Origin of the sequence: Mesorhizobium sp. M0088, assembly GCF_040322895.1 — a bacterium.
In the GTDB taxonomy this organism is placed as follows: Bacteria; Pseudomonadota; Alphaproteobacteria; order Rhizobiales; family Rhizobiaceae; genus Mesorhizobium.
Genome location: NZ_JAMYUI010000025.1, coordinates 1 through 55,843, shown reverse-complemented (window position 1 = coordinate 55,843; position 55,843 = coordinate 1). Strand labels below are relative to the sequence as shown.

55 protein-coding genes, 1 tRNA gene and 2 pseudogenes (1 of these 58 cut by a window edge) are annotated in these 55,843 nt (G+C 62.3%); 25 read left to right on the top strand and 33 right to left on the bottom strand.

All coding sequences use genetic code 11. The features are described 5' to 3' along the window. The 4 genes from NKJ67_RS26600 to NKJ67_RS26585 all read left to right on the top strand — a co-directional run. Positions 1-1,745: the 3' portion of an nSTAND3 domain-containing NTPase gene (locus NKJ67_RS26600; protein ID WP_352584073.1), read on the top strand. Its footprint begins 361 nt before the window's first position; 1,745 of the gene's 2,106 nt are visible here — the last part of the coding sequence; its start codon lies off the left edge, out of view; the stop codon is at positions 1,743-1,745. Positions 1,746-1,792: 47 nt separating this feature from the next. Next, on the top strand, positions 1,793-1,957 hold the full coding sequence (locus NKJ67_RS26595) for a hypothetical protein (protein WP_352584071.1): 165 nt from the start codon (positions 1,793-1,795) through the stop codon (positions 1,955-1,957). A 46-nt stretch (positions 1,958-2,003) separates the two neighbouring features. Continuing rightward, the gene (locus tag NKJ67_RS26590) at positions 2,004-5,993 is read left to right on the top strand and encodes an nSTAND3 domain-containing NTPase (RefSeq protein WP_352584069.1); all 3,990 of its coding nucleotides are present in this window, start codon (positions 2,004-2,006) and stop codon (positions 5,991-5,993) included. A gap of 208 nt (positions 5,994-6,201) precedes the next feature. Then, the gene (locus tag NKJ67_RS26585) at positions 6,202-7,137 is read left to right on the top strand and encodes a hypothetical protein (RefSeq protein WP_352584067.1); all 936 of its coding nucleotides are present in this window, start codon (positions 6,202-6,204) and stop codon (positions 7,135-7,137) included. A gap of 218 nt (positions 7,138-7,355) precedes the next feature. Here the strand turns inward: NKJ67_RS26585 and NKJ67_RS26580 are convergent, their stop codons facing one another. Then, positions 7,356-7,583, bottom strand: a complete 228-nt coding sequence (locus NKJ67_RS26580; RefSeq protein ID WP_352584158.1) for a helix-turn-helix domain-containing protein — start codon at positions 7,581-7,583, stop codon at positions 7,356-7,358. A gap of 110 nt (positions 7,584-7,693) precedes the next feature. Between NKJ67_RS26580 and NKJ67_RS26575 the strand changes: the two genes are divergently transcribed. The 3 genes from NKJ67_RS26575 (at position 7,694) to NKJ67_RS26565 (ending at position 10,406) form a co-directional block, all read left to right on the top strand. Then, on the top strand, positions 7,694-8,257 hold the full coding sequence (locus tag NKJ67_RS26575; RefSeq protein WP_352584065.1) for a hypothetical protein: 564 nt from the start codon (positions 7,694-7,696) through the stop codon (positions 8,255-8,257). A gap of 257 nt (positions 8,258-8,514) precedes the next feature. Next, the gene (locus NKJ67_RS26570) at positions 8,515-8,727 is read left to right on the top strand and encodes a hypothetical protein (RefSeq protein WP_352584063.1); all 213 of its coding nucleotides are present in this window, start codon (positions 8,515-8,517) and stop codon (positions 8,725-8,727) included. Then, positions 8,724-10,406: a recombinase family protein gene (locus NKJ67_RS26565; protein WP_352584156.1), complete on the top strand. Its 1,683-nt coding sequence runs from the start codon at positions 8,724-8,726 to the stop codon at positions 10,404-10,406. The genes NKJ67_RS26570 and NKJ67_RS26565 overlap by 4 nt, the downstream gene beginning before the upstream one ends. Here NKJ67_RS26565 and NKJ67_RS26560 read toward each other — a convergent pair. Continuing rightward, positions 10,363-10,439, bottom strand: a tRNA-Met gene (locus NKJ67_RS26560). The genes NKJ67_RS26565 and NKJ67_RS26560 overlap by 44 nt on opposite strands. A 240-nt stretch (positions 10,440-10,679) precedes the next feature. Between NKJ67_RS26560 and NKJ67_RS26555 the strand changes: the two genes are divergently transcribed. After that, on the top strand, positions 10,680-11,645 hold the full coding sequence (locus NKJ67_RS26555) for a Gfo/Idh/MocA family protein (RefSeq protein ID WP_127268012.1): 966 nt from the start codon (positions 10,680-10,682) through the stop codon (positions 11,643-11,645). A 44-nt stretch (positions 11,646-11,689) separates the two neighbouring features. Here NKJ67_RS26555 and mnmA read toward each other — a convergent pair whose 3' ends face one another. Beyond that, positions 11,690-12,880 (bottom strand): tRNA 2-thiouridine(34) synthase MnmA, encoded by a 1,191-nt coding sequence (mnmA, locus tag NKJ67_RS26550; RefSeq protein ID WP_127381819.1) that lies wholly within the window; start codon positions 12,878-12,880, stop codon positions 11,690-11,692. 288 nt (positions 12,881-13,168) lie between these two features. Here mnmA and sciP point away from each other — a divergent pair, with 288 nt between their 5' ends. Continuing rightward, entirely contained in the window at positions 13,169-13,444 is a 276-nt protein-coding gene (gene sciP, locus NKJ67_RS26545) for a CtrA inhibitor SciP (protein ID WP_013529904.1), read from the top strand. A gap of 62 nt (positions 13,445-13,506) precedes the next feature. Here the strand turns inward: sciP and NKJ67_RS26540 are convergent, their stop codons facing one another. After that, positions 13,507-14,433 carry an NADP-dependent oxidoreductase gene (locus tag NKJ67_RS26540; RefSeq protein ID WP_352584060.1) on the bottom strand — a complete coding sequence of 309 codons (927 nt, stop codon included), beginning with the start codon at positions 14,431-14,433 and terminating at the stop codon, positions 13,507-13,509. 91 nt (positions 14,434-14,524) lie between these two features. Between NKJ67_RS26540 and NKJ67_RS26535 the strand changes: the two genes are divergently transcribed. Further along, positions 14,525-14,923 carry a winged helix-turn-helix transcriptional regulator gene (locus NKJ67_RS26535; protein ID WP_023809911.1) on the top strand — a complete coding sequence of 133 codons (399 nt, stop codon included), beginning with the start codon at positions 14,525-14,527 and terminating at the stop codon, positions 14,921-14,923. 86 nt (positions 14,924-15,009) lie between these two features. Here NKJ67_RS26535 and NKJ67_RS26530 read toward each other — a convergent pair whose 3' ends face one another. Continuing rightward, positions 15,010-15,387 (bottom strand): flagellar export protein FliJ, encoded by a 378-nt coding sequence (locus NKJ67_RS26530; RefSeq protein WP_013529907.1) that lies wholly within the window; start codon positions 15,385-15,387, stop codon positions 15,010-15,012. A 452-nt stretch (positions 15,388-15,839) separates the two neighbouring features. Between NKJ67_RS26530 and ctrA the strand changes: the two genes are divergently transcribed. Further along, the gene (gene ctrA / locus NKJ67_RS26525; protein WP_006203583.1) at positions 15,840-16,535 is read left to right on the top strand and encodes a response regulator transcription factor CtrA; all 696 of its coding nucleotides are present in this window, start codon (positions 15,840-15,842) and stop codon (positions 16,533-16,535) included. A 102-nt stretch (positions 16,536-16,637) separates the two neighbouring features. Here the strand turns inward: ctrA and NKJ67_RS26520 are convergent, their stop codons facing one another. After that, positions 16,638-17,042: a response regulator gene (locus tag NKJ67_RS26520; RefSeq protein WP_127268016.1), complete on the bottom strand. Its 405-nt coding sequence runs from the start codon at positions 17,040-17,042 to the stop codon at positions 16,638-16,640. A gap of 239 nt (positions 17,043-17,281) precedes the next feature. Beyond that, a complete protein-coding gene (gene chpT / locus NKJ67_RS26515; RefSeq protein ID WP_024504504.1) occupies positions 17,282-17,911 on the bottom strand; it encodes a histidine phosphotransferase ChpT in 630 nt (209 codons plus the stop codon). Positions 17,912-18,302: 391 nt separating this feature from the next. Here chpT and NKJ67_RS26510 point away from each other — a divergent pair, with 391 nt between their 5' ends. After that, a complete protein-coding gene (locus NKJ67_RS26510; RefSeq protein WP_245463604.1) occupies positions 18,303-18,839 on the top strand; it encodes a DUF1134 domain-containing protein in 537 nt (178 codons plus the stop codon). Positions 18,840-19,029: 190 nt separating this feature from the next. Continuing rightward, positions 19,030-20,166, top strand: coding sequence for a coiled-coil domain-containing protein (locus NKJ67_RS26505; RefSeq protein WP_352584058.1), 1,137 nt, complete (start codon positions 19,030-19,032; stop codon positions 20,164-20,166). A 91-nt stretch (positions 20,167-20,257) separates the two neighbouring features. Here NKJ67_RS26505 and NKJ67_RS26500 read toward each other — a convergent pair whose 3' ends face one another. The 7 genes and pseudogenes from NKJ67_RS26500 to NKJ67_RS26470 form a co-directional block, all read right to left on the bottom strand. After that, positions 20,258-21,073 carry a TrmH family RNA methyltransferase gene (locus NKJ67_RS26500; RefSeq protein WP_352584056.1) on the bottom strand — a complete coding sequence of 272 codons (816 nt, stop codon included), beginning with the start codon at positions 21,071-21,073 and terminating at the stop codon, positions 20,258-20,260. Between the two features lie 164 nt (positions 21,074-21,237). Further along, positions 21,238-21,582 carry an ArsR/SmtB family transcription factor gene (locus NKJ67_RS26495; protein ID WP_352584054.1) on the bottom strand — a complete coding sequence of 115 codons (345 nt, stop codon included), beginning with the start codon at positions 21,580-21,582 and terminating at the stop codon, positions 21,238-21,240. 152 nt (positions 21,583-21,734) lie between these two features. Continuing rightward, on the bottom strand, positions 21,735-22,514 hold the full coding sequence (locus NKJ67_RS26490; RefSeq protein ID WP_352584052.1) for a HugZ family pyridoxamine 5'-phosphate oxidase: 780 nt from the start codon (positions 22,512-22,514) through the stop codon (positions 21,735-21,737). 31 nt (positions 22,515-22,545) lie between these two features. Next, a complete protein-coding gene (locus NKJ67_RS26485; protein WP_352584153.1) occupies positions 22,546-23,067 on the bottom strand; it encodes a CoA transferase in 522 nt (173 codons plus the stop codon). Positions 23,068-23,147: 80 nt separating this feature from the next. Continuing rightward, positions 23,148-23,627 (bottom strand): annotated as a pseudogene (locus NKJ67_RS26480) (CoA transferase); the annotation flags it as partial. 105 nt (positions 23,628-23,732) lie between these two features. Then, the gene (locus NKJ67_RS26475) at positions 23,733-24,494 is read right to left on the bottom strand and encodes a 3-hydroxyacyl-CoA dehydrogenase (protein WP_352584050.1); all 762 of its coding nucleotides are present in this window, start codon (positions 24,492-24,494) and stop codon (positions 23,733-23,735) included. Positions 24,495-24,555: 61 nt separating this feature from the next. Beyond that, entirely contained in the window at positions 24,556-25,092 is a 537-nt protein-coding gene (locus tag NKJ67_RS26470) for a GNAT family N-acetyltransferase (protein WP_127317843.1), read from the bottom strand. A 271-nt stretch (positions 25,093-25,363) separates the two neighbouring features. On the opposite strand from NKJ67_RS26470, the gene NKJ67_RS26465 reads away from it, so the two are divergent. Continuing rightward, complete coding sequence (locus NKJ67_RS26465) at positions 25,364-26,356, top strand: glutathione S-transferase family protein (RefSeq protein ID WP_352584048.1); 993 nt, start codon at positions 25,364-25,366, stop codon at positions 26,354-26,356. 1 nt (position 26,357) lies between these two features. Here the strand turns inward: NKJ67_RS26465 and NKJ67_RS26460 are convergent, their stop codons facing one another. Further along, positions 26,358-26,852: an NUDIX domain-containing protein gene (locus NKJ67_RS26460; RefSeq protein WP_352584046.1), complete on the bottom strand. Its 495-nt coding sequence runs from the start codon at positions 26,850-26,852 to the stop codon at positions 26,358-26,360. 53 nt (positions 26,853-26,905) lie between these two features. On the opposite strand from NKJ67_RS26460, the gene NKJ67_RS26455 reads away from it, so the two are divergent. Further along, positions 26,906-27,829 carry a metallophosphoesterase family protein gene (locus NKJ67_RS26455; protein WP_292458860.1) on the top strand — a complete coding sequence of 308 codons (924 nt, stop codon included), beginning with the start codon at positions 26,906-26,908 and terminating at the stop codon, positions 27,827-27,829. On the opposite strand, the gene NKJ67_RS26450 is transcribed toward NKJ67_RS26455, so the two are convergent. From NKJ67_RS26450 to leuA, 4 genes are all read right to left on the bottom strand, one after another. Next, on the bottom strand, positions 27,813-28,430 hold the full coding sequence (locus NKJ67_RS26450; protein ID WP_127267380.1) for a hypothetical protein: 618 nt from the start codon (positions 28,428-28,430) through the stop codon (positions 27,813-27,815). The two genes, NKJ67_RS26455 and NKJ67_RS26450, sit on opposite strands and share 17 nt — an antisense overlap. 114 nt (positions 28,431-28,544) lie before the next feature. Beyond that, complete coding sequence (locus NKJ67_RS26445) at positions 28,545-29,348, bottom strand: alpha/beta fold hydrolase (protein WP_127267384.1); 804 nt, start codon at positions 29,346-29,348, stop codon at positions 28,545-28,547. A 197-nt stretch (positions 29,349-29,545) separates the two neighbouring features. Then, complete coding sequence (locus NKJ67_RS26440; RefSeq protein ID WP_352584043.1) at positions 29,546-31,321, bottom strand: tetratricopeptide repeat protein; 1,776 nt, start codon at positions 31,319-31,321, stop codon at positions 29,546-29,548. Positions 31,322-31,517: 196 nt separating this feature from the next. Beyond that, positions 31,518-33,245 carry a 2-isopropylmalate synthase gene (gene leuA / locus NKJ67_RS26435; RefSeq protein ID WP_352584041.1) on the bottom strand — a complete coding sequence of 576 codons (1,728 nt, stop codon included), beginning with the start codon at positions 33,243-33,245 and terminating at the stop codon, positions 31,518-31,520. Positions 33,246-33,669: 424 nt separating this feature from the next. On the opposite strand from leuA, the gene NKJ67_RS26430 reads away from it, so the two are divergent. Continuing rightward, positions 33,670-34,836 carry an ATP-grasp domain-containing protein gene (locus tag NKJ67_RS26430; protein WP_256747461.1) on the top strand — a complete coding sequence of 389 codons (1,167 nt, stop codon included), beginning with the start codon at positions 33,670-33,672 and terminating at the stop codon, positions 34,834-34,836. Between the two features lie 4 nt (positions 34,837-34,840). After that, positions 34,841-35,617 (top strand): esterase family protein, encoded by a 777-nt coding sequence (locus NKJ67_RS26425; RefSeq protein WP_352584039.1) that lies wholly within the window; start codon positions 34,841-34,843, stop codon positions 35,615-35,617. Positions 35,618-35,640: 23 nt separating this feature from the next. On the opposite strand, the gene NKJ67_RS26420 is transcribed toward NKJ67_RS26425, so the two are convergent. Beyond that, positions 35,641-37,176, bottom strand: a complete 1,536-nt coding sequence (locus tag NKJ67_RS26420) for an MFS transporter (protein WP_352584037.1) — start codon at positions 37,174-37,176, stop codon at positions 35,641-35,643. Between the two features lie 147 nt (positions 37,177-37,323). Between NKJ67_RS26420 and NKJ67_RS26415 the strand changes: the two genes are divergently transcribed. Together NKJ67_RS26415 and NKJ67_RS26410 are read left to right on the top strand one after the other, a co-directional pair. Continuing rightward, on the top strand, positions 37,324-38,217 hold the full coding sequence (locus tag NKJ67_RS26415) for a LysR family transcriptional regulator (RefSeq protein WP_127269787.1): 894 nt from the start codon (positions 37,324-37,326) through the stop codon (positions 38,215-38,217). A 129-nt stretch (positions 38,218-38,346) separates the two neighbouring features. Next, the gene (locus tag NKJ67_RS26410; protein ID WP_128308073.1) at positions 38,347-39,426 is read left to right on the top strand and encodes a siderophore-interacting protein; all 1,080 of its coding nucleotides are present in this window, start codon (positions 38,347-38,349) and stop codon (positions 39,424-39,426) included. 7 nt (positions 39,427-39,433) lie between these two features. Here NKJ67_RS26410 and NKJ67_RS26405 read toward each other — a convergent pair whose 3' ends face one another. From NKJ67_RS26405 to NKJ67_RS26380, 6 genes are all read right to left on the bottom strand, one after another. Next, positions 39,434-40,537, bottom strand: coding sequence for an AbrB family transcriptional regulator (locus NKJ67_RS26405; protein ID WP_352584034.1), 1,104 nt, complete (start codon positions 40,535-40,537; stop codon positions 39,434-39,436). 95 nt (positions 40,538-40,632) lie between these two features. Then, entirely contained in the window at positions 40,633-41,019 is a 387-nt protein-coding gene (locus tag NKJ67_RS26400; RefSeq protein WP_127270551.1) for a type II toxin-antitoxin system VapC family toxin, read from the bottom strand. Next, entirely contained in the window at positions 41,016-41,261 is a 246-nt protein-coding gene (locus NKJ67_RS26395) for a type II toxin-antitoxin system Phd/YefM family antitoxin (protein ID WP_056595839.1), read from the bottom strand. Before NKJ67_RS26395 ends, NKJ67_RS26400 begins: the two co-directional genes overlap by 4 nt. Before the next feature lie 159 nt (positions 41,262-41,420). Further along, the gene (locus NKJ67_RS26390) at positions 41,421-41,729 is read right to left on the bottom strand and encodes a putative quinol monooxygenase (RefSeq protein ID WP_127320720.1); all 309 of its coding nucleotides are present in this window, start codon (positions 41,727-41,729) and stop codon (positions 41,421-41,423) included. 63 nt (positions 41,730-41,792) lie between these two features. Beyond that, positions 41,793-42,572, bottom strand: coding sequence for an SDR family NAD(P)-dependent oxidoreductase (locus tag NKJ67_RS26385; RefSeq protein ID WP_127270549.1), 780 nt, complete (start codon positions 42,570-42,572; stop codon positions 41,793-41,795). 150 nt (positions 42,573-42,722) lie between these two features. Further along, positions 42,723-43,160, bottom strand: a complete 438-nt coding sequence (locus tag NKJ67_RS26380; protein ID WP_127270547.1) for a DsrE family protein — start codon at positions 43,158-43,160, stop codon at positions 42,723-42,725. A gap of 102 nt (positions 43,161-43,262) precedes the next feature. Here NKJ67_RS26380 and NKJ67_RS26375 point away from each other — a divergent pair, with 102 nt between their 5' ends. Further along, the gene (locus NKJ67_RS26375) at positions 43,263-44,366 is read left to right on the top strand and encodes a hypothetical protein (protein WP_128308072.1); all 1,104 of its coding nucleotides are present in this window, start codon (positions 43,263-43,265) and stop codon (positions 44,364-44,366) included. Positions 44,367-44,385: 19 nt separating this feature from the next. Continuing rightward, positions 44,386-44,592: an antitoxin gene (locus NKJ67_RS26370; protein WP_032808618.1), complete on the top strand. Its 207-nt coding sequence runs from the start codon at positions 44,386-44,388 to the stop codon at positions 44,590-44,592. Positions 44,593-44,794: 202 nt separating this feature from the next. Here the strand turns inward: NKJ67_RS26370 and NKJ67_RS26365 are convergent, their stop codons facing one another. Both NKJ67_RS26365 and NKJ67_RS26360 read right to left on the bottom strand, forming a co-directional pair. Next, the gene (locus tag NKJ67_RS26365; RefSeq protein ID WP_352584030.1) at positions 44,795-45,742 is read right to left on the bottom strand and encodes a cation diffusion facilitator family transporter; all 948 of its coding nucleotides are present in this window, start codon (positions 45,740-45,742) and stop codon (positions 44,795-44,797) included. Between the two features lie 5 nt (positions 45,743-45,747). Further along, the gene (locus NKJ67_RS26360) at positions 45,748-47,937 is read right to left on the bottom strand and encodes an anthranilate synthase (protein WP_256747463.1); all 2,190 of its coding nucleotides are present in this window, start codon (positions 47,935-47,937) and stop codon (positions 45,748-45,750) included. A gap of 38 nt (positions 47,938-47,975) precedes the next feature. Between NKJ67_RS26360 and NKJ67_RS26355 the strand changes: the two genes are divergently transcribed. After that, on the top strand, positions 47,976-48,152 hold the full coding sequence (locus NKJ67_RS26355; RefSeq protein WP_164767439.1) for a hypothetical protein: 177 nt from the start codon (positions 47,976-47,978) through the stop codon (positions 48,150-48,152). Between the two features lie 34 nt (positions 48,153-48,186). Continuing rightward, positions 48,187-49,016 (top strand): annotated as a pseudogene (locus NKJ67_RS26350) (isocitrate lyase/PEP mutase family protein). 1 nt (position 49,017) lies between these two features. Here NKJ67_RS26350 and NKJ67_RS26345 read toward each other — a convergent pair. The 4 genes from NKJ67_RS26345 to NKJ67_RS26330 form a co-directional block, all read right to left on the bottom strand. Continuing rightward, entirely contained in the window at positions 49,018-50,073 is a 1,056-nt protein-coding gene (locus NKJ67_RS26345) for a M14 family metallopeptidase (protein ID WP_127272312.1), read from the bottom strand. Positions 50,074-50,159: 86 nt separating this feature from the next. After that, positions 50,160-51,332, bottom strand: coding sequence for an MFS transporter (locus NKJ67_RS26340; protein ID WP_127272313.1), 1,173 nt, complete (start codon positions 51,330-51,332; stop codon positions 50,160-50,162). 125 nt (positions 51,333-51,457) lie between these two features. Next, positions 51,458-52,834 carry an FAD-containing oxidoreductase gene (locus NKJ67_RS26335; RefSeq protein WP_127321329.1) on the bottom strand — a complete coding sequence of 459 codons (1,377 nt, stop codon included), beginning with the start codon at positions 52,832-52,834 and terminating at the stop codon, positions 51,458-51,460. Further along, positions 52,831-53,292 carry a membrane protein gene (locus NKJ67_RS26330; protein ID WP_023809876.1) on the bottom strand — a complete coding sequence of 154 codons (462 nt, stop codon included), beginning with the start codon at positions 53,290-53,292 and terminating at the stop codon, positions 52,831-52,833. The genes NKJ67_RS26335 and NKJ67_RS26330 overlap by 4 nt, the downstream gene beginning before the upstream one ends. A 143-nt stretch (positions 53,293-53,435) precedes the next feature. Between NKJ67_RS26330 and NKJ67_RS26325 the strand changes: the two genes are divergently transcribed. Beyond that, positions 53,436-53,993, top strand: a complete 558-nt coding sequence (locus tag NKJ67_RS26325; protein WP_352584026.1) for a sugar O-acetyltransferase — start codon at positions 53,436-53,438, stop codon at positions 53,991-53,993. A gap of 5 nt (positions 53,994-53,998) precedes the next feature. On the opposite strand, the gene NKJ67_RS26320 is transcribed toward NKJ67_RS26325, so the two are convergent. Continuing rightward, positions 53,999-54,994: a GlxA family transcriptional regulator gene (locus NKJ67_RS26320; protein WP_352584024.1), complete on the bottom strand. Its 996-nt coding sequence runs from the start codon at positions 54,992-54,994 to the stop codon at positions 53,999-54,001. A 127-nt stretch (positions 54,995-55,121) separates the two neighbouring features. Here NKJ67_RS26320 and NKJ67_RS26315 point away from each other — a divergent pair, with 127 nt between their 5' ends. After that, entirely contained in the window at positions 55,122-55,766 is a 645-nt protein-coding gene (locus tag NKJ67_RS26315; RefSeq protein WP_352584022.1) for a cysteine hydrolase family protein, read from the top strand. The last annotated feature ends 77 nt before the right edge of the window (positions 55,767-55,843 follow it).

Here is a 55,843-nt window from a genome sequence, read left to right as displayed (position 1 = left end):
ATATGAGCGTAGATGCGCCTGTCGCGGCGGCGATGCGCGCTAGGCTTCGGGCGCTCGGCGTGCGTAAGCCGCACATTCTTGGTCGCCAGTATATCGTCCGGGTCATCAGAACCAGCGCACGGCTGCGGGCCCTCGTCCCGCAGGTCTACGGTCTAGGCGATCTCACCTCGATCGTGGACGAGCGGCTAAGTGAGCAAAGCCGGGCGCTGCTTGACAGTTGGATTCCAAAGCTCCGCACCTATGTGCCCACAAAAGCCCATCGCGACGCCGTTAACGCCATTTCCAAACACGGCGTAGTGCTGCTGTTGGGCAATCCCTCAAGCGGCAAATCAGCGATCGGCGCGATCGTCTCGACGATCGCTTCAGAAAACCCGGACAACACGGTTCTCGCTTTGACCAGTCCCCGGGATTTCGAGGCTGGCTGGAATCCGAACGATCCGGGCCGTTTCTTCTGGATCGATGACGCCTTCGGCTCGAATGTGCTACGCGACGACTACGTGCAGGACTGGGCGTCGGCTTTCTCGAAGCTGCGGGCCGCGATCAAGCACGGCAACCGCTTCCTCCTGACCTCCCGCAAGCATATCTATGAAGCAGCGCGGCGTCGGCTCGGACAGCGCAACCTCGCCCAATTTGCCGATGCCAGCGCCGTCGTTGATGTCGGCGAGCTGACCTTCGAGGAGAAGGCGCAGATCCTCTATAACCATGTGAATTTCGGCGAGCAGAGCCAGAGCTGGCGATCAAGTGTCAAGCCACATCTAACTGCGGTCGCCGCCGTTGACGACTTTCTTCCTGGGATTGCCGAACGTCTTGGCGATCCGAACTTCACCAAGGGGCTCGCGCCTCGCGAAAGCTCCCTGGTCCGCTTCATGGAAGAGCCGACAGAGCATTTGATCGATACGGTCAACGCCCTGGATGATCAGCTTCAAGCCGCGCTCATCCTGGTTTACGTCCATCAAGCCGGCTTCGATCCCAGCGACTACGATGTGTTGGCCGCCCAGGCGGTCGCGGAGCTGACAGGGTACAGCCTCGCTAAGATTCAGGATTGTTTCGCCGAGTTAAAGGGCTCGTTCCTGAAACTTTCCGGGTCAAAATGGACCTTCGCCCATCCGACGATATCCGATGCGCTGACTGAGATCCTACGTCAGAAGCCGCACATGATGGCGGCGCTCATACGGGGCGCGACGATCGATACCATTCTCAACAGTTTCACGTGCGAGGGCTCGCCTCTCATTCGAGACGCGCTTGTCATCCCCACCACGCTCGACGACGCGCTGGTTGCCCGGCTCGGTCACACCCCCGATGAACGGCATCGAAATTGGATGCTGTTCCACTTCCTGTCCTATCGGGCGAGCGGACCCGTGTTCGCCAAAGCGGTCCAGCAATTTCCAGACTTGCTTCGACGGTCCTGCTGGCAAACCGATCTCGCCGGCAACGACCCCAAGATCGCGGCCCTCGCCCGAGCGCATCACCTCGGCGTCTTACCGGACGAATTGCGCTGGGAGGCAGCCGACACCCTCGAATCTGCCGTGCTCACGAACCTGGATGCTTCCGTCTTCGATGAACCGGAGATGCTGGCGCTCATACCACCCTTGAAACTGGTCGGCATAGGGTTGGCACTGCGAACAACTGTGTTGCCTTCGCTCGAAGAGCGGATCGACGGATCGTTGCCGACGCTGATCTGGACGAGGAGCCTGACAGCCACTTCAAGAAACTTCTTGGTGTACTCGATCGCATTGAGGAGATAGGTGTCGACGCGGACGCAACGGCCCTGATCGACGACGCGCGCGATCAGGTGAAGCAGTCAGTCAAGGGACTGGAGGAGCGCAAGCGCGAGCGGGAGGAAGGCTCAAAAGACGAAGCAGATTGGACGCACATCGTGACGCAAAAGAAAGAGGAAGCTCCGGCTCCCGTTCTGGTCGCAACGAAGCGCTCGGTGTTCGACGATGTCGACAAATAGTGAAGGTGACGGCGAGCGGATGAGCTCGGACCAGTCGGACCCATTGTTGACCGATATCGCGGACGCGAGGCGTCCCCTCCGAGGCGCCGCCGCCGCTCAAGCGGGTTTCGACTATCAGCTCGATGTCTCAATCCTCGCGGCCCTGCAACTTCTCCTCATCTCCAAGGCGGCCACACGCCTCGTGCTCGAACCAGCGAACGAGGAGGATTTAGAAGCGGACCTGGAACCCTACGTGCCAGGACGCTTGCAACCCAGCGCGATCGTCGCAGGCGGGTACAAGCTTGTCGTCCAAGTCAAAATGGACAACGGCGAGCCCTGGTCGATCGAGGATTTCGAAGCCCTGCTCAAGCATGGCTCTGACAAAACGGGGGGCCGCCGAAAAGCACTGCATCATCTCGACGAGCCGAATACTCGCTATCTGCTCGTCACCAATGCCGACGTAAAAGGCATCGCGCGCGGGCTGCTGGTAGAAGGCTTTGAAGAGGTCTCGGACAAGGCAAGCTTTCCGCCGAGCCTGCATACCACGTTGAAAACGTCGCCCGAAGGCCGTGTCGCGATCTGGGGGAAGCTCACCGAGAAACAGCTTGCATCCGATATCCGAACGCTCATGTCGGACCTGTTGCACGTTCCCAAGGTCGAGCAGAAAAATCTCGTTGAAAAGCTGCGTCTCGAAGCCAGGCGGCGGACGCGAGGCAGCACGCCCGGCCTATGGACAAGCGATGACCTTCTCGCAACGGTGCGGGCGCACGGCGGGTTCCTGGCCAGCTCCGCCAGCCTCGAGCATTTCGTTCCTCCTGCGAACTTTGACGAGATGCTGAAGGTCCTGAACGACAAGAGCGCAGTCATCATTCGGGGCCCCTCGGGCACGGGCAAGACGCAGGCGGCGCTGAAGTTGTGCGATATCGCGCGGCGGCGTAATGGTGCGCTGGAGGTCGTCACCGTTGGCGCGGACGATGCGCCGACGAGCGTACGCAAGGTCCTCAATAATGGACCGACACTCTTCTATGTCGATGATCCATGGGGCCAATTCAGCCTTCGCGGGGGCAGCGAAGCTTGGACCGAGCAGTTGCCACGCCTTCTTGCGAAGGCTACGCCGGATCATCAGTTCATCATCACGTCTCGCAGCGACATGATGCAGAGCGCCAAGGTCGGCGATAGCCTTAACACGTGGTCGGTCGAGCTGGATGCGGGCCATTACCGGGACGGTCAACTCCGCGACATTCATGACAACCGCATGGACCAGCTCCCGGCCGCCCTTCAGACCAAGGCCTATGCGTTTCGCAATGAGGCGCTCGACAGGCTTGGCACTCCGCTTGAGATCGAGCTGTACTTCGCGCACATGCAAACCGGCCCTGATGTCGGCGAAGAAGACCATGTTTTCTTCCGCCGGCTGCTCGAACTGGCGCAGCGCGATGCGGTGGAAGGTGTTGTCCTCAGAGCGCTATCGTCAATCGACACTTGCGGCACGTCAGCCATCGTTTGGGCACTCCTGGCGGCACGCGGTCAGTTTGACCGCAGCCGTCTCCACCCTCTTCAGCGCGCGCTACGCGGGCTTGATCGCGCACTCGGCGACGGCCTAGACCGTCTCATAGACCGCATGGTCGCGGCCCGCCATTTGCGTCAGCCGGCCCGCACCATCGCCTTTGCTCATCCCAGCGTCCGACAAGGTTTCGAAGCCTACGCCAAGGACAACTGGGGCCAGAGCGGGTCCGCGATCGAGACTCTGATCGCCGCGCTCGTTCAGTTGCCGCCGGCGCATCGCGATTGGGGCTTGGAAACCGCCGCCCGAGTTTTTGAAGTGACGCGCTCGTTCGCTCGCCGCGATGACGTCGATCAAACCTTCCAGATTGACTCCGGCAGCCAGGAAGCGATCGATGTCTGGCTGGACGAAAGCCTCATGGATCCAGCTTCACAGTTCGCGCCCTTGCTGGAGCTGGCTTCGGAAGTAGGTAGCGACGCGTCCATACCGAGCCGCGTGGCTCGATGGTTGTTGAAGGGCACGCAGCGGGGAGCTTCTTTCTTCGTCCGTAACTGGCAACCGCCGGTCTTCGACGATGCCTGGTACGACACCGTGTCAGCAAGCCCGCTTGCGGCCCAAGTCGCTGAGCGATTTATCCGTGAGCAGCTTGGCTTCGACCGAGGGAATTACGGACCGGGATTCGCCAAGCGACTCGATCGCTTCGCACCCAATCTGACCTCCGCCTATCACGAGGCCGCGCGCCAAATGGTCGGCAACGGTTTCGAGCTCAATGCCGACGCCGTCGCGGCCGGCGCGGTGCGCGACCTAAATGGATTTGAGAGCGTCGTGCTGGCCGCGCTGGATGACCTCGCGAGCATCCACCGCCAGCACCTTCAGGGCGGCCGGGAGGAGTGGCGCGCGATCGAGGACGGTGAACGGGATCATGCCGTCGAAGAGGCCGCGCAGTCGAGCCATGAAGGCGACGGCTACACTTCCGGTGTTTTCATCGACGCCTATGTCCGCCAGCTTCGCGGAGAGGGCCGCTGGCTGGTCCTTGCCAACCATCCGCGGGTCACAGAGTTGGTCCGCGCCTGGTCGCAGGCGCTCATGACGTCCGCCGGGCCGGAGAACGAAAATGAGCTTCGAGCTATCCTCGCGGCCGGCAAGGAGACCGATGACGAGCCAAATGTCTGGGCAGCAGTACGGGAGCACTGGCACGCGGCCCTGGAGCCTGTACTTGCGGCGCGGATCGCCTCTGTCCCCTCTGAAGTGGACCTGCGTGACGAACTTGCGCTCACTGCTTTGAAAGTCGCGCCAAATGCACTGATCGCCGCGTTCCAGGTGAATGGCGAGCAGCCTGATCGACAAATCACCCTGCTCACAGCCATGCAGCGTGTTCGCCGGCGGCTTGGAAAACACAGCCATGCCAAGCTGAGGCGCATCACTGATGCACTTCCCAACGAATTCGAGGATATTCTAAGTGCCCTTCCTACCACGAAGCGAAAAGCTCGCTCGGTCAATGGTCCGGCGCTAGCGCTCCTGACGGGCTGTGCATCGCAACTCGATGCAGAAGCCCTTGATCTCGTGGTGCCGGTCATCATCGAAAGCAGAGGCGACGCCTCGCCGGCTATTGCTCAATGGCTGACAATTGCCGACCGCAGGGAGCATGCGGTCAGTGCGACCGAGGCGGCGATTGCAATTGACGATGCCACCCTTGTTCAAACGGCGCTGCGGCACCAGCGCGCCGATGCGCGCCGTGCGGCCCTGCTTCATCTGGCGCCAACACTCCCCGACCCTTTGCCGCCGGCGATCCTCGCAATGGCATCCGATCCCGGTAGCCGCGTTCGCCGCGCTCTGGTCGCTCTCCTCGCAGAACGGCCGCACCCGGATCACCTCAAAGTGCTATTGGCCTTGATCCATGACACTTGGTCAAGCGCTGGGCCGTACCACAACGAGCCCGAAAGCTTTGATATCGCGCAAGAAGCCGTCGTCGCCCTCGCCACCAACGGTCCATTATCGGATGCAGTCGGCGATGCGCTTCTCGATCTTGCCAACACGACGGTAGACCGAACGCTCAGCCAAAACGCCCTGATCGTCGCAGCGCATTCCTGCAGCGCCGGAATTCAGCAAAAGATCTCGAATCTCGTGAACATCCCGGAAGCGCGCTGGATTCGGCTCGACGCCCTTGATGCCTTGGCCGATGCAGTTTCTGTGGACCCCAGCATTGTCGCGCGCCTGACACCCGCGTTTCTACTCAGGTCGCCGCCAATCCTCGCGGCACCGGCGGCTCATCTCATCGGCGCCCATGCTCCGCCGGAAACTGCCCTTAAACTCTTCGAGCGGGTCGCCAGCTCGAACAAGCGACGCGCTCTGCTGCTGGTCGGGGCTAACGCCATGGCCAGGCGTGACCGGACGACTGCCGAGCGAATTATTGATCTGTTGGAGCCCGATCATCCTGGGCGTCAATTGTTGACAGCGGTCGAACCTCTCCCCGCCTCCATCCTGGACGATCTTGGCAAGGTTCAACTACGAGAGGCTGTTCGAAAGCGGCTAGGTGATCGCATTGCGGACTCTTGACTCTGAGCATCTAGGTCTGCTGCATCGAGTTCGAACGTCGCTTCCTACCACGACTTGGCGTTCGCGAGTGGAATGTCGATGCTGCCAAAATCAAGCGGCGCGAACGTCCGCTCCTGGCATGCGGGCCGACCGTCTCTGCCGACCGAAATGGGGCGCTTGGCCGACAGCCAACTAGCATCAGCCTTTCGCTCGCGCTATTTCTGAAGCCGTGGCAAAAATTCTATATCTCGATCAGAATGCATGGGTATCGCTGGCGCGCGGCGCCTGGGACAAGGCTAGTTATCCTCAGGATCACGCAAGGCTGGCGAAAGTCGTCGAGGCGCTTCTGCAACGGTGCTTCATCGTCCCGCTCAGTTTTGCCAATATCTACGAGACCTCGAAGATCAATGACCCTGTTCGTCGTGCCAACATGGCGCGAATCCAAGTCACAATCAGCCGCGGCCAGGTCTTTCGGAGCCGCCGCCGAATATTGGGTGAGACGCTCGCCGCATATCTGGCCGACAAGTTTAAGATCGCGCGCGAACCGCCGGAGGAGGAGCGCTGGTTCCTGTCCGACTTATGGTTCGAAGCGGTCGCCGATTATTCGCCCGATACGTTCGGCTTTGCGATATCGGACGCAGTTCTCGACTACATGCGCTCCGATCCTGCCAGGATGCTGTTCGACCATCTAACCGCCAGCGATGAGGATGTGAGGCGGGAAGGTGTTAGGCGCTTTAGCGCTGGCTCGACCGATCTGGTTGCAGGAATCGAAGCACGGCGGGCTATTGTGGCGTCCGACACCTTGGCGCTGCGAAAACGCGCTTACGGCGCACGTCTAATAATCGACGAACTCGATTTCATTCTTGCAACCGGCCGAAGACTTGGGTTGGACTGGAATGGTGTTCGCGACGTAGGATCGTCGCTGGTCCGCAGTATCTTAGTTGACGTGCCGATCCTCGCGACCGAGAGAGAATTGGCTGTCCGACTCGAGGATCAGGCGAAGTCGATAGCAGAAAACGACCTACGCGACATGTCAGCGTTCGCCACAGTCTTGCCCCTCGCTGATATCGTCGTCGGCGAAAAGACGTTCGTGAATCTTGCCCTGCAAGCACGGCTGGACAAGATTTATGGCACGCAGCTTCTAACCTCTATCGACGAGCTTTGATCGGCGGAGGCAGATTGTCGTGCTGCAGAGCTGCTTTCGTCCCAAGGCCGACGCAGCAATCGTCGCTTCGTAACTGGTCTGGTGGTGCCAACCCGCCATGCATCTCACATCAGTCCTACAGTCTGCATAGGTTGTGTAAATATCGGAGATGAGGCGCAAAGCCGCCGCTCGCTCGCAACGGCGCCGTGGAGGCGCGCGCGCGCGGCTATTTGCAGGCTCTAGTCCGAATGACCATTCTTCGATTTACGAATTAGAGCTTCCGGCTCCATTCCGAGCGCGTCGGCAATGCGCCCGAGAACCGTGACACTCGCCGACACATCAGCGCGTTCAATCGCCCCTATGTACCGAGAGCTCAAACCCGAACGCTCTGCTAATTCCTCTTGGGTCAGATTCCGCCTGTTTCGGGCGTGCCGCAAATTGACGGCGAAAATTTCCTTTAGGTCCATCCCGAGAGATAACTCGTGAATGGAACGATCATTCCAGGAACGATAGTTCCTATTCGCAGTTTTGTATGCTATGAAGTGAACCCCGTTCGTCAGCATGATGGTCATCTGAAATGAATGACGCCTCCGAGGTTCCAGTCGACAGCGGCCGCTCTCTTGATCTCGTTCTTGCCCTCTGGGCCGCGTGGAAACAGGCTCGATATGTTTCGCTGATGCTATGTCGAGTGCAGCAGCGATTGGAGGCGCGAATGATGGTCGATACCGGAATTCAGGTATTGACTGCAGGCGCGTCCGCGCCGCATCGAAGATCAGCAGCGACGTCCGACGCAGCCTCTAGATACGCCATAGCTTGCGAAGCCGAAGTTCTTGCCATGACCGACGCGCTCAAACTTCAGGATGAAATGCCCGACCTCCGGTCCTCATCACTCCTCGGCATTGTTGCTAAGTTGGAAATGATTGCTGGCGCCGACAGGGATATCGATGACCCCACCGATTTCCCATGGCCGCATATCGCGTCCGTCCTAAAGGATTTGAAGGCAATCACAGGGGATCTACATCGCAGTCGACCGGACCGCACCATTACGCGTGCTGAGGTGGCGAGATATTGGAAGGAAGCCACCAAGTTTGTGACGGCGCTTTCGGACGGAGGTCCCCAGCGGAATTCGCCTCTCTCGTGAACTTTGCATCGCCATCGTAGGCGTAGGCCCCCAGGCCAGGTGCACCTCTTCCTTGGTGGATGGTGCGGATAGGAGCAGGTTGGAAAGCTTAGCGACGCCCCGCAACGAGCTTCGTGATATACTCAGTGGCGAAAACACATCGCCGTCCAACCTCGTTCGGTTGACCCCTGTCCGATTTATGCGCTGCGGCGTGCCAATTGCACGATTGATGGCACGCCTCTCTTTGCTCGTCGCGGGTCATCGCGATGCTAGCTCTCGTGAAGCCGGCACCAGACAAAGGCAATGGTTCTTCCCTCATCGAAACCGCCGCTGCGGTAGCGCCGGAAGAGCTTCGCAAAGCCATGCTTGAGTTCGTCGAAGCGCTCGCCATCGCCGATGCCAGGCGCGATCATCTCGTCGCTATTGGCTGTTTGCTTGACCGAAGTTCCGAAATTGATTCGGATCACCCGCAGAAGGCATCCAAGATATGACGCGAGCCGCTATTTACGCTCGTTTTTCGACCGAGCTTCAAAACGAAAAGTCCACTGAAGACCAAATTGCCCTTTGCAGCGCTTATGCAGTTCGCAACAGTCTAGATGTCGTTGCCGTCTATGCGGATAAAGCGCGCTCCGGAGCGTCGTTGTTCGGTCGCGACGGACTCCTGACTTTGCTGGAGGCCGCAGGCCAAAAAACGTTTGATGTGGTAGTCGTCGAAGCACTTGACCGCCTTTCACGCGACATGGCGGATCTCGCGGGTCTTCATAAGCGGCTCTCTTTTCTCGGTATCGAAATCCAGGCAGTTCATGATGGTATCGCCGATGCGGTCCTTATCGGTATTCGTGGACTGGTCGGTCAAATGCAGAGGGAGGATGGCGCCAAGAAGGTGCGGAGGGGCATGGCTGGCGTCGTTCGTGACGGACGTCATGCGGGAGGCCGGGCCTATGGCTATCGACCTGTGTTGGGCCGCCCAGGCGAACTGGAGATCGTAAAACAAGAGGCAGAAGTTATCCGGCGCATTTTCGACGCCTATTCGGTCGGTCGAACCCCACGAGACCTAGCTGGTGATCTCAACCGTGATGGGATAGCGCCACCCCGAGGAACACGATGGAACGGTTCCACCATCAATGGAAATGCGCAACGCGGGGTGGGGCTGCTTTTTAACGAACTCTACGTTGGTCGGATCGTATGGAACAAGGTCCGAATGGTGAAGAACCCCGATACTGGCAAGCGCGTCTCCAGGCCAAATCCGAAGGACCAGTGGCAGACGAAAGAAGTTCCGCAATTGCGGATTGTCGATGACGAAGTTTGGCAGAAGGCACAGGCACTCAAGGTCGCCAGGGTGAATGCATCCTCTCATATCAAACGTCGCCCGGCGCACCTGTTATCCGGTCTACTTCGTTGCGGCATCTGCGGATCGGGCATGTCGGTTCACGATCGTGACAAGACGGGCAAAACGCGTATCAGGTGCTCCGCCGTTCGTGAAAGCGGGAGCTGCTCCAACCGGCGCATTATTTACCTGCCCGAGATCGAGAGGGCAGTCCTCGATGGCATGTGCGAGCAGCTGAAAGCGCCGGACCTGATCGAGGCATACATCCGCAAATATAACCAGGAGCGCCGAGAATTGGCGGCACGGGCGAACTCGATGCGCTCAGCGCTAGAAGGCAAGCGCGATCGGGTAAAAGCCGAACTTCAGCGGACGATCGACCTTGTGATCAGGGGCGTGATTGCTGAAGAGGATGCCAAGCAGCGGATCGCAGAACTCAAGACACAGCTTTCTCTGGTCGAGGGGCAATTCGGTGGTCTCGATGAGCCGCCATCAGCCGTGGCTCTTCACCCGGTCACCTTGCAGCGGTATGTCAAAACCGTCGATGATCTTTCAACCGCGTTGGCCGACCACGCGACTGCTCCAGATGATCGTGGCCCGCTCATTCGAAATTTTCGGCAGCTTGTTCACAGCGTTACGGTGCACCCAAAACCTGCACGCGAAGGCTTCGAGATCGAGGTCAAGGGCAAGCTTGCCGCCCTTATTGGCGGAGCAGCGTTCCCTACCGCACGGCACACAGCAAAGTCCGCCTCCCTAGCCGGCCGCTATGACGCGGCCGTCGGACACGATAGTGGGTTTGAAGTGGTAGCGGGAGAGGGACTTGAACCCCCGACCCCAGGATTATGATTCCCGTGCTCTAACCAACTGAGCTACCCCGCCAGGGCGGCGAAAGGCCCGAAATCCGCCTCAAATCGAAAGGCATGTCGGGGGCGTTCGCCAAGGTCGCGCGGATATAAGGTTGGGAGGGTGAGCCTGTCAAGCTTCGAAGCAACCGGCTTGCCGGCTTATCGTCATTATCGAAAAGCTTTGCCGCGCGGACATTTGGTTGCCGCCGCCGGGGTTGAGTTCGAAGGGGCACGTCGCTATGTCTCGGCCACGAGTTTTTAGAGTTTGAAACAGATGAAGCCGCGCATAGCAGTCCTCGGTTGCGGATACTGGGGCAGCAACCACATCCGCACTCTCAAGGCGCTCGGCGCGCTGTACGCGGTCTCCGACACCAACCGGGCCCGCGCAGAAGGCTTCGCCAGCGAGCAGGACTGCCTGGCGATCGAGCCGGACCAGTTGTTCGTGCGTGACGATATCGACGCCATCGTCATGGCGCTGCCGCCGCAATTCCATGCCGACCTTGCCGTGCGTGCCGTCACGGCCGGCAAGGACGTGCTGGTGGAAAAGCCGATCGCTCTGACTGTGGCGGATGCCGAGCGTGCGGTGCAGGCGGCCAAGGACAATGGCCGCGTCTTCATGGTCGGCCATGTCCTGCGGTTCCACCCCGCCTTCGAGACGCTGAAAGGGCTGATCGACAAGGGCGAGCTCGGCGAAGTCCGCTACATCCACTCGCACCGGCTCGGCCTCGGCAAGTTCCACACAGAGAACGACGCGCTGTGGGATCTGGCGCCGCACGATCTGTCGATGATCCTGGCGATCACCGGCACGGAGCCGATCGAGGTGCGCGGCGAGGGGGCCGCTCTGCTCGACAATCTCAGCGACTTCGCGCATCTGCACATGCGCTTCCCCAACGGCCTGCGCAGCCATCTCTTCACCTCGCGTCTCAATCCCTATCGCGAGCGGCGGCTGACCGTGGTCGGCACCAAGGCGATGGCGGTGTTCGACGATGTCGAGCCATGGGAACGCAAGCTTGCCGTCTACCGCCATGCAGTGTGGCAGGACAGCGGCCAATGGGCCTTCACCACCAATGAGCCATCCTATGTCGCGGTTGCCCAGGGCATGCCGCTGACACGCGAGCTGGAGCATTTCATCCAGTGCATCGAGACGCGTGCCGAACCGCGTACCAGCGGCGAGGAAGCGATCAGGGTGCTGCGCATCCTGACCGCCGGCACGGTCACCCACACCAAGTCGAATTCCTGAAGCGCGGATTATTTATTCGGCGGGAATCTTATTCGGCAGGTATCTTATTCGGCAGGTATCTGGGCCGGCCTGGCGGCAAGCCGGGTCAGCATCGCCTCGGCCTCGGCGCCACGCTCCGAACGCTCGATGAAGCCGCCGCCGAACACGCGAGCTTCGTTGCCGTCATCGGAGTAGAGCACGCAGGCCTGGCCCGGCGCGATGCCGGATTCGCCGTCGACCAGTTCCACCCATGTGGCACCGGCACGATGATGCAGCACGGCCGGGCGCGGCGGCCGCGTCGAGCGGACCTTGGCGAACAGCTCCAGGCCGCCTGCAGGGACGTCTGTGAGCGGTCCGTCGCCCAGCCAGTTCATATTGCGCAGATAGATCTTGTGCGTCTCCAGCGCCTCGCGCGGGCCAACCACGACGCGAGCGCGGTCGGCATCGAGGTGGACGACGTAAAGCGGCTCGCCGGAAGCGATGCCGATGCCGCGGCGCTGGCCGATCGTGTAGCGCAGGATACCCTCATGGCGGCCGAGCACGCGGCCGTCGATGTGGACGATGTCGCCCGGATTGGCCGCAGTTGGCTTCAGCTTGGCGATGATGTCGGAATACTTGCCCTGCGGCACGAAGCAGATGTCCTGGCTGTCCTGCTTGGCGGCAACCGCCAGCCCCATCTCCTCGGCGATGGCGCGAACCTGAGGCTTCGACAGGCTGCCGAGGGGAAAGCGCAGATAATCGATCTGTGCCTGCGTGGTGGCGAACAGGAAATAACTCTGGTCACGGTCGGCGTCGACCGGCCTGTAGAGCGCGCGGTGGGCGCCGTTGGCGCCGGAACGGATGTAGTGGCCGGTGGCCAGCGCGTCGGCGCCGAGCTCCTTGGCGGTGGCCAGCAGGTCGGCGAACTTCACCGTCTGGTTGCAGGAAACGCACGGGATCGGCGTCTCGCCGGCGACATAGCTCTCGGCGAAGGGATCGATGACCGCCTTGCGGAAGCGTTCCTCGTAGTCGAGCACATAATGGGGGATGCCGAGCGTCTCGGAGACACGGCGGGCATCGTCGATGTCCTGCCCGGCGCAGCATGAGCCGGCCCGGTGCGTCGCCGCGCCGTGGTCGTAGAGCTGCAAGGTGACGCCGACGACGTCGTAGCCCTCGCGTTTCAGCAGGCCTGCGACGACAGAGGAATCGACGCCGCCCGACATGGCGACGACGATGCGGGTGTTTTCGGGACGTCCGGGAAGATCGAGACTGTTCATGATGCTTTCGTTCTGCGCGGCGCCTCAATGCCAATGTCGAGAATATAGGTCAAGCTTTACCGGCGCGCCAGCGTGCAGGGCGATTCACCGGTTGCGGCCGATCTTCGCCAAGTGATGCATTTTCCCCGGCAAATCAGCGTTTGCGGGCAGATGTTTCAAATGCCGGCGAAAAGACTAACGCGGCGTTCATGATCCTTACCTAGTCATTAGGGTCTGCTTAGGCAATTTTTAAAGCTGTGGCGGTAACGTGGCGGGGATTGGGTCTTTGAGTTTTTTGTAGAGAGTACGATGACCGATCTGGTTAGACCGAGAGTCAAATATGTTATCGGGCCTGACGGCAGCCCTCTTACGATTGCCGATCTGCCGCCGACCAATACACGTCGTTGGGTTATCCGGCGTAAGGCGGAAGTGGTTGCGGCCGTGCGCGGCGGGCTTTTGAGCCTGGACGAGGCATGCCAACGCTACAAGCTCACCACCGAGGAATTCCTGTCCTGGCAGGCGTCGATCGACGAATATGGCCTTGCCGGGCTGCGCACGACACGCATCCAGCAATACCGGCACTGACATTGCAAATTTAGACGAAGGGCGCGGCTAACCCCGCGCCCTTCTGTTTTCACCGTTCCCGCTCAGAGCGATAGCACAACCTTGCCGATCGGCTTGGTGGCGAGGAAGGCGTGAGCGGCCCCCGCCTGGTCCAGCGGGAAGCTCTTCGCCACATGGACGGCGAGCTTGTTGGCATCGATCAACCGAGCCAGTTCCACCAGGCCCTCCCTGTCGGGAACGACGGACATACGCTCGACCCGAATGTCTCGCGCGCCGGCCTGGGTCCTGGTGTTGTCGCCGACATCGAGCAATGACACCAAAACGCCGCCACGCCTGAGCACCTTCAGCGAGCGTTGGGCGTGGTCGCCGCCCATTGGATCCAGCACCAGATCGATGTCGCGAACCTGATCGGTGAAATCGCCCTTGGTGTAGTCGATGACCTCGTCGGCGCCGAGTTCGCGGACGAAATCGAGCTTGCCCGGGCTGGCCGTGGCGACAACGTAGGCGCCGCGCGCCTTGGCGATCTGCACCGCCAGATGACCGACGCCGCCGGCTCCCGCATGCACCAATACGCGCTGCCCCGATTTCAGCCCGCCGTGGCGAACAAGCCCTTGCCAGGCGGTGAGGCCCGCCAGCGGCAAGGCGCCTGCCTTGAGGTGGTCCGCGCCCTTCGGCTTCAGTGCGATTTGATCGGCAGGTACGGCAGCAAACTCAGCATAGGCCGCCGCTTGCTTGGGGAAGCGCGGCATGCCGAACACCTCGTCGCCGATCTTGAAGCCGGTGACGCCGGCGCCGAGTGCTTCGACAGTTCCCGAGATATCCCAACCCAGGATGAAGGGCGGCTCGCCGAGCAAGGGGTAGTAGCCGGCACGGACGGCGCCGTCGACCGGATTGATGCCCGCGGCCTTGACGCGAACCAGCACTTCGCCGGCCTCTGGCGTGGAATCCGGCTGATCGGCGATGACAAGGACGTCGGGTCCGCCGACGGAATTCTGGATAACGGCACGCATTGAGATGTCTCCTGCTTGATTTGGCGCCACTATCATTTGGATAGTAATATTCCCTTGTCCAGTATGTACCTTCCTGATATATACGCACCTCATGGATAGTGAAGATGATTGCGGTTTTGGCTATGACGCGTTCCGGCGGACGTGTCCTTCGCACACCGTGCTGGAGATGCTGGCCAGCAAATGGGTCTATCTGGTGGTTTGCGCGCTGCGCAAAGGCCGGCTGCGCAATGGCGAGCTTGCCCGAAAGCTCGAGGGCATCACGCCGAAGATGCTGACGCAGACGCTGCGGGTGCTCGAGCGCGATGGCTTGGTGCGGCGCGAGATCTTCCCGGTCATTCCGCCGCGCGTCGAATATGAATTGACCGAGCTCGGCCAGAACCTGGCGGGACTGCTTACCCAGATCAGGTCATGGGCGGAGCAGCATGCGCCGGATATCAAGGATGCCCGTGCAAGGGCAATTGCCGAGAGTGAAGGGGATTGGGCCGCGTAGGGCGGGTTCATTTTTCCCGCCAGGGCCGCAAGCCGCGACAATGCGCCAGCCTGATGGCGAGCGTTGGTGCGGCAAACCGCCAAGTCTTAGCCGATCATGGCGCTGCGGCCACCGACTTCGGCTTCGCGGATCTTCGTGTCGCGCGATTCCAGCATTTCCGCCTTGGAAAGCTCCGCTTCAGCTTCGCCGAGTAATGATTCGGCGGCGCTTCGCTGCTGGGCGAGGTCGCTTTGGGAATTCCTGAGGTTGTCGCGGCGCAGGCGAGCCGCCTTGGCGAAGGTCGGATAGGCGAAATGGTTGATGTCTGTGATGCCGGCCTTCTTTTCCTCGGCGGTGATCTGAAGCTCCAGCTCGACGGCCATGCGTTCGAACTCGGCGATCATCATGTCGAGCTGCAGCAGCTGCCGCCGCTTCTCATTCACCTGAAACTGTTTCAGCCGAACGAGGTTTTCACGTGACTTCATGATTCGGTACTCCCGGAAACGCACACCCGCACTTATCGTCCAAACCACCTGGAAACGCCCAGGCCGCACCCGTGTCCACCGCCTTTCCCCGAACTATGGGAAACAAAACCCTAAAGTTTTTTGCCGGCGGTAACCATTCGTTTACGGGCATTGTTAATCATACGGGTCAGGACTTAAGGCCGGGTAAAAATTCCGGCCACCGATGCGGAAGCGACGTCGATGAGTCCCTGGAGTCGCTTAGTCCGGGTTTTTAATGTGTTGCATTAGGAATTTGGTTCTGAGATTCATTATTAGATTCAAGAGGGTGTAGAAAGAGGTTAAAAAATCTGGTACCGTCATGGACGGGAAATTAGGATTTGTTAACCATTCAATGGCAGCCTCTGCACAAGGCAACCACTGCTCCGGGTCCGGACGGGTCGTGAAATGGTCCGGCAGCAGAAAAGGGGAATGAAATGCGTGTTCTGCTGATAGAAGATGACAGTGCAACCGCACAAAGCATCGAACTGATGCTGAAATCGGAAAGTTTCAACGTCTACACGACCGATCTCGGGGAAGAGGGCGTCGATCTAGGCAAGCTCTACGACTACGATATCATTCTTCTCGATCTCAACCTGCCTGATATGTCGGGCTACGAGGTCTTGAGAACGCTTCGCCTTTCCAAGGTCAAGACACCTATTCTCATCCTCTCCGGCATGGCCGGCATCGAGGACAAGGTGCGCGGCCTCGGCTTCGGCGCGGACGACTACATGACCAAGCCGTTCCACAAGGATGAGCTGGTTGCCCGCATTCATGCCATCGTGCGGCGCTCCAAGGGCCACGCCCAGTCGGTCATCACCACTGGCGACCTGGTGGTCAACCTCGATGCCAAGACTGTCGAAGTCGGCGGCCAGCGCGTGCACCTGACCGGCAAGGAATACCAGATGCTGGAGTTGCTTTCGCTGCGCAAAGGCACCACGCTGACCAAGGAAATGTTCCTCAACCACCTCTATGGCGGCATGGACGAGCCTGAGTTGAAGATCATCGACGTCTTCATCTGCAAGCTGCGCAAAAAGCTCGACGCGGCATCGGGCGGTCAGAACTACATTGAAACGGTCTGGGGGCGCGGCTATGTGCTGCGCGAACCGGAAGACATTCGCGTCAGCGCCTGAGCGACGAATCGCTCGAATCTTTTCCATAAAAAACCCGGCTTCGGCCGGGTTTTTGCATGACGGCTGGTAAGGGTCTGTTTTGGGCTGCTGAGCAGGAAACCGTCACGCACTTTTTCTGGAATTGCTCAAGGGTACCGAATCAGGTGCGCTCTTCAAGGTGCGAAAGCGCTCGAGCAGCTGCGGGCGGTTGAACGGCTTCAAGAGATAGCCCTGGGCGCCGGCTCGCTTGGCCCGCATGATCGAAGCAATATCGAGCTCGACCAGGGAAATCAGGATCTGCGGCCTTATCGGGCTCTCCATGGCGCGGACGCGACGGATGAGATCGACCGCCGGTACGTCGGGCAAGGCGCCATCGACGACGATGATGTCGGGCATATCGGCGGCGCACATCTCCAGCGCGTCAAGTCCGCTGGCGGCCTCGATGACAATCATTTCGGAGCCGCCCAGGATGCGTTTTGCAACCTTCCTGATGACGCTTGAATCGTCGACGAACATGCAGCGTTTCATTTCCGGGTCCTCTTTGCCTTCTGGCAGTCCGGTAGCGTCGGGGGCATCCAGGACGCACCATAGGCCAAACTGGTAAAGAAGCCGAAAAGGCGTTAGGTAAAATTTTTACAAAGATAGGCAGGTGCCTACTTTTATTCGCGAATGCTTTGGCGCTGCCTGGACGACCAGACGCATCTCAAGTCGATGAGCTGGAATTACAGATTTCAATGTAGAAATACTTCGCTTTATCGGCTGCGCAATCAGGCCGCAGAAAGCACGATTTCTTCCGGCGTCGCGTGGATCGATATCGTCATGCCGGCTTCGCGCGCCAGAAGCAGCGTGTAGTAGGGCTGCACGGAATGCGCGTCGATCGGTTCCTCCGGCTTGTGGCCGGAATGCAGTTCGAGGAATTTCGGCGGCACACGCAGCATCGGGCCAGCCGACGCAAGCGCGAAACGAGGTTCGGTCTCAAGATTTTCCAGCGTCACGGAAAGCTTGCCGCCGCGCGGAATGGCGGCATTGGCGACGAGGATCAGGTTGAGCAGCAGCTTGACCTTGTTCTTGGGCAGCAACGCGCGGGGCCCGTTCCAGGTCAGTTCCGGCTTTTCGTTCTTGAGGAAGGCGATGGCGACCGCTTCGGCATCGCCGGTATCGATCAACATGCCGGCCGAGCCGGCGGCACCAAAGGCGATGCGGGCGAACTGCAGGCGGGCCGAAGCGTTGCGGGCGCTCTGACGGATCAGCTTCATGGCGTCCTCGTCGGCGCCGCCTTCATCAAGCAATTCGAGCCCGTTGTTGATCGCGCCGACCGGCGAGATGATATCGTGGCAGACCCGGCTGCACAAAAGCGCTGCCAGATCGGGTGCGGAAAGGGTGAACAGATCGGCCATCGGCGAAAAATCCCTGCAAAATCTCACAACTCATGGCCGGGCGATCGATCGTCGCCTGCCACACGAATCACACACTCTCTCCTCGGGCTTTCTGAATACACAGCGCCCGTGCGTGCAGCAACAAATCCAAATTGTGGTTGTGGCAAATGGCGTGTTGACGCAGGCTGCCGGCCCCACTTGAGCGACCCCAAACAGCCTTCGAACCGCCATGTTCATGTGGGAGCTTAATGGTTGAAAAAGGATTACGGCATAGTTTGCCCCTAACAGTTACCCTTAACGGCCGGCTAAAAGAGCCGTACGGGGTGCGAGGCGTCGGCGAAGGTGCTCCCTGACGGAGATTGGAAGCATGTTTTCCCGATACTACGACCGGAGCTTTCTCCGTGTCTTCTCAATGGCGGTCACGCTCCTGGGCGTTCTCGTCTTCTCGACTTCAACCCTGCGGGCCCAGGAATACACCGCTCAGGAGATTGTCGATTCCGGTCACAAGTTCTTCGGCGCGACATCAGGCGGGCTCGCCACAGTCGTCGAGAAGATTTTTGCTTCCTACGGCCTGCCCAACGGCTATCTGCTGGGCGAAGAGGGCTCGGGCGCGCTGATCGGTGGCCTGACCTATGGCGAAGGCACGCTCTACACCAAGAATGCCGGCGATCACAAAGTGTTCTGGCAAGGCCCATCGCTCGGCTGGGATTTCGGCGGCGAGGGGTCGCGGGTGATGATGCTGGTCTACAATCTCGACGATGTGGGCAGCCTCTACAACCGCTATGGCGGCGTCGCCGGTTCGGCCTATGTGGTGGCTGGCGTCGGCTTCAACGTGCTGAAGAACAACAATGTGGTTTTGGTGCCGATCCGCACCGGTGTCGGTGCCCGGCTTGGCGTCAATCTCGGCTATCTGAAGCTTACCGAGCGCGCCACCTGGAATCCGTTCTAAGCTGAAGTCCTTGGCTGTCGTTTCCCAAAACCGGGACCGCTTTTGGGGCGACATGCATTAAACTCGTGGCGTTGCGGCAAACCCTTGCCGCAACGCTGGATTTCCGCCATGTCAACGTGGCACAGTCAAAGCGCTCTATGCGCTTCTGGTTTATCTGGTTTGATGCTTACCGGCCACAACGGGTAGTCACTTGGTCCAGTCGGTCCTGTTCTTCGTCCTCGGCTTTCTCTGTGCTAGCTTTCTGGCGCTCATGGTGGCTCCGGCCATATGGCGTCGTGCGGTCACGCTTACACGCAGACGCGTCGAATCCTCGATCCCTCTGACGCAAACCGAAATCCAGGCGGACAAGGATCGCATCCGCGCCGAATACGCCATGACGACGCGCCGCCTGGAAATCAGCGTCAAGGCGTTGCGAGAGAAGGCGGCCGAACAACTCGTCGAGATCAATCGCGGTCGCGAGGCCATGAAGGGCCTGGCGGTCGAGCGGACGGACAAGAACCAGGCTCTGACCGATCTGGGCGCGAAGAACGAAGCGCTGCGCCAGCGAGAGGGCGAGTTGCAGCAGCTTTCGGAGCGGCTGAAGGAAACCGAGCGCAAGCTGGAAAAGCGTGCACTTGAGCTGCAAAAGCTGGAGCGCATGTATGACGACGCCAGTTTTTCCTCGAGCAGCCGGCAGATCGAACTCGTGGCGCGAGAGTCCGAAATGCAGAAACTCGCCAGTGACATTGCGATGCTGCGCGGCCAGCGCAAGGAAGCCGACAGGCGCGGCCAGGAAATCGCGGCCGAAAGCAAGGCCGCGCGAGAGGCCCTGAAAGCCGAGAAGAAAAGGACCGCCGAACTCGACAAGAAGGTCGAGCGGCTGCTGGCCACACTTGCCGATCGCGAAGACAAACTCGACCGCCGCGAAAAGGAACTGGCACGCATGCGCGAAAGATCGAAATCCGAAGACAGCGCGCCAGCCTTGCGCCTGGTCGGCAAGGGCGGCGATGTCGCCAAGAGCGATGACTTGGACAAGGCAATCGCCAAGCTCGACAGTGACCGTGAGCAGCTCGAGGCGAGGCTGACGGCGCTGGCGCGCGAGAACAAGCGGCTGAAGGCCGACCTCACCGCACTGGCCGCGTCCACGGCCACGGACAGCAGCTCCGCCTTGCGCGAGCAGATGAACGCGCTGGCGGCGGAGGTCGTCCATCTGACGGCGAAGCTCGAGGGGCCTGGTTCGCCGATCGCCAAGGCATTGGCGGTACCGTCGGACGCCCGCTCCGGCAACGGTGACCGCAGTCTTGCCGACCGCGTGCGCGCGCTGCAGAAGGCTGACGCGACAAGCTGAATCAGGCCTCCTTAGAGCATTTCACCGTTTCACGGAAACGGCGAAATGCCCTAACTCTTTGCTTTGACGCAATTCTGGACGGAAAACCGCTTCACACTTTTCCTGGAATTGCTCTAGCCGAAAAATGATGCAGCGCAATGGCTGAAGCCGCGGCGACATTCAGGCTGTCGAAGCCTTCCGCCATGGTGATCCGCACGTCGTGCAGGCTTGCGAGCAGGTCGTCCGGCAAGCCTTCGCCCTCGGTGCCGAGATAGAGCGCCAGGCGCTTGCTGCGCTGCGCATCGCGGATGTCGGTCTTCCCGCGTGGCGACAGCGCGAATTGATCGAAGCCACGTCGGGCGAGCATCGTCGTGAAGCCGGCGGTGTCGGAGAACGATGCGAAAGGGATCTTGAGCGCGGCGCCGACCGAAACGCGGATCGCCTTGCGATAGAGCGGGTCGCAGCATGTCGCATCCAGCAGGACCGCGTCAGCGCCAAAGGCGGCGGCATTGCGGAAGATCGAGCCCACATTGTCATGGTTGGCGATGCCGACGAGCACCACGACCAGCGCCTGAGGCGGCAAGCCATCGAGCAGGTCTTCGGCCGGCTGCGGCTCTCCCTTGCGGCCAATGGCCAGGATGCCGCGATGCATATGAAATCCGGCGATAGCGTCCATCACCGCGCTGGTGGCGACATAGACCGGGAGGTCGGCGGGCGCCTTGCTCAGGATGTTGTCGAGACCTGCCAGCCGGTTTTCCAGGACCAGGATCGATTCGGCGGCAAAGCGCCCGGTCGAGAGCAGCAGGTCGAGCACCACCTTGCCTTCGGCGACGAAGCGGCCTTGCCGGCCGGCGAGGTCACGCTCGCGAATGTCGAGATAGGCAGCGACGCGCGGATCTTGAGGGTCGTCGATGCGAATGGGATCCATGCATTCCTCGCGACCGTCGCATCGGCCCGAAAATCCGGACCGCTTCCCGGCGCTCACCTTGTTTGGAAAGCACGATGCGACAATTCGGGACAATCAGCCAGCTCTGTACGCCCCGGATGGGCGCATGTCGCTCTGAAATCGCCGGCGAGATCGGCGCTATGTGGTCAGGTCCCAGCACGGCGCAAACGGTGCGCCATCTGGGACAGATCATCCTTGCCGCTGCCGAAAATGCCGTCCAGCATGACAAGCAGTTCTCGCACGGCGTCGGATTTGCAGGAGTAGTAGATCATCTGCCGGTCGCGGCGGGTCTCGACTAGGTCGAGCGCCCGCAACTTGGCGAGGTGCTGGGACAGGGCGGATTGGCTGAGCATCACCTTCTCGGCAATGCCTCCAACCGACATCTCACCTTCGGCGAGGTAGCTCATGATCAACAGTCGCTTCTCATTGCCCATCAGCATGAGAAACTCTGCCGCCGATTCGGCGTTCACGATTAGCTTTGTCGAGACCATCGATCCCCCATGCTTCCTGTTCATCCCGACGCCATGGGGGCAATGGCGTCTGATTCCATAAATTCACTTGTCGATCGGCGCTGGCGATTCAGCGTCACCAAAAGGTAGAGCATTTCACTTAAATCTCAAGTGTTGCTTTTGGTCCAGCATAATTAAGTCTCCGTCCCGGCGTCGACAATGGCTCGGCCGGCCTTGGCCATATCGACCAGAACGTGCCGCAATTCACCTGCCGCCGCCAAAGGTTGTGGGTAAAAGGCACGGCAAACATCGTCGCCCGACACCAGGTCCATGCCATCGGCATCGAATCCGGCAACACGCCAGCCGTTTCCGGATACTTTCGCGAAATGCTGTGCGTAAACGGCGATCGCGTCGAGATGGTCGGCGTTCATGTGGTCGATGGCCGATTGTTCGCGCGCCGCGAGTTCCTCGACGATCGGTCCGCTGGTGAGCAAATCCGATCGATCGAGGTGATAGGCCTTGCCGAAGCCGCCGTTGAGGCTGGCGTGTTGCGGATCGAGGCGAAAGATCGAAAAGTCGCCGAGACCGGCGTAAAGTTCCGCCTTGGGATTGTGATTGAGATAGCGGCGCTCGACGCGGGCGTGTTCGGCAGATCCGCGCTCAAGCCGTGCTGCCTGGCAGATCAATGTCAGGCGCGGGTGCGCCAGCGGGTCGCCCTTGCCCGGTTCGCCGAGCAACAGGGAACAGCGCGGATCGGCAAGCAGGGCGCCGGTGTGCGCCGAAAGCATCGACACCAGGATCAGCGGCGCGCCGTCGATGTCGGTGGCCACGCCGACCCTGCTGGCCAGCGGCGAGCCGGTTTGCGGTTCGATCACCGCCAGGGCGCCAAAGCGGGCGCTGCGCAGAAGCGTCTTCGCCAGCCGGATCGCTTCGGCGTCCGTCTCGCGGATCACGTCCTTTTTCGGCTCGTCCAAGGCAGCACCGCAGTAAGTTGATCTTTCTTCTCTAGTTATCGTTATCGGTCAGCAAGCCGGATTTGACAAGGCCGTCGATCTCGGCTTTCGCAAAGCCGAAACGTGCCAGAATTGCCGATGGCGACAAATCCTCATTGCCTGGCATAGTGGCCAATGTCGGTTGCGAGCTCGAGAAACGCGGCGCGGGGGCCGGGCGCTCAAATGCACCTGTCGTCACAGAGGCGTTGCGTGCCCGATTGTGCGGGTGGTGCTTCGCCTCTTGCAGCGACAGGACGGGGGCCACGCAGGCATCGGTCTGGGCAAACAGCAGGTCCCAGTCGTCGCGTGGTTTCTGCCGGATCCGATCGGCAATGGCGGCGCGCATCGGCGGCCACAGGGCCTTGTCGTACTGGCCGGACGCAAAGCGCTCGTCGAGCGGCAGCAGCCTGGCGAATTCGGTGAAGAATTGCGGCTCGAGGCAGCCGATGGCGATGTGCCCGCCATCCGCCGTCTCATAGGTGTCGTAGAACGGGCGCCGGAATCGAGCAGGTTCGCGCCGCGCTTGTCGCTCCACAAGCCGGCCGCCGTCAAGGCGTGCAGGGGCACCGCCAGCATTGAGGCGCCGTCGACCATCGCTGCGTCGATGACGTCACCCTTGCCCGTGCGAGAACGTTGGAACAGGGCGGCCAGCACGCCGGCAATCAGCATCATGGCGCCACCGCCATAGTCGGCGACAAGGTTGAGCGGCGGGACGGGACGGCCGTCGGCATGGCCGATGGCGTGCAGCACGCCGCTATAGGCGAGGTAGGTGATGTCGTGGCCGGCGCGGCCGGCGAGCGGGCCGTCCTGGCCGAAGCCGGTCATACGGCCGTAGATCAGCGCCGGGTTGCGCGCCAGCACCGTTTCGGGGCCGAGGCCAAGCCGTTCCATGACACCCGGGCGAAACCCTTCGAGCAACATGTCCGCCTTTTCGGCAAGGCGCAGCAACAGATCGGTGCCTTCACGGCGCTTCAGGTCGAGGCGCAGGAGGGCGCGGCCATGGCGGTCGATGTTGTACTCATCCGGCAGCGACAGGAGCTCGCTCGTCCCCGTCCGTTCGATGCGCAACACTTGCGCGCCCATCTCCGACAGCATCAGGCCGGCCAGCGGCACCGGTCCGAGCCCGGCCATCTCGATCACCTTCAGCCCGGTCAGCGGACCGGTTTTAGCGGCAGCGGACAGGCCGGCGTTCATGACCTTCTATTTCGGCGCCATGCGGATGGCGCCATCGAGACGAATGGTCTCGCCGTTCAACATCTGGTTCTCGATGATGTGCAGGGCGAGAGCGGCATATTCGGACGGTTCGCCCAGGCGCGACGGGAAAGGCACAGCGGCGCCCAGCGAATCCTGAACCTCTTGCGGCATGCCGGCCATCATCGGCGTCTTGAAGATGCCGGGCGCGATGGTGCAGACGCGGATACCGGAACGGGCAAGGTCGCGCGCCACCGGCAGCGTCATGCCGACGACGCCGCTTTTGGATGCCGCATAGGCGGCCTGGCCGATCTGGCCATCATAGGCGGCAACCGAAGCGGTGTTGACGATGACGCCGCGCTCGCCGCCCTGCAGCGGCTCGAGCTTCGACGCGCGCTCGGCGGCGAGGCGGATCATGTTGAACGTACCGATCAGATTGACCTCGATCACCTTGCGATACTGATCAAGGGGATGGGGACCATCCTTGCCGATCGTCTTCACGCCGATGGCGATGCCGGCGCAATTGACCAGGATCCGCGGCTCGCCAAGCTTGGCGGCTACGTCGGCGAGCGCAGCGGTTCCGCTGTCGGCGCTGCTGACGTCGCACTGGACGGCAATACCACCGATCTCGGCCGCGACCTTGGCCGCGCGGTCAATGCCGACATCGAAGATGGCGACGCGAGCGCCCTTGGCGGCCAGCGCGCGCGCCGTTGCCTCGCCAAGACCGGAGCCGCCGCCGGTGACGATCGCGATCTGGCCGTTCGGGTTCATGGCGTCATCCTTTGATCTCAGGAACAGTGGGACGGATCAGGCGCCAGATCGACGGGAAAGGTCAAGCCATCGCCGCGACAGGATCGGCCACCCTGGCCTGATCGGCGTGGCAGACCTCGCCCAAGAGCCTGGCGACCGCGCCCGGCGCGATCTCGTGCGACAGCAGCCGGTCGAGATCGACGGGGCGCGGCATCGAAATCTGGCCGCGCGGAATCCGCTTGAAACCGAGCGGCCCGTAATAGGGCTCGTCACCGACCAGCATGACAGCGGGCGCGCCGGCCTTGGCGGCGGCCTCCAGCGCGATTGCCACTAGCCGGCGGCCGATGCCGAGATTCTTGAAGGCCGGCCGCACCGCGAGCGGCCCGAGCATCAATGCGCGGCCGGCACCGGCGGCGATGCGGGTCATGCGCACCGAGGCGACGACGATGTCGCCATCGACGGCGACAAAGGACAGCGAGCGCTCGTGCCCTCCGGCTTCACGAATCTTGTAGGCGGCCAGCACAAAGCGGCCGGGCCCGAAGGCTTCGTCGTTGATGGCTTCGATCTCGGGGTCGTGCGCCGGGGTTTCCGGCAGGTATTTCACGTCGGCAAGGCTCATGGTCTTTGCGTTCCGGTAAGGAGGAAAGGTTGCTGCAAACGGCAGCGTTCGCCAGTCAGCGCTTCATCAAGCGCGGGCGCCCTTTCGTCGTCGGTCAAACCGGATCGAAGCAAAATCGAACATGCGGATTTCCGCTAGCATCAATTTCCCGCCGCTGCAATCGGCCGTTTTTGTACGTCATTTCCGCCAAGTGACGGTCTGTTCAGCACCTGACGTCTTCGACAGGGCAGCCTTGCGCCTACATCAACCAACAGGACGCAAGGAGATTTGTATGGGAATGCTGGTCGAAGGAAGGTGGCAGGACCGCTGGTACGATACAGCGGACAATGGTGGCAGGTTCGTGCGGACGCAGTCGCAATGGCGCGACTGGGTCACCGTTGACGGGGCGCCTGCCGAAGGCCGGACGCGTGGTTTCAAGGCCGAGCCCGGCCGCTATCACCTCTATGTCTCGCTTGCCTGTCCGTGGGCCCACCGGACGTTGATCTTTCGCGCGCTGAAGAAGCTGGAAGGCGTCATATCGGTGTCGGTGGTGCATCATTTGATGGGCGGCAACGGCTGGACGTTCGTGGCTGAGGACGGCGCCACGGGCGACATGCTCTATGGCCTCGACTTCCTGCACCAGATCTATGCCAAGGCCGATCCCGCCTATTCGGGCCGGGTGACTGTTCCGGTGCTGTGGGACAAAAAGGAGCAGACCATCGTCTCCAACGAGTCTTCCGAAATCATCCGCATGCTGAATTCAGCCTTCGACGAATGGGGCGACGCCAGCCTCGATTTCTATCCGAAGGCATTGCGCGGCGAGATCGATCGCATCAATGCGCTGGTCTATCCCGCGGTCAACAACGGCGTCTATCGCGCCGGCTTCGCCACCACGCAACGCGCTTATGAAGAGGCGTTCGGTGAAGTGTTCACAGCACTGGATGCGCTGGAGGAGCGGCTGTCGAAGCAGCGCTATCTCGTCGGTGGTCCTATCACCGAAGCCGACTGGCGGCTGTTCACCACGCTGGTGCGCTTCGATCCGGTGTATGTCGGCCATTTCAAATGCAATCTGCGCCGTATCGCCGACTACCCGAACCTGTCCAACTATCTGCGTGATCTCTACCAGGTGCCTGGTGTGGCCGGGACGGTGAACATGCATCATATCAAGGCGCACTATTACGGCAGCCACCAGACGATCAATCCGACGCGGATCGTGCCTGTCGGACCGGAACTGAATTATGGCGCGCCACACGACCGGGCGCGGTTCGAGAAAGCGGCGGCCTGATCTACCAGTAGGGCGAGGGCTGCTCGCCGTCAAAAACCTCGGCGATCCGGCGCAGCGTCGCCGGCGTCGTGCCCTGCGGCAAGCGGTCGAGCGGGAAGAAGCCAGCTTCGGCGATTTCGTGATCCGGCCGCTTCGGCGCCGTCTGGCTGAAATGCTCGAGCAAATAAAAGCCGACATGGTCGCGGCGGCTGGAGCGGCGGTTGAAATGCATCGATTTGAACACCGGCGGGGCGGTGAGAGCGATGTTGCCTTCCTCGGCCAGTTCACGGGCCAGTGCCTCGTTCATCGTCTCGCCGACTTCGACGCCGCCGCCGGGCAGCTGCCAGCCTGGTACGTAGGTATGGCGAATGAGGAAGACGGACTTGGACGCACTGTCGTGGATCAGGCCGCGCACGCCAAGCGTCATCGGCCTCCGCAGCACGAAATAGAGATGGAACAGCCTGGCCCTCAAACCTGGCCAGCCGGTCTGGCGGAAGGCATCTTCAGGGCTCGTCATTGATAGCGAAACCGTGGGTGGAAAGCCGCGCGCGCGTCGCCTATGAAGGTTGTATGTTCAGGCTCGCGCATATTTCCGATGTCCATCTGGGGCCGCTCCCCGATGTATCCTATCGCGATCTCGCCTCCAAGCGCGTGCTCGGCTATGTCAACTGGCAGCGCAACCGCCGCCGCCATATGCATGATGCGGTCATTGATACGATCGTCGCAGACATCAAGGCGAACACGCCTGACCACCTCGCCGTCACCGGCGACCTGGTCAATCTGGCGCTCGACGGCGAGATCGAGATGGCCAGGCACTGGCTGGAGACACTGGGGCCGGCGCATGATGTTTCGGTCGTTCCGGGCAACCACGACGCCTATGTGCCAGGCGCCTTCGACAAGGTCTGCCGATCCTGGGCGGCGTGGATGAGCGGCGACGGTGTCAACACGCCGGTCGATCGTAACGCATTTCCCTATCTGCGCGTGCGCGGCAACGTCGCGCTGATCGGTGTCTCGACGGCGCGCGCCACGGCACCCTTCATGGCCAATGGTTTCTTCATGGAAGGCCAAGCGAAGCGGCTCGGCAAAATCCTTGGGGATACCGCCGGACAGGGGCTGTTTCGCGCCATCATGATCCATCATCCGCCGGTGCGCGGCGCGGTCCCGCAGCACAAGCGGCTGTTCGGCATCGCCCGCTTCAACAAGATCATTCGTCGCCACGGCGCCGACCTTGTCCTGCACGGCCATTCACATCTGCCGTCGCTGTTCTTCATCGGCGGTCGCGGCGTCAGGATTCCGGCGGTCGGCGTCGCCGCCGCCGGCCAGGCGCCGGGCGGCAAGAACCCGGCGGCGCAGTACAATCTGTTCGACATTGACGGCGAGAAGGGCAATTGGCGGATCCGGCTGACGCGGCGCGGCCTGACCGGGCCGTCCATACCGCCATCCGATCTGCAGACGGTGGAGCTTGGCGCCGAGGCCGCTATGGCCGCAAATTGACAACCATGGCCACGATGCGGTCCCAGAACAGGACGACCGACACCACAAGGCCGACCAGTGCGCCGGCAGCGACCAGGCCAAGCCCGGACAGAAGGGCCGACCAGCGTTTGCCGCGCTCCGTTGCGCGCAGCGGCGGTTCGGCTTCCGGCACATACGCACGTTTCAGGCCGGCGACGGCGGGTTCGACGCCGCCTTCCAGCATCCTCTGACGCTCGACGATGCGCTCGGCGACATAGCGTGTCACGGAATCGGCAACCGGCTTCATCTCGGTGGATTCGGCAAGCACCACCCGGCCGATACGGGTGTCCTTGAGGAAGCGATAGGTCCGGCGGTCGCGCCCCATGGCGACATGGCTGATGGCGTCGATCCACAGGCGCGGCTGCAAGCCGGACGAGACGACAAAGTCGAAATTGTCCATATCGGCCGGAACATCGGCAAAAACCGGTGCCAGTTCGGCGGCGAGCAGATCGAGACGCATGCGATGCGCCTCGCGCATGTCGACGACGACGTCGTCGCGGTCGGCGAAGGCATTTTTGACATCACGGATGGCATCGGACAGTTTCTTGGACTGGTCGATGGTCTTCTCGCCTGCTTCCTTCATCGGCGTCCGCCTCGTAGGTTTGGTTAACACCGGGTTAACACAGCCGCCGGCAAAATGCACTGGCGAGATCGACGGCCCCGGGGTGTCCAGGAAGGTTGTCGTGCGCGAAAAAGGTCAGCTGGCTGCGGCGGCGAATTTCTGGCGGTGTGGCCTGGCGCGACGATTGGTGTTGCGGCGAATGATCTCGGCAACAAGGTCGGGGGCTTCCTCAGCCAGCATATGGCCGGCCTCCAGCACGTGGTGCACGTGAAAATGCGCCGGCAGGTCATCCGCCTGGGTAAAGGGCAGCACCGCATCGCTGATTCCCCATGCCACCATCACCGGCATGTTCAGTCCATCGAGGCGATCGTGCGGGATGACGCCTTGCCGACCGTCCACGGTCATGGCGGCTGCGATCTCGACGAGCTTTTCGAGTTGGCCGGGTCGCCTGCGCATTTCCCAAAGGGTGTCCACCGTATGTTCGAGCGGCGGGGCTGAAGGTCCCGACATGACGGCGAGGCAGGAGCGGATCTCGGACCGATCCGCGGCTTCGGCATAGCGGCGCAACAGCGGTCCATTGATTTCGGGGCCAAGGCCGCCCGGCGCCAGAAGCGTCAGCGAGGCTATCTTTTCGGGCTCGGCCAGCGCCATCAGCGCCGCCACGGCACCGCCCATCGAGTGGCCCACGAGATGAACGCGCTTCAGGCGGCGCTCCGAGAGATCGGCGAGCACGGCCTTGGCTGCCACCCTGGCGGGACCGGCGGCGGGAAAATCGAGCGACAACCCGTGCCCAGGCAGATCATAGGCCAGCGTATGCGTGGAAGGCGTCAGGGCGGAAATCACCTCGTGCCATACATCATGGCAGCCGCCGAAACCGTGCAGCAGGACGATGGCCTTCGAGCCAACACCCTCTTCGGCGGCAAAAAGTGATGCGGTCATGAAAGCTGATTTTTTGTTATTGCAGAATGCGCGACACCCAATGGTGGCTGAATTGCTCCTAGTCCAACGTGATGACCAGTAAAATTTTCGCGATTTGTACGGTTGTGTACAGAACCTGGCGACCAATCGGCAATCTGCGATGGAGCGCCGGAAATCCATCGGGACGCGGCGCAGCCAGTGCGCGGACGTCGATGGTGTCAGCTTGGGCTGCCGAGCCCGGCAGCGCGGAGTGCCTGGACCAGCCGGTCGGTCAGGTCGGCCGGATATTTCCGCTCGACGAAAGTCGCCCGCGGATCGGCGGCAAATTTGGGGAACTCGGTGGTCAGTTGTTTCAGCAGCGTGCTCACCAGATGATCCTGTCCGGCAGCCTTGGCGCCGATCAGCCGCGCCGCCAGATAGTGTGATTTCGTTGCCGTCGTTCTCAGGGCCATGCTGGCCGCGACTGCCTTGTTCATGTCGCCGAGCATGAACTCACCGACGAACAGCCCGTAATCCCACCATGTCGGGTGCCCGCTGAAGGTCTCCACCGCATGATCGAGGATCGGCGTTCCTTCAGCATATCGTCCGGCGAAGATCAGCCCGTAGCCGTAAGCGGCGGCCATGCCGAGATCGTAGGGGTTGAGTTCATAGGCCTTGCGCATCCAGCGGATCGCTTCGTCCGTATTGCCGAGGCGCGAACTGACATAGCCGTAGGAGCGATGCGCATAAGGGCTGGTCGGACCCATCTGCACGCCGCGATGGGCAAACTCGACGGCTGTCTCAATCGTCGCATTGGGCGGATAGGCGTAATGATCGGACACCGCCTCGAGATGCAGGGAAGCAAGTTCCGAATAGACGAGCGAGGACTTGGTTCCACCATTGGCCAGCTTCTCGAGGCATCGGTAGGCTGCCTCATGGGTCCTGGCGTTCTGGTCGAGGTAATATTTGCCGTTGAGCAGCAGGCATTGCGTCAGACCGTTTGGCGTGCCGGTCTGCTCGATATAGTTGTAGATGGTGCCGGAGGCGGGGAGTGCCGAGCTAAGCATATCGGCGATACGGTCTTCGACCGCTGCAGGTGCGCTGTCGGCGGGGGTGAGATTGCGCGATAGAAGCACCCGTCCGGACGCCATGCTTTGCAGTTCTATGGTGATGTCGCCCGCGTCCGGTCCAGATAGGACGTCGAATATGAAGCTCGTCGCGTCGTCGGCCGGATCGCCGACGGTGTCGCGGCCGATGAAGTCGATCGTATCGAAGCCACTCAGGCCGGCGCGCAGCGATGCGGCGACACGGCTGGCGTCGGGGCCGTCAGCCTTCAGTCCGATATAGACTTGCGGCAGGGCGTCAGCCCTTGCCGATGCCGTGATGCTTGCGGTTGCGCCAGCGATCTCCGGCGTTGCCGAGATGTCGCCGCCTGCCAGCAAGGCAGTGCTGCCCTGGCGAAGGATCAGTACGCCCAGCATGGCGATGACCAGAGCGATCGCCATCCAGAAAAAGCGGAGATGGCGCGCCACCGAGGGAGCCGGCGAAGATGGTACGGAAGCCAGAGACATCGCCTCCAGCATGCCCGTGCCGGCTTCGTTTGACCGATCGGTGGATACGGCGCCGTCCTGCCTGAGTTCGGGAACAGCCTCGGCAAGATCCGGCAGGCGGATCGCGTTCAATTCATAGGCAGGAACATAGCCGCCGCGCGGAATGGCGATGCGGACCGGCTCGGCAATTCCCTCATTGGCAAAATAGTGCTGCAGAAGTTCGCGCAGCCTGCCTGCCTGCACACGCACCACGGCATCGGTGGACGGATCGAAGTCGCCGTCCTTGCCGAAAACATCCATGGCAATGGAAAAGCCCTTGAGCCTGTCGGCTTCGCCGGCCTGTTCACGTTCGACAAGATAACGCAGCAGCTTGCGCGCGCGTTCGGATCGGCCGAACGTTTGGCTGGCAAGCAGTCGCTCCAGTGTCTCGCGCACTGCGGGGGCGGCAGGCGTGGCATGCTGCAAGTGTCGATCCTCTCGAAGTCGGCACAGGTTGAGGCGCGATCATATAGGTCCCGCACCACCACACAAGTATACACCCCGTTATGCGATCACGTACCCACCGGATAATTCCGCGGTGGTTAATGGCCCGAAAGATCGGAACCGTTCACCAGATTGGGACGGTTCCGATCTTTGTTCCCGCCGGGCGTCAGCCGGCTTTTTAACCGACGATACGGTTCGCGGCAGACATCACTGCTTCCAGCGAGGCAGCGACGATGTTGGTGTTGATGCCGGCGCCGAACAGCTTGCCGCCGGGATATTCCATCTCGACATAGGAAATGGCCGACGCGTTCGAGCCGCGCTGCATCGAGTGCTCGGAATAGTCGAGCACCGACATCTCGACACCGACATGGAGCGACAGCGCATTGACGAAGCCATCGATCGGGCCGGTACCCGTGCCTGTAATCGTCACTTCCTTGCCGTTGTCGAGGATGACCGCCTCGACGACGCGCCGGCCCTTGATCTCGGTGCTGGGATAGGTGTGGTGATCGAGGAATTTCAGCCGCGCGCCGGGCTGGTCGACATAGGTCTCGATAAAGCGCTCGTAGATGCGCCTGGCCGGCACTTCCTTGCCCTCGGCATCGGTGATCGCCTGGATTTCCTGGCTGAACTCGATCTGCAGATTGCGCGGCAGGTTGAGGCCGTAATCTGCCTGCAGCACATAGGCGATGCCGCCCTTGCCGGACTGCGAATTGATGCGGATGATGGCTTCGTAGCTGCGTCCGACATCGGCCGGGTCGATCGGCAGATAGGGCACTTCCCACAGGCTCGTATTGGCCTTCTTCAGCGCCTTCATGCCCTTGTTGATGGCATCCTGGTGCGAACCGGAAAAGGCGGTGTAGACGAGTTCGCCGACATAGGGATGGCGCTCGGGGATCTTCAACTGGTTCGAATATTCGTAGACGTCCTTCATCCGGTTGATGTCGGAGCAATCGATCAAGGGATCGACACCTTGCGTGTACATGTTCAGCGCCAGCGTGACGATGTCGACATTGCCGGTGCGCTCGCCATTGCCGAACAGCGTGCCTTCGACGCGGTCGGCGCCGGCCATCAGGCCGAGCTCGGTGGTGGCGATGCCGGTGCCGCGGTCATTGTGCGGATGCAGCGAGACCAGCAGGTTTTCCCGGTTGTCGAGGTTGCGGCACATCCACTCGATGCGGTCGGCATAGATGTTGGGGGTCGACATCTCGACCGTCGAGGGCAGGTTGATGATCAGCTTGTTGTCCGCCGTCGGCCTGACGATCTCTGTGACGGCGTTGCAGATCTCCAGCGCCACTTCCAGCTCGGTGCCGGTAAAGCTCTCCGGCGAATACTCGAAACGAAAGCCTCCGCCGGCCTTGGCCGCCATGTCGGTGATCATCTTGGCGGCGTCGGTGGCGATGCGCTTGATGCCGCCGACGTCCTTTTCGAAGACGACGCGACGCTGCAGCTCGCTGGTCGAATTGTAGAAATGGACGATCGGGTTGGTGGCGCCCTTCAGCGCCTCGAAGGTGCGGGTGATCAGCTCCGGCCGGCACTGCACCAGCACCTGCAGCGAGACATCGGCGGGCACGTTGCCTTCCTCGATGCACCAGCGGGCAAAGTCGAAATCGGTCTGCGATGCCGACGGGAAGCCGATCTCGATCTCCTTGAAGCCCATGTCGAGCAGCAGGCCGAACATGCGTGCCTTGCGCTCATGGCCCATCGGATCGATCAGCGCCTGGTTGCCGTCGCGCAGGTCGACCGAGCACCAGATCGGCGCCTTGTCGATCACCTTCGAAGGCCAGGTCCGGTCGGTGAGGCCGACGGTCGGATAGGGCTGATATTTGCGAGCCGCGTCGGGCATCCCTTTGGCCGAATCCGTGTCGGCTACCGCGGCATCGGAGCGGATTTCTTCTCGTGCGTTCATCGTCGGTTCTCCCGGCGGCTCATGGATCCACCTTCGGTGGATTGATGGCGAGCGGCGCCTTTACCAGAATTTCGTTCGCTTGATGTGATTGCCAAGGAGCATGCGCTTGCGCGGCGGTTCGACCGCCGGGCGCTCCTTCAGCGAACCCGGCGATCGCCGATAAGGCCGAGAAGAAGCAGGGTCGAAGCCAGCGCGCGCACGGTCTCGCCGGAAAAACCGGTCGAACGGGAAGCGTTGGTGGCGCGCGTGTTCATGGCGGTTCTCTTACAGGAGCCGCTTGTGAGAGGCAAGTGGGTGGCCGCGTGGTGGGCCGTGATCTGTCGGATGTTGTCCCGAACATGCGCGCTCTTCCCCACGCGCGGCAAATGCGCCAGACTCGGGCATCGACAGGGTTTCGATGCCCCTGTCGCGGGAGGGGTCGTCCATGAATTTCGTGTTCTTCTCGCCGCATTTTCCCGCCAACGGCGCGGATTTCTGCGACCGCTTGAAGAAGGCCGGGGCCAGGGTGCTCGGTATCGGCGACGCGCCCTATGACGCGCTCGACGCCAAGCTGAAAGCAGCCCTTTCGGAATATTACCGCGTCGCCGACATGGAGGACTACGATCCGGTGTTCCGGGCGGTGGGGCATTTCATCCACAAATGGGGCCGTATCGACCGTTTTGAATCGCTCAACGAACATTGGCTTGAGCTGGAAGCCAACATCCGCACCGACTTCAACATCTACGGCACCAAGCTCGATTTCGTGAAGAACCTTAAGCGCAAGAGCCGCATGCGTGCCTTCTTCCGCAAGAGCGGCGTCGACACCATCGCGCAGCGCAAATGCTCCGACCGTGCCGGGGCCATGACTTTCATCCGGCGCGTCGGCTATCCCGTCGTGGTCAAGCCCGACAGCGGTTCCGGCGCATCGAACACCTTCAAGATCTCCAACGCCAAAGAGCTCGACCAGTTCTTCCGGGACAAGCCCGAGGACGTGACCTTCGTCATGGAGCAGTTCATAGAGGGGCTGGTGGTGACCTTCGACGGGCTGGTCAACCGCGACGGCGAGGTGGTGCTGGCGGCCAGCCACCGCTACGACCAGAGCGTCATGGAGGTGGTCAACAAGGACCGCCATATGAGCTACACCTGCTTTCCCAGGATCAGCCCGGCGGTCGAGGAGGCCGGCCGCAAGATCCTGAAAGCATTCGACGTGCGCGAACGCTTCTTCCACATCGAGCTGTTCGAGACCAAGGACGACCGGGTCATCGCGCTGGAGGTCAACATGCGCCCGCCCGGCGCCTGGATGACCGATGCCATTAACTACACGTTCGACATCGACGTCTACGCGGCATGGGCCGACATGGTGGTCAGGGATGCCGCCGGCGGCCCTTACGAGGGGAAGTATTTCACCGCCTATGCCAGCCGCAAGCGGCGCCTCCACTATTTGCACAGCCATGAGGACGTGCTAGCCGCGCAGCGTGACAAGATCGTCCACCATCAGGCCATCGAAGAGGTTTTCAGCCGCGCCATGGGAAATTACGCCTACCAGATGCGCTCGAAGGACGAAGCAGCGTTGCGTGCAGCGGTCGCGTACATCCACGCGGAAAAGGCGTAAGGCGATGGACATTTCCTATCACAAGAATTTCTCGAGCCAGCTCGGCCGCGACATGGAATACAAGCGCTACGGCCATGCCGGCCGGCCGGTGGTGGTGTTCCCGACCTCGCAGGGCCGGTTCTACCAGCTCGAGGATTCCGGCGGGGTGGGCGCACTGGCCGAATTCATCGACACCGGCCGCATCCAGCTGTTCACGGTCGACGGCGTCGATTCTGAATCCTTCTTCGACAAGCATGCCGACGCCGCCCACCGCATCGCCCGCCACGAGGCCTATTTCCGCTATGTGCGCGAGGAGGCGCTGCCGGACTTCCTGTCCACAGCCGAGCAGGCCAATGGCGGGCGCAAGCTGAAGCCGCTGTTCTCGGGCTGTTCGATGGGCGGCTATCACTCGTCGAACTTCGTCTTCCGCTTTCCTGAACTCGCCAGCGGCGTCATTGCCCTGTCGGGCGTCTATTCGGCGCGCGACTTCTTCGGCAAAGCGCTCGAGGGCGACATTTTCTACAACTCGCCGCTCGACTATCTGCCCGGCATCGTCGATCCCAAACTGCTGGCCCGGCTGAAGGCGCTCAGGCTGATCTTCTGCTGCGGCCAGGGCGCCTGGGAAGAGCGGATGCTGGTCGAGACGCGCAGGCTGGAACAGATCCTGCGCGACAAATCCATTCCCGCCTGGGTCGACTACTGGGGCGGCGATGTCAGCCACGACTGGCCATGGTGGCACAAGCAACTGGTCTATTTCTTCGGCCGTTGGCTGGATGAGGACCTGATGCACAGGCTCGACTGACAGCGGGGCTCGTCCGCTGACAGCTACCCTTCCTGGCCTGCCGGCAGAGCGACGGTCTCGTGTTCCGACGCCGATCCGCGACGCAGGCCAAGGAAGACGACGATGGCGGTCATGACGGTGATTGCCGCCAGCACGATCAGCAGCCTGTCGAACGCCGTCTCGTAGGCCTGGACCAGAACAATGGCTCCGGCCTGGGGCAGATGTTGTGCTGCTTCGCCGAGATTGCCGGTCACCAGCAGTTGGGCTGCCGCTGCTGCCTGCGTCGAAGATGCCGTTCCCTGTGCGGCGAGATGCGCGGCGGTAAAGCCGGAAAGGGTCGCCATGACGATCGCCAGCGCCACGCCCTCGCAAGCGACGCGGGTGGTGTTGAAGATGCCGACCGCCATGCCGGCGCGCTCTCTCGGCACGACACTGACGGCGAGCCCGTCCATCAATCCCCAGGGCAAAGCGATGCCGACGCCGATCAGCATCAGCGGCGCCACCAGCGCACTATCGACCGGTGGTGTCAGGCTCAGCCAGACAAGCCCGGCGGCAGCGACGAGCAGGCCGACGCCGCAGATCGTGGCTGGCGCGATCCAGCGCGCCAGCTGTCCGGCGAGCATCGGCAGGATCAGCAGCGGGCCTGATAGGCAGATCATCAATTGCCCGGCCTTGATCTCGCTCATGCCCTCGATGCCGATGAAGCGGATCGGCAACAGGACGAGCAGGACGACGAAGGCGTAAGCGGGTGCCGCAGCCAGAAACTGGACGCCGACGAAGCGGGGATAGGCAAACAGCGTGAGGTCAAGCATCGGCCGTTGTGCTCGCCGCTCGACAAAGACGAAGGCGACAAAACAGATGACAGAAGCGGCCAGAAGGGTGACGACAAGGGGATCGGCCCAGCCGCTCTGTGGGGCCTGGAGCACGCCATAGGTCAGCGACGCCAGCGCGATCGTGAAAGTGCCGGCTCCCGCCCAGTCGAGGCCAGTCGCATCCGGGTCTCGCGATTCCCTGATGGTGCGCAGGCCGAGCATTGCGGCGGTAATCGCGAGTGCTGCAACCAGAAGAAAGATCGACCGCCAGCCGAATGCAGAGATGAGCAGGCCCGACGCGATCGGGCCGAAGGCGAGGCCGATACCGAAACTGGTGCCGAGAAAGCTGAAGGCGCGCAGCCGCAACGGCCCTTCGAATTCCTGGGCAAGTGCCGAGGCGCCGCCAGCGAAGGCGGCCGCACTGCCGATACCCTGCGCGGCCCGGAAAATGTCGAACCAGATGATGTCCGGCGCCAGCATCGCGCCCAGCGACGCCAGGACATAGAGGGAGAGGCCGACGAGGAAGAGGCGCTTGCGCCCATGATTGTCGGCCAGAGCGCCCGACGCCATCAGGGTGGCGCCGAAGGTCAGCATGAAGGCGTTTGTCACCCAGTTGAGCTCGATCGGACTGCCGCCGAGATCGGCCGCGATGCGCGACAGAGCGACGGCCGGACCGGTGAAGGTCAAGGGCATCGTCATCGCGGCAAGGCACACGGACAAGAGCACGAGCCATCTCTCGGCAGAGCCGGTTGTGGTCCTGGAAGTCATGGATTTCCCTATCTGAAACAGTACTCGCCGGTGGCCCGCGCGATTGCGGAGCCGGTCGTGATGACAAGATAGGTCGTCGGCATTTCAGGAAAAATGGTGTTATATCTCCTGGCATATCGGACTGAAACGCTCGAATGGAATGACGCAATGGATCGTCTCAACGGGCTCCTGGCCTTCGCCCGCACCGCCGAATTCGGCAGTTTCGTCGCCGCCGGGCGGGCGCTTGGCATCTCGGCTTCCGCTGTGGGCAAAAGTGTCGCCCGGCTCGAGCAGGAACTCGGCGTGCGGCTCCTGCAGCGCAGCACGCGGCGCATTGGCCTGACGGAAGAGGGCAAGCTGTTCAACGAGCGGGTGCGCCGCATCCTCGACGACATCGACGATGCCGAGGCGATGCTGTCGCAGACACGGGAAACACCGCGTGGGCGGCTGCGCATATCCACCCCGATCGTCACCTATCATCTGCTGCTGCCGGTGCTGTCGGAGTTCATGGCACGCTATCCCGAGATCGAGCTCGACATCGATTTCAACGACCGGATCGTCGACGTCATCGACGAGGGTATCGATGTCGCGATCCGCAGCGGCGAACTGCCGGATTCGCGCCTTGTGTCGAGACCCGTTGCGCCCTTTCGCATGCTGCTGTGCGCGGCGCCCTCCTACCTGGACCGCCATGGCGCCCCCAGCGTGCCGGCTGATCTCATCAGACATTTCGGCATAAACTTCCGCTTCCTGAACAGCGGCAGGCTGCTGGAGTGGCCGTTCACTACCGGAAGCGCCGAACCGCAGATCCGCTCGATGCTGACCTGCAACAACATGGAAGCCTTGAAGGGCGCCACGCTCGCCGGCCTCGGCATAGCTTGCATGCCGGATTTCCTGGTGCGCGAGGCGCTGCACGAAGACAGGCTGCGTACCGTCCTCGATGGTCATGTCGACGGCCGTGGCCAGTTCCGGATGCTGTGGCCCTCCAATCGCCATCTGTCGCCGAAGGTGCGCGTCTTCGTTGATTTCCTTCCCGAGCGACTTGCTGCGACAAGCGGCTCGTAGCCAACTCATCGAATAAATATGATTAATATTGTCATGTTTGTGTGGAAACATCGGAGCGGCTGTGGCATGCCGCTGACGGTGAGGGTGCCGCGCGGCGCCTTGCCCGAACCGTTTCGAAGGACTTGAGCGATGGACCAACTTAGCGCGCAAACCCGGATCAGCGACGCGGCGATCAGATCGGTGATGGACCGGCTGCGCGCAGAGCACAGCGAATTCGAGATCGACACTGGCGTTGCCGACCAGTGGGAGCTCCGCCTCTACTACGGCTCGTTGAGCGCTACGCTCGATGATGAAAGCGTGCTGATCCGCGTCGCGGCGACAGACGAAACCTGCCTGTCCTACATGAAGATGACGGTCGCCGGCCATGTCGCCGAACATCTCGGCACGACCAAGGGCATCCATTGGCAAGGCGACGGCAGCGACGCCGGTACTCCGGTCTTCTTCCGCGAGATCACGGTGATGTCGTCGACGCGGATATCGGCGCATATGCAGCGCCTGCGCTTCGCCGGCAAGGATCTCGGCCGATTTAGCCATGGCGGCCTGCACATGCGGCTGCTGCTGCCGCCGCCTGGCCGCCGGCTGGTTTGGCCGACGATGGGCGCTGACGGCTTGATCGTCTGGCCTTCTGGCGACGATGCGCTTGCCGTGCGGGTCTACACGATCCGGGCGCTGGATGCCGCAAGCGGTTGGCTCGATGTCGATTTCGTGTTGCACCCCGGCCAGAACACGCCCGCCGCCACATTCGCGCAAAACGCACGGGCGGGAGACGTCATCGGCATGATCGGACCCGGCGGCGGCGACGCCCCGGTGGCGCAGACCTTGCTTCTGCTCGGCGACGACACCGCGCTGCCCGCCATCGGCAGGATTTTGGAGCATCTGCCGCCATCAACACGTGCCGAGGCGCTGATCGAGGTCGATAGCCCGGATGACCGAATGGCGCTGGCGCAAGGGGACAATATCGACATCACCTGGCTTTACCGGCGCGGCCTCGAGGCCGGCACCGCGGGCCTATTGTCGACCGCCTTGCGTGAGCGCAATCACATGGCGCTTGCCGACGGCCTGTACGTCTGGGCAAGTTGCGAATTCGGCGATTTCCGGGAGATACGCAAGATCGTGCGCAAGCAGTGGGGCCTGCCGCGCGACCGGCACCTGGTTACGGCCTACTGGCGTCGGGATGCGCATAGCGTGGGCGAGGGCGGCGAGGACTAGTCGCTGCTTATTGCCTGACGCTTCTCGCCACCAGCCGCGCCACGCTCGGGCCGATCACCAGCACGATCAGGAAGCGTGCCGATTGCAGGGCCATGACGAAAGAGATGTCGACGTTCTGCGCTGCTGCGGCGATGATGGCGATGCTGTCCATGCCGCCGGGGCTGGTCGCCAGATAGGCGGTCAGCGGATCGATGCCCAGGAGATGGCTGATCATGAAGGCAAGGCAGCCGCAAAAGGCGACCAGCGCCACGATCGAGGCGATGATCTGCGGCAAGGCGCGCGCCGCATGGCGCAGGATCGCCCTGGTGAAGTTCAGGCCGATCGACCAGCCGACCATGGCGTAGCTGACGGCCAGCAGCCATTGCGGCAATTGCATTTCCACGCCCAAGCCGAGATGGACGACGGTGCCGAAGACAAAGGTGCCGAGGAAGAAGGGCGAGGGCAGTCGGCACAGCTTTCCCGCCAGGCCGCCAACCAGCGCGATGCCGATGGTGGCGGCGAAGGCCTGGCGGTCGATCGGCGGAAACCAGACGATGGGCGGGATTTCGACGCCCGAGGTGTCGACCCACATCTTGGCAACGAGTGCTGCGGTCATCGAGACGAAGATGACGCGCAGATATTGCATGAAAGCGACGAGGCGCTGGTCGGCACCGAAGGCACCGGCCATCAGCACCATGGCGGTGGCCGCACCCGGCGACGAGCCCCAGACGGCGGTGGTGCCGGGCAGGATGCGCCAGCGGCTGATCAGCCAGCCGAGCAGGCTGGAGGCAGTGACGGTCGCCACCACGACGCCTAAAAACAGCGGCCATTCCTGGTAGAAGACCGGAAAGATGTCGGCCGAGATCGAGCTGGCGACGAGGCAGCCGACGATCGCCTGGGCGGCGCCGAACAGAAGATGCGGCACACGCACCGTGGCGCCATTGGTGCCGGCGACGATGGCCGCCAGCATCGGTCCGATCAGCAACGCCGCCGGCAGGGTGGCGAGTTCCAGCGCGCCGGCAAACAGCAGGGAAACAACCAGCAGGGCAAGCCACTGCCAGAGCTTACGCATCCGCGCCATGCGCTCGAGTGTGGGCAGGTCCGGGGATGGCTGCTCGGCCGAGGAATCCATGTTTCGGTCTTAGACTTGAAGCGGGACGATGCGAACCCCCGCTTTGCCGAAAAAGGAAGCTGTGTGACGCGCGAGTCACGCAGTTTACCAAGGTGTCAGAGCTTTCGGATAGGACCGGGATAACGGGCGACAAGATCGTCCATCGTCAGCAAGGTAATCCCCTCAATGGTTGCCTGGGCGACCAGGATTCGATCGAAGGGATCCTTGTGGATCGCCGGAAGTCCGTCGATGGCGAGGGCATGTTCACTGGTGATCGGCAAGTCGTGATAGCCATTGTCGAATAGGCCTCGCCGGAGCAAACGGGGATCGACCTGGAAATCATCCCGTCCCAGTCCTCGTTTGATTGCGATCTCCCAAAGGCTGGCGGGACTGAACAGCAATTCGTTCTCGGGGTCCTCAATCTCGGCGAGAGCCGCAGGTGTTAGCCGATCCGGTTCGCCAGCCGCCCACAGCAGCAAATGGGTGTCGAGTAGCAGTTTCAAGTGTTGACACCGAACAGTTGCTCAATCTCCTCGCCACCCATGCGGTCGAAATCGTCGGGAACGGAAAACTGGCCGGCCATAAAACCGACCCTTCGCGCCTGCGACGAGGCCGGCTGATCGATAGGCACGACTTTCACCAATGGTTTGCCCGCCTTGGCGATGATGAACGGCTCACCTTTGGCAGCTCGGTCAACGAGACGTGAAAGATTGGTCTTCGCATTGTGGATGTTCACGGTCTGCATCGCAGGTTTCTCCAAGTGGACTTAGTCCACAGAACTTAGTCCATTTTCAGAGAATTACAAGTGGAGCGCGATGACTGGCAAAACCCGGGGTCGAGATTGTTCACCTGTCGATATTGCACCTGGAGTGCGAACCTCGCCTCGGCATAAGCCGTGGGCGGATCACCCCGTCTTGCCGTCAGCCAGCCCGAAGCCGGCGACGGGGTGGGTCTCGACCTGGAATTCGAAGCCGGCGATGAACGGCCGCGCCTTGGCGATCGCCGCCTGGACTTCGGGAAGCTGCAGCGAGGCCTTGTGGCTTTCGGCGTCGGTCCACACTTCGGTGACCCAGATCGCGTCGGCATCGGCGGGGTCGCGCGCGATGATATAGCTCAGGCAGCCCGGCAGGGCGCCTGTACTGTCGCGCAGAAGGTCCATGACCGCGTCACGCTGGCCGCGCGCCGCCCGCATCTTGCCGATCAGTCCGTACATTCCGTTGTCTCCCTTTGAGGTTTTCGACAAGAACATGCAGACCGCCAGTATGCCGGTAGCCGTTCAAGGCATCAACTGGCCGCCATTCACCTCGATCACCTGGCCGGTGATGTAGCCGCTGAGAAGGTCCGAAGAGAGGAACAGATAGGCGCCGACGCAATCCTGCGCCGTGCCGGCGCGTCCCTGCGGAATGGTGGCGACCATGCCCTTCATCTGCTCGTCGGTCGAATAGCGCTCGTGGAACGGGGTGAGAATGGTTCCGGGCGCTACCGCGTTGACGCGGATGCCGAAGCCGATCAGTTCCTTGGCCATGCCGCGCGTCACATTGGAGACGAAGGCCTTGGCTGAGCCGTAAAGCCCGGCGCCGCCGCCGGCGCCGTTGCGCGCGGCGATCGAGGAGGTGTTGACGATGAAGCCGCCCTGTTTCTTCAGCCACGGGATCGCCTTGCGCGAAGCAGTCAGCACCGAGCGCGCATTGAGGTCCATCACAGCGTCGTAATGCGCCTCGGTCTGCTCGGCATAAGGGATGCGGCCAAGCATGCCGCCGGCATTGTTGACCAGCCCGTCGAGGCGGCCGAAATATTGCGCGCTGTCCTCGACGACGCGCTCGACATCGGCGGCAACGGAAAAATCGCCCTGAACGAGAAACACCTCGCCGCCCTTGTCGGCAATCGTCAAGCCGAGCTTCTCGGCGGCGTCTTGACTCGAATTGTAGTGCAGCGCCACCTTGCATTTCTGCGCTGCATAGGCCAGCGCGAGCGCCGCTCCGATGCCGGTTGACGCACCGGTGACCAGCACTGCCTTGCCGGCAAGATCGGGTATGCTGAGTGTGGTGGCTGGCACGGTTCTTCCTCCGGGAGGTCTGCCTGTCCTTCGTAGGCCCTTGCCACCCCGGTGTTCAAGCCTTTGAGCAATTCAAGGAAACGTGTGGAGCGGTTTCCCGGCAAAGCGAGTAGCGCTTTCCCTCGGGGAATTTGCGCCAAACAAACCGCTCTACGGATGCAGATAGGCGTAACCCTGGCCTTGCAGTTCGGCGAGTTTGACGACGCCGCCCTTGTCGGCGGCATGAAACCCGGCGAGCAGGTCGGGGAGCGAAATATCCATGCCTTGCATGGTGTTGGCGCAGGCATGGGGTTCCAGCCCCTGCCGCACCAGGCCGGCGAAGCGCCCGGAAATCGCGGCCGATATGCCTTTCGACTTGAAGGCCGCGAGCGCGGGACCATGCACGACCAGCACGATGTCGACATTGCCGCCGGTGCCCTCATAGTGGTTCTTGATGTTGCCGAGCACGAAATTGACCTTGTCGGTGTCGCTCAAGTGGTAGGCGACTTTTTGCCTTGCGGGCTCGGTGGCGGCTGCCTGTGCTGCCCGCAAACCGAGAAGCGTTCCGGTTCCGGCAAGAACCGCGCGGAACATATCGCGCCGACGCATGGAATCCTCCTCCGCTTGGCGGCCCGCCGCGAATTGCGTGGCTGCGGCCGCAATACTAGCATAAATTGACGTTGCGTCCTGTCGATGCGGAGGAGAGATCACATGGCGTTCAGGGCAGGGGAATGGAAGACAGTCGCCGGCGCCGGGTTTGGCGCGGCGCTGCTTGGCTTGCTTGCCGGATCGGCCTCCGCCGACGATGCGCTGAAGCTCACCGAACTCAGTCCGAACGGCGCTGATGCCTGTTTCGGCCGCGTCTATGATGCGGGGCATCTCAAGGCGCACCCGAAGCAGAAGGTAACGCGGATCTTCTTCTACTACGGCCATGATCCGGTCAGCCGGCCGAACGAGGAACCGACCGTGAATTCCGACACGTCCTACAATGCTTTCATCGCCACCACCGTGCGCGGCGCCAAGTCGCCGGAATGGGCCGGCGGCTGGTGCAATCATGCGTCCGAGGACGGCAAGACAGGCCCGGTTCATTGCGGCATGGAATGCGACCGGACGCTTGCGTCGCTGAAGGTCGACGACAAGGGCCGGCTGTTCCTCTCGGATCTGCAGCCCGACATCTATCTCGATGCCGGTTCGGAAGAAGAACTTGGCGCTGCGGAATATAGCAGGCAGGCACTCGGCAAGGATGACGACAATTTTCGCCTCGACCCGATCCCAGCGGCGACCTGCAAGGCGGAGTTCGCGCGCATCGATCCGGTCGACCCGGCGCTAGGCCCGCCGCTGCGCGAGCGGCTGAAGCCGGACCAGGCCTTCTGCTATGGGCGCGACTACGATGCGGCGCATCTCGGCTCGCACCCCGATCAACTCACCCAGTCGATCCGGGTTTTCCGCGGCAAGGTAGAGCTGGCGTCCTTCGCCTCGGGTGGCGACGCCGCCAACTGGCCAGACGGCGCCGACATTGCCGTTACCGTCACCACACGGCAGAAATCGGCTGAGGTTACGCAGACCTATTCCTGCCAGGGCGAAGCCGACCAGTGGCGCTGCGCGGCCAGTTCGAAGATGAGCGATTCTTCCTGCGACATCGCGCAGAAGGAGATTTTCCTCAAGCGTGGCCTCAATGGCACGATGATGCTGGCAAATCCCAACAGCGCGCTCGCGATCGTCGACCTGTGTTCGAAGGCCGCCGATGGCAAGACGAAATCCGACGACAAGGTCTATCGGCTGCAGCCGATGCCGCAATCGGCCTGCTCGCCTTGAGCTTCAATGGAGGGCGCGAATGGATAAGGCAAAAGTCTTTTGGTCTGGCGGATCGCAAGCAGTACGCATGCCGAAGAAATACCGTTTCGATACCGGCGAGATTTCAATCCGTCGCGAGGGCCGAGCGGTCGTTCTCGAACCGCTTGCGCAGGATTGGGTCTGGCTCGACAGTTTGACCGGGCCACTTGACGACGATTTTGTTGAGGCAGCTTTGGAAGGCCGATAGAGACTGGCGGCGCAGACCATAGGATCCATGCGTGACATCTGAGCGCTGCTGCGGTGCAGAATTCTGTTCCGCTGCACTCTACGGACAAGGTCGCGGCATGGATCCTCGGGTCTCCGCGACGGAGCTTCGCTCCTGCTTCGCCCGTGGATGACGAAGTCGAGAAGCTTCGGTTAATTTTCCCAAGTCGCTACAGGAAATCGCCTCAGGCGAACGGCACGGCGGTTGTGCCCTTCGGCAGCTTGGCCTCGTCGTCGGGCTCGACATGGATGGTGACGCGCACCGAGGGGATTTCGGCTTTCAGCGCGTCCTCGATGCGGTCGCAGATGACATGGCTGGCGCCGACCGACATGTCTGCGTCGACGACCAGATGAAACTCGATGAAGGTGGCGCGGCCGGCGATGCGCGTCTTGAGGTCGTGCACCTCGAGCGCGCCCTTGCAATTGGCCGAGATGACGTCACGGATGCGCATGTGTTCCTGGGTGTCGACGGCGCGGTCCATCAGGCCGTTCATCGACGAGCCTATGACATGCCAGCCCTGCCACAGGATGTTCAAAGCCACGAGGACGGCAAGTGCGGGGTCAAGGATCTGCCAACCGGTCAGGATCGCTCCGACCAGGCCGCCGAAGACGCCGATCGAGGTGACCACGTCGGTCATGATGTGGTTGCCGTCGGCGACCAGTGCCGGTGATTTCTCCGCCCTGCCGGCGCGGATCAACGTCCCGGCCCAGAAGGCGTTGATGACCGTAGCGACGCCGTTGACGGCAAGACCTTCCCAGGGCTGTTCGAGCGGTGCCGGGGTCTGCCAGTGGCGCCAGACCTCGTTGAGGATCAAAAGGGCGGCGAGCACGATCAGCACGCCTTCCAGCACCGCCGAGAAATACTCGGCCTTGTGATGGCCGAAAGGGTGGTCCTGGTCGGCCGGCTTGTGGCTGACCTGGATCGCCCAGAAGGCTGCAACCGAGGCAATGACGTTGACGATCGATTCCAAGGCGTCCGAGTAGAGCGCCACCGAGCCGGTGACGTACCAGGCGGCAGCCTTCAGCGCGAGCACGACAAAAGCGACGATAATCGACCAGAAGGCGAGATTGGCGATTTTGCGCTTCGCGGCCGCCTTGGCCGCGATCGCCATCGTGTTCTCGGCTTCAGCCATGATCGTCAGGCGGCCTTTTCCTTGGCCTTGCGGGGCAAGTGGGCGACGATGTTCTCGATGATGCGCATGCCGGCATTGTGGCCGAGCGTCATGATCGATTCCGGGTGGAACTGTACCGCGGCGATAGGCTCCTTGCGGTGTTCGAAGGCCATGATTATGCCGTCCTCGGTCTCGGCTGTGACGATGAAATCGTCGGGCAGGCGCACCGGATCGGCAAAGATCGAGTGGTAGCGGCCGACGGTCACTTCCTTGGGCAGGCCCGAGAAGATGATGCCGGGCTTGGAGACCCGGATGCGCGACGGCTTGCCGTGCATCGGTATGTGCAGCTGCCGCAGTTCGCCGCCATAGGCCTCCGCCAATGCCTGCAGGCCAAGGCAGACGCCGAAGATCGGCAGTTCGCGGGCGCGCGCCTTCTTGATGGTTGCGGCGCAATCGAAGTCCTTCGGCGTGCCGGGGCCGGGCGACAGCACGACGAGATCGGGTTTCAGCCGGTCGAAGACTTCCTCAGGCACCGGCGAGCGAACGGTCGAGACGTTGGCGCCGGTTTGGCGGAAATAATTGGCCAGGGTGTGGACGAAACTATCCTCGTGGTCGACCAGCAGGATGTTGACGCCGTCGCCGACGCGCGCGGTCGTGCGCTCGGTGCTGGCGGAATTGCCTGTCTTGGCGTCGCGGATGGCGGAGAGCATGGCGGATGCCTTCAGTTCGGTTTCGGCTTCTTCTTCCTCGGGAATGCTGTCGAACAGCAATGTGGCGCCGGCGCGCACTTCGGCAATGCCGTCCTTGATACGGATGGTGCGGAGCGTCAGGCCGGTGTTCATGTCGCCGTTGAAATTGACCATGCCGATCGCGCCGCCATACCAGGCGCGCGGGCTTTTCTCGTTCTGCTCGATGAAGCGCATGGCCCACAATTTCGGCGCGCCGGTCACGGTGACCGCCCAGGCATGCGACAGGAAGGCATCGAAGGCATCCATGCCTTCGCGCAGCCGGCCTTCGATGTGGTCGACCGTGTGGATCAGGCGCGAATACATTTCGATCTGCCGACGGCCGATGACGCGCACCGAACCCGGCTCGCAGACCCGCGACTTGTCGTTGCGATCGACGTCCGAGCACATGGTCAGCTCGGATTCGTCCTTCTTCGAGTTGAGCAGTTTCAGGATCTGCTCTGAGTCGGAAATGGCGTCGTCGCCGCGCTTGATGGTGCCCGAGATCGGGCAGGTCTCGACGCGGCGGCCGTTGACGCGCACGAACATTTCCGGCGAGGCGCCGATCAGATATTCGCCTTCGCCCAGATTGATGAAGAAGGAATAGGGCGACGGATTGATGGCTTTCAGCTTGCGCGAAATCTCGGATGGCTGCGTCTCGCAGCGCTCGTAGAACATCTGGCCGGGCACGACCTCGAAAAGGTCGCCGCGCTTGAACGAATCCATCGCCTTGCGCACCAGATCGGCGTATTCGCCGGGTTCATGGTCGCCGCGCGGCGGGATGCGGTCGGGGCTCTTGAACGGCTCGGTGATTTCGTCGCGCGGCAGCCCTTCAGTCGAAAAACCCTCGCCGGCATAGTCGTAGCGGTCAGTCCAGGCCTTGGCGGAATAATGGTCGACGACCAGAATCTCGTCGGGCAGGAAAAGCACCAGGTCGCGCTGGCTCTCTTTGCGCTCGAGGGTGTGTTCGACCGGATCGAACTGGAAGGCGAGGTCGTAGCCGAAGGCGCCGTAGAGACCAAGATTGGCGTCTTCCTCGGTCTTGAACAGAGCGGTGATGGCGCGCAGTACGGTGAAGACTGAAGGGACGCGGCTGCGCTCCTCCTCGGTGAAGACACGGCCGGGCTTGGCGACATCGAGGCGGATGAGTGTCTTCGACGTCTCGGCGATGGTGACATCCGCCTGGCTGGCGAGCGCCTTGCCGATGACCGGCAGCAGCGCCTCGCCACGGCGGTTCAGCGCCTCGATGCGCATGGCACGGCCGCGCGCCGAGACGACCAGCGGCGGATCGATGATGGCGGTGTCCCAGCGCGTGTAGCGGCCGGGATATTCATAATTTGAGGAAAATACAGCGCCGCGGCGCGAATTCAGGCCGTCAACGTAAGCGTCGATCGCGCCCGCATAGGGCCGGTCGTGGCGCGCGCGCGTGATGGTTATGCCACCCGCGGTCACGAAACTTTCCGCGCCGTTTTCCAGAAGCTTTATCGTCATTGCCGTCTCCATCAGCGTCTTGGGCAACGGACCCGGGAATGGCTTGGAAAAAACAAATGGCCGCCCGGACTTTCCGCTGCGGCCACCCTCTCTTTTCACGCGCACGTGTTCGAACAGGCCGCTGTCAGCAGGCCCACCACCAAATGGTCTTGATCGAACGCATGTTCATGGCGAAAATCCATAGCCGCGAAAAACCGGATGCGCAACTGATTTGAAAAGCCTGTCCGGTGGCCGCCGCTTCAGCGTCTCATGGCACATCGCCAGGGCGGACAGTGCCGCTTAGACTGTTCCTCTAACAGCAGGAGACGGGAAAACACCATGACCGAGCAGATCGAGCGTGCGCGGACGCTCCATTCCCTCCACGTCAAGGGAAACCCGATCGTTCTCTACAACGTCTGGGATCCGGGTTCGGCCAAGATCGTCGAGAAAGCGGGCGCCAAGGCGATCGCCACCGGAAGCTGGCCGGTGGCTGCCGCGTTCGGGGCGAGAAAATCCCGCTGGAGCTGGCGCTCGACAACATCAAGCGCATCGTCACTGCCGTCGACCTGCCGGTGACCATGGACCTCGAGGGCGGCTACGGCGTCGATCCGGAGATTGTGGCTCGCACGGTGACGTTGGCGCTACGGGCCGGCGCTATCGGTTTCAATTTCGAAGACCAGGTTGTCGGCGGCACCGGCCTGCACGACATTTCTGTTCAGGTAAAACGCATCGAAGCTGCGGCAGCGGCCGTCAAGGCCTCCGGCATACCGGCGTTCATCAACGCCCGAACCGACATCTTCCTCAAGGCGAAACCGGATGCGCATGACGACGTCCTGCTCGACCAGGCCATCGAGCGCGCGCAGGCCTTCGAAAAAGCCGGCGCACACGGCTTCTTTGCGCCGGGTCTTGGCGATGAGGACCTGATCGAGACGCTTTGCAAGGCAATCGCGTTGCCGGTCAACATCATTGCGCTGGGGCACGTGCCGCCGCGCCAGCGGCTGGCCGAACTCGGCGTCGCCCGCATCAGCCACGGCCCGGTGCCTTACCGGCAGATGGCGGAATGGCTGGAGGCGAAGGCGCGACTAGCTATTTCGGGTTAAGTCAGTCCTCCAGCGTTCCCGACCGGGCGTCGGTGCTCTTCCTGTCGCCGACCAGCTTCAGAAGATCCTCGCCGGCGCGGATGATGCGGCGCGAGCGGCGGGTCAGGATGATGCCGTCCTGCGGCGCGAACACCTCGGTGCGGCCGTCGGCTTCACCCGGTGCATGGACGATGGTGGCGAGGCGCGCGCCCCTGGCGACGCGGTCGCCGGGTTTCACGTCGTAGAGCACGGCACCGGCCCGTGGCGCCGGCATCATGTCGATGTTTTCCAATGGCGCCACGAAGCCGGTGAAAGGACCCGGCGCGGGCAGGGTGCTATCGGCGATCACGCCGCGCGCCACCAACAGCCGGTAGAGGCCGTCGGCGTCGGCGGCGGCCAGGGCACCGTCGACATCGAGGATGCCGCGATATTCGACGGTGGTGGCGACGCGGCGGTCGAGCTTGGCCACATCGGCGGGGACGTTCTGGTAGGGCATGATCGAGGCGCCCTCGAAGGTGCCGTCGGTGTCCTCGCTCCACAGCACGACCGCGTCGACGCCCATGGCGGCGGCGCAATCGGCCATGGCAGGCCACAGGCTGGTGTGGACGTAGAGGTAGGCGAGGCCCTCGTCATCGCAGTGCAGGTCGAGCACGATGTCATGGCCGAGCGAGAGCTGCACCAGCCGCGTCTTCAGCCGCTGGTCGACGCTGCCAAGGGTGGTGTCGGGCAAGAGCGCTGTGTCGGGCGCGGTGAGCAGCGGAAAGCCGCGGTTGAAATTGGTGCGCGTGCCCAGATGGAAGCGGCCCTGATGCTCGCCGAAATGATATTGCGCCCGGCCGATCGGATTGGCCCAGGGCACGACGGTGAGATTGCCCTTGATGCGGCCTTCGGCCTCCGCTTTGGCAAGCATCGGCATCAGCGCGTCGATGGCGACGACGCCCGGCAACTCGCCGGCATGGAGTGCCGCCTGTAGGTATGCCGAAGGAGCAGCCTTGTCGGAACCAGTGAAGCGGAACAGCGGGAATTCGTAGGAAACCCCTTCGCTTTCGCCGGCGATGCGCTCGATCGATTTCTGCATGACTTCCTCCATCAAGAGCGAGAGACATGCGATTTGAAGGCGCCGATGTCGATTGGTCCAGCCCGCCGCGCTATGGGCGCAAGAGGCTATTCAGCCGGAAGCGGGATGACCGGCGCGCGCCGGTCCAGCGCCTGCGACAGCACGGCGACGGTGACCGCCAACAAAGCGAGTGCTGCGCCGACCAGCGGCAAATTGGCATAGGAAACACCGGCGGAAAGGGCAACGCCGCCGATCCAGGCGCCGCTGGCATTGCCGACATTGAAGGCGCCCTGGTTCAGCGTGGCGGCGAGGTTCGGTCCCTCGGAGGCCGCCTCGACGACCCGGATCTGCAGCGGCGGCACGACGACGAAGATGAGCAGGCCCCACAGGAAGACGATGCCGACGGCAACGCTGGCGATTGCGCCGAACTGCCTGAAGCCAACGAAAAGCAGGGCCATCAGCAGCAGCGTGCCGATCACTGTCGGCATCAGTTTCCAGTCGGCCAGTCTGCCGCCGATAATGTTGCCGATGGTCATGCCCGCGCCGAACAGCAGCAGAACCCACGTGACTGCCGAGGTCGACAAGCCCGATACCTCGGTGAGGTAGGGTTTGATGTAGGTGAAGACGGTGAACAGGCTTGCGGAGGTCAGCGCCGCGATCAGCATGGCCAGCCAGACCTGCAGCTTGCCCAGCACGCGCAGCTCGCCGCGCAGGCCGCCACCGCTTGGCTGGGCGACATCGGACGGCACCAGCCAGGCGATCGCTGCCACCGAGATCAGGCCGATACCGACCACGGCAACGAAGGTGGAGCGCCAGCCGAACGCTTCGCCAAGTGCGGTTCCGGCGGGAACACCCAGGATGTTGGACAGCGTCAGCCCGGCGAACATCAGCGCGATGGCGCTGGCGCGTTTGTTGCGCGGCACCAGGCTGGCGGCAACGACCGAGCCGATGCCGAAGAAGGCGCCATGGCCGAAAGCGGTGAAAACGCGCGCGGCCATCAGCGTCCAGTAGTTGGGCGAGATGGCGCAAAACAGATTGCCGATGACGAACAGGACGGCCAGCCCGACCAGCACAGGCTTACGCGGCAAATGCGCGGTGGCCATCGCCACGATCGGCGCGCCGAAGACGACGCCCAGCGCATATCCGGTAACCAGCAGGCCGGCAGAAGGGATCGATACGCCGAGGTCGGCTGCGACCTCGGGCAGCAGGCCCATGATCACGAATTCGGTGGTGCCGATGCAGAAGGACGCAATGGCAAGCGCAAGGATCGGCAAGGGCATGGGGCGTCCAGACTGAATCGGTTCAAATTGAGACTGCGCGAAGGACGCCACCGTGCGCAAGCTGCATTGCTGCATTGCAGCGATGCAGAAAAGGAAGAGCTTTGAAATGGGTCGCTAACAGGCTGTCAAACCAGCGGCTTCAATTCCTGGGCAATGGTTGGCAACAGCTCCGAGACATTCGGGTGGATGTGCACGGCACGCGCCAGCGTGTCGACGGGCGCCTTGGCGTACATCAGGTCGAGTACGCTATGGATAACCTCGTCGCCGCCGGGGCCGAGCACCGAGCAGCCGAGGATCTGCCTGGTGTCGGCGTCGACCAGGATCTTCATGAAGCCCTGCGTCTCGCCCTTTTCGATAGCGCGGCCGACGCGGGTCATCGGCCGCTGGCCGACCAGCGCGCGACGGCCGGATTTCTTCACCGCGGCCTCGGTCATGCCGCAGCGGCCGAGCGGTGGGTCGATGTAGAGCGCATAGGCTTCGATGCGATCACTGACCTTGCGCGGATCGTTGTCCAGCAGGTTGGCGGCGACGATCTCGTAGTCGTTGTAGGAGGTGTGGGTGAAGGCGCCCCTGCCGTTGCAGTCGCCCATCGCCCAGATGCCGGGCACGCTGCTGCGCAACTGGTCGTCTACAGAGACGAAGCCGCGCTTGTCGACCTCCACGCCAGCCCTCTCCAGGCCGAGGTCATCGGTGTTGGGCGTCCGCCCCAGAGCCAGCAGCACGTGCGAGCCGACCGCCGGCGGTTTGCCGGCGGAGAAGGTCACGGCAATGTCCTGGCCCTGTCTGGCGAAAGCGATGTCGTCGGCGCCGACATGGACCGTGATGTCTTCGTTTTCGAGGATCGACAGGATGGCGGCGGAGACATCCTCGTCCTCGCGGCCGGTCAGGCGTGGGCTCTTCTCGATGACGGTGACTTCGCTACCGAAGCGGCGGAACATCTGTGCGAATTCGAGCGAGATGTAGCTGCCGCCGACGACGATGAGATGGCGCGGCAGCACGTCGAGATCCATCATCGAGGAATTGGTCAGATAGTCGATGTCGTGGATGCCGGGCAGGTCTGGGACCGAGGCTCGGCCGCCGGTGTTGAGGAAGATCTTTTCGGCGGTCAGCAGATCGTCGCCGACGCGCACCGTGTTGGCGGATTCGAAACGCGCATGGCCGCGATAGAGGGTGCATTTGTCCATGCCGGCAATCCAGGTCTCGAGATTGGTGCGGGCGTCGATCGTCACCTTGTCCTTGCGCGCCTTGATCCTGGCATAGTCGACCCCGACGGGGCCACTGAGCGTCACGCCGTAGTCGGCGGCGCGGCGCGCCAGATGCGCGGCGTAGGCACTGGCGACCATGGTCTTGGTCGGCATGCAGCCGGTGTTGACGCAAGTGCCGCCGACCAGCTTGCGCTCGATCAGCGCCACGCTCATGCCGGCGGCCGTCAGCCGGCCGGCCAGCGGAGGGCCAGCCTGTCCGGCACCGATGATGATGGCGTCGAAGGTTTTCGTCGTCATGCCACCGCCGCTACGATCAGCAGGCCGCCGATGATCGCCACCGCGTCCTCGATGAAGGCGGCGGGCGGATCCTTGCCGAAGGCGGCTGCGAGCCGGCCGCGAGCTTCAGCGCCGCCCAGCGTGCCGATGACAGCGCCGATGGCGCCGGCAATCAAGCCGCCGATGGTGGCACCGCCTGTCGCGCCGATCACCGCGCCGGTGAAGGCGCCCATGACGATGCGGGCGCCGAATTGCTGCGGCACTTTACGGCTCGGCGTCGACGGCAACTGGTCGGTGACCAGTTCGACGATGGCCAGGATGGTGAAGATGCCGACAGCCGCCCAGTGACTCATGAAGCTCGCCCAGGTGCCGGCAACCGGCAGCCAGCCGAGATAAGCGCCCCAGGCAACGGCAGCCGGCGCCGTCATGGCGCGAAGACCGGCAATGACGCCGATCAGAAGTGCGAGAATGTAGAGCATGGTCGATCCCCCTCGATCACCGGGCCAGGACGGCCTTTGAGACGGCAGGCTACCATAGGTCCAATATTTGACCAGTACTTGCATCGGCGCTTTTCTGTTGGCCGCACTTGTGCTTTTGAAGGACGTGAACTGGAGACCGCGTCATGGCCGAAAGCGAGCGCGTGAGGATGGCGGCCGGCGAATGGTACACCTGCCTCGATGATGAGCTGGAGTCCTTGCGTATGGTAGCGCGTGACGCGGTGTTCGAGCACAATTGCCTGCCGCCGCGGCAGCGCGGCAATCTCGGGTCGGGCTTGAAAGCTTTACTCGGCGACGCCGGCGAGGGTGCCCGCATCGAGGCGCCGTTTCACTGCGCCTATGGTTTCAACATCTTTCTCGGCGACGGCGTCTTCCTCAATGCCGGCTGCACCATCCTCGACACGGCGAGTGTGCGCATCGGCAAGGGAACGCTGCTCGGTCCCAATGTGCAGATTTATTGCGCCGAGCATCACAAGGAGGTCGCTGGGCGGCAAGCTGGACTGGAGATCGCCAAGCCGGTCGAGATCGGCGCCAATGCGTGGATCGGCGGCTCAGCCGTCATCCTTGGCGGCGTCAGCATCGGTGAAGGTGCCATCGTCGGCGCCGGCGCGGTGGTGACGCGCGACGTGGCTGCGAACACCACGGTGGTCGGCAATCCGGCACATCAGGTCAAGCGGGACTGAATAGATCAGGACGACAGAACGTACGTCATGCGCTCGCCCTGGTCGGTCCTTCTGGAGAATTCGCGCCGATACTGCGCCGGCGATGTTCTGAGCCTTGCGGCGAAATGCTGACGCAGCGAGGTGGCGCTGCCGAAGCCGGCTTCGAACGCCACCAGGTCCATCGATTTCTCCGTTGCCTCCAGCAGCCGTTGAGCCAGTTCTATCCGTTGGCTGGTCAGCCAATCGCCGAAACTGGTGCCGATCGATTTTTGGAAGCGGCGGGTAAAGGTGCGCCGGGTCAGGCCGGCGGCCTCGGCGACGCTATCCAGGCTATGAGTCTCTCCGAGCGCCGCGCGAACCGCGTCGAGGGCCTGGGTGAACCGGTCGGCGTCCGCGCTTCTTTCCACCGGATGCTCGATGAATTGCGCCTGCCCGCCCTGCCGATGCGGAGAAAGAACGATCTGGCGGGCGAGCCGCAGTGCCGCTTCCGCGCCGTAGCGGGCGCGCACGATGTGGAGACAGCAGTCCAGACCGGCGGCGACGCCGGCCGAGGTCACGATGTCACCATTGTCGACATAGAGCACCGAGGCATCGACGGCGACGTCGGGATGGATTTTCTGCAACTGTTCGGAATAGGCCCAGTGCGTCGCGGCACGACGGCCCGAAAGCAGCCCGGCCGCGGCAATGGCGAAGGTTCCAAGGCACAGGCCGACGATCAAGGCCCCGCGTTGGTGCGCCCGGCGCAGCGCCTCCATCAGCGGCGGCGATGCCGGCTCGCCGAGATGATGCCAGCTTGGAATGATGACGATATCGGCGCCGTCGAGCCCTTCGAGTCCATGCGGCGCGGCAATTGTCAGTCCGGCCTCGGTGTGGATCGGGCCGGGCTTGACCGCGCAGATGCGGAAGTCGAAGCGCGGCAGGCCAAGCGCCGTCCTGTCCTCTGCGAAGACCAGGCACGGTACGGAAAGGTGGAACGGGCTGATGCCGTCGAAGGCGAGTACGGCAATGATCGGGTCGGTCATGGGTGCTTCCGGCAGTTGAATGCGGATTGTCCCAATTCTTTCGAATGATGTCAATCGGGCCACTTTCGACTGTCGGGGAGTCCGCCTATTTTCGGTCCATCGCATTCAAGCCGGAAAGGAAAACACCATGTCTGACCCAGCCCACGCCACGCCACGCCGGGCGCTGATCGTCGTCGATGTGCAGAACGATTATGATGGCGGCAGTCTTGCCATCCAGCATCCGCCGTTCCGCGACAGCGTCGTCCATGTGGCGCGGGCGATGGATGCAGCGACTGCTGCCGGCATCAAGGTGGTGGTCGTCAAGCAGATGGCGCCCGAGACATCGCCGATCTTCGCCGGGGGAAGCCATGGCGGCGAACTGCATCCCGAAATCGCCAGGCGTGGGCGCGACCATTATGTCGAAAAGAACCTGCCCTCCGCCTTCACCGGCACCGACCTCGAGGACTGGCTGCGCGCCAACGCCATCGATACGATCACGGTGGTCGGCTACATGACGCACAATTGCGACCTGTCGACCATCATCCACGCCGTGCATATGGGCTTTGCCGTCGAGTTCCTGTCGGATGCGACCGGATCGGTGCCTTACGCCAACAGCGCCGGCTACGCCTCGGCCGAGGAGATCCACCGCGTGGTCACGATCATCCTGCAGTCGCGCTTTGCCGCCGTGCTCAAGACCGCCGAATGGGTCGAGTGCCTGAAGACCGGCGCGCTGCCGGAACGCGACACCATCTTCGGCTCCAACCAGCGGGCGCTGTCACGCAGCGCCGCGTAGGGACTATCTAAAAACAGAAAGGGGCGCCCCACAGGAAGCCCCCCATTTTGGTAGAAAAAAAAGTATAATAAAAAAAC

Coding starts and splice junctions, on each gene's coding strand:
- NKJ67_RS26380 (WP_127270547.1), bottom strand. CDS start 43,160: ATGCGTCGGCGCGATATGTTCCGCGCGGTTCTTGCCGGAACCGGAACG.
- NKJ67_RS26345 (WP_127272312.1), bottom strand. CDS start 50,073: ATGCAGAAATCGATCGAGCGCATCGCCGGCGAAAGCGAAGGGGTTTCC.
- NKJ67_RS26390 (WP_127320720.1), bottom strand. CDS start 41,729: ATGTACGGACTGATCGGCAAGATGCGGGCGGCGCGCGGCCAGCGTGAC.
- NKJ67_RS26575 (WP_352584065.1), top strand. CDS start 7,694: ATGAATGACGCCTCCGAGGTTCCAGTCGACAGCGGCCGCTCTCTTGAT.
- NKJ67_RS26320 (WP_352584024.1), bottom strand. CDS start 54,994: ATGACCGACCCGATCATTGCCGTACTCGCCTTCGACGGCATCAGCCCG.
- NKJ67_RS26540 (WP_352584060.1), bottom strand. CDS start 14,433: ATGCGTGCCGTTATCCAGAATTCCGTCGGCGGACCCGACGTCCTTGTC.
- NKJ67_RS26430 (WP_256747461.1), top strand. CDS start 33,670: ATGAATTTCGTGTTCTTCTCGCCGCATTTTCCCGCCAACGGCGCGGAT.
- NKJ67_RS26535 (WP_023809911.1), top strand. CDS start 14,525: ATGGATAGTGAAGATGATTGCGGTTTTGGCTATGACGCGTTCCGGCGG.
- NKJ67_RS26460 (WP_352584046.1), bottom strand. CDS start 26,852: ATGACGAGCCCTGAAGATGCCTTCCGCCAGACCGGCTGGCCAGGTTTG.
- NKJ67_RS26330 (WP_023809876.1), bottom strand. CDS start 53,292: ATGCTCTACATTCTCGCACTTCTGATCGGCGTCATTGCCGGTCTTCGC.
- NKJ67_RS26520 (WP_127268016.1), bottom strand. CDS start 17,042: ATGAAACGCTGCATGTTCGTCGACGATTCAAGCGTCATCAGGAAGGTT.
- NKJ67_RS26375 (WP_128308072.1), top strand. CDS start 43,263: ATGGCGTTCAGGGCAGGGGAATGGAAGACAGTCGCCGGCGCCGGGTTT.
- NKJ67_RS26360 (WP_256747463.1), bottom strand. CDS start 47,937: ATGACGATAAAGCTTCTGGAAAACGGCGCGGAAAGTTTCGTGACCGCG.
- sciP (WP_013529904.1), top strand. CDS start 13,169: ATGACCGATCTGGTTAGACCGAGAGTCAAATATGTTATCGGGCCTGAC.
- NKJ67_RS26415 (WP_127269787.1), top strand. CDS start 37,324: ATGGATCGTCTCAACGGGCTCCTGGCCTTCGCCCGCACCGCCGAATTC.
- NKJ67_RS26410 (WP_128308073.1), top strand. CDS start 38,347: ATGGACCAACTTAGCGCGCAAACCCGGATCAGCGACGCGGCGATCAGA.
- NKJ67_RS26465 (WP_352584048.1), top strand. CDS start 25,364: ATGGGAATGCTGGTCGAAGGAAGGTGGCAGGACCGCTGGTACGATACA.
- NKJ67_RS26580 (WP_352584158.1), bottom strand. CDS start 7,583: ATGGACCTAAAGGAAATTTTCGCCGTCAATTTGCGGCACGCCCGAAAC.
- NKJ67_RS26470 (WP_127317843.1), bottom strand. CDS start 25,092: ATGAGCCTTGCCGACGTGAAATACCTGCCGGAAACCCCGGCGCACGAC.
- NKJ67_RS26455 (WP_292458860.1), top strand. CDS start 26,906: ATGTTCAGGCTCGCGCATATTTCCGATGTCCATCTGGGGCCGCTCCCC.
- NKJ67_RS26555 (WP_127268012.1), top strand. CDS start 10,680: ATGAAGCCGCGCATAGCAGTCCTCGGTTGCGGATACTGGGGCAGCAAC.
- chpT (WP_024504504.1), bottom strand. CDS start 17,911: ATGGCCGATCTGTTCACCCTTTCCGCACCCGATCTGGCAGCGCTTTTG.
- NKJ67_RS26565 (WP_352584156.1), top strand. CDS start 8,724: ATGACGCGAGCCGCTATTTACGCTCGTTTTTCGACCGAGCTTCAAAAC.
- mnmA (WP_127381819.1), bottom strand. CDS start 12,880: ATGAACAGTCTCGATCTTCCCGGACGTCCCGAAAACACCCGCATCGTC.
- NKJ67_RS26315 (WP_352584022.1), top strand. CDS start 55,122: ATGTCTGACCCAGCCCACGCCACGCCACGCCGGGCGCTGATCGTCGTC.
- NKJ67_RS26445 (WP_127267384.1), bottom strand. CDS start 29,348: ATGACCGCATCACTTTTTGCCGCCGAAGAGGGTGTTGGCTCGAAGGCC.
- NKJ67_RS26530 (WP_013529907.1), bottom strand. CDS start 15,387: ATGAAGTCACGTGAAAACCTCGTTCGGCTGAAACAGTTTCAGGTGAAT.
- NKJ67_RS26370 (WP_032808618.1), top strand. CDS start 44,386: ATGGATAAGGCAAAAGTCTTTTGGTCTGGCGGATCGCAAGCAGTACGC.
- NKJ67_RS26510 (WP_245463604.1), top strand. CDS start 18,303: ATGGCGGTCACGCTCCTGGGCGTTCTCGTCTTCTCGACTTCAACCCTG.
- NKJ67_RS26450 (WP_127267380.1), bottom strand. CDS start 28,430: ATGAAGGAAGCAGGCGAGAAGACCATCGACCAGTCCAAGAAACTGTCC.
- NKJ67_RS26365 (WP_352584030.1), bottom strand. CDS start 45,742: ATGGCTGAAGCCGAGAACACGATGGCGATCGCGGCCAAGGCGGCCGCG.
- NKJ67_RS26325 (WP_352584026.1), top strand. CDS start 53,436: ATGGCCGAAAGCGAGCGCGTGAGGATGGCGGCCGGCGAATGGTACACC.
- NKJ67_RS26500 (WP_352584056.1), bottom strand. CDS start 21,073: ATGGATCCCATTCGCATCGACGACCCTCAAGATCCGCGCGTCGCTGCC.
- NKJ67_RS26405 (WP_352584034.1), bottom strand. CDS start 40,537: ATGGATTCCTCGGCCGAGCAGCCATCCCCGGACCTGCCCACACTCGAG.
- ctrA (WP_006203583.1), top strand. CDS start 15,840: ATGCGTGTTCTGCTGATAGAAGATGACAGTGCAACCGCACAAAGCATC.
- NKJ67_RS26340 (WP_127272313.1), bottom strand. CDS start 51,332: ATGCCCTTGCCGATCCTTGCGCTTGCCATTGCGTCCTTCTGCATCGGC.
- NKJ67_RS26355 (WP_164767439.1), top strand. CDS start 47,976: ATGGCTTGGAAAAAACAAATGGCCGCCCGGACTTTCCGCTGCGGCCAC.
- NKJ67_RS26475 (WP_352584050.1), bottom strand. CDS start 24,494: ATGAACCCGAACGGCCAGATCGCGATCGTCACCGGCGGCGGCTCCGGT.
- NKJ67_RS26420 (WP_352584037.1), bottom strand. CDS start 37,176: ATGACTTCCAGGACCACAACCGGCTCTGCCGAGAGATGGCTCGTGCTC.
- NKJ67_RS26425 (WP_352584039.1), top strand. CDS start 34,841: ATGGACATTTCCTATCACAAGAATTTCTCGAGCCAGCTCGGCCGCGAC.
- NKJ67_RS26335 (WP_127321329.1), bottom strand. CDS start 52,834: ATGACGACGAAAACCTTCGACGCCATCATCATCGGTGCCGGACAGGCT.
- leuA (WP_352584041.1), bottom strand. CDS start 33,245: ATGAACGCACGAGAAGAAATCCGCTCCGATGCCGCGGTAGCCGACACG.
- NKJ67_RS26395 (WP_056595839.1), bottom strand. CDS start 41,261: ATGCAGACCGTGAACATCCACAATGCGAAGACCAATCTTTCACGTCTC.
- NKJ67_RS26495 (WP_352584054.1), bottom strand. CDS start 21,582: ATGGTCTCGACAAAGCTAATCGTGAACGCCGAATCGGCGGCAGAGTTT.